A 57,671-nucleotide genomic window follows, 5' to 3' on the forward strand; every position below is an offset into this window, starting at 1 on the left:
AAAGCCAAAGAACAGATCTGGCGGAAGCCGTCGTAGGTGAACGAAAGCCCCATCGCCTTCAAGACCACCAGGGCCCGCGGCAGCAGGAGAAAAATCTCCAGCCGCAGGGACAAATGAATCAAATAGCTGAACGCCGTGATGCCGGACAACAGACGGCTGGAGAACGAAACTTTTTCCAGGTCCCCGAAACCCTCGCCGTGCAATTCCAATCGGCCGTCGTCATTGCGGCGCACGCGGAAACGGCCCTGGAGCTGTTTCCAATGGGGCGACACGTCTTCCCGGCCATAGTCCTCCCGGTAATACCTCTCGTACAGTTGATCGAGGATCTCTGCGCCGCTCATTTCAGAAATGGTTCCAGATGCCTGCTGATTTCAAAAAAATCCTTGAACACCGGGATGGAAGCCCCGTTGAAAAACTTATTGCTCTGCCGGCCGATGAACGTCACGCCCGTTTCCCGCGCCGCTTCGTAGTCCTCCGGGCTGTCGCCGATGAAAACGGCTTCTTCGGATTTCGCGTTCTCCGCTTTCAGGATCTTGCGGAGCGCGTCTTTTTTCAGCCACGGATACGCGTAAACCTTCTTAAAATACTTCTCCTCCCCGCGGTTGCGCATGATGTGCTTCAACTCATCCTCGGGGTTGATCGAGGCCAGATACAGAGGGACCCGGCCGAAATAACTTTCCAGGAACTCCTTCGCCCCCTTGACCCCGGGCGACGCGATGATCTCCTTCACCACGATCTCCGAAAACCGCCGGCTCAAATCCGCCCGGACAGACGGGGGAAACGGCTTTTTCAAAATGCCTTCGTAGATGTGCCGGAACTTCTCATACCGGATCACGGCGTTATGCGTATGGTGATATTCCAAAATCTCCGGCAAGTGCTTCGGTTCGTCCCTGAACAGGATCTCAAACGCCCGGTCCTTGATGCCGACCGATTCCACCACAACACCGTCGTAATCCAGAACGATCGCTTTTAAATCTTTATTCATACCAAATCCAACCCCGGGGGTTGGAACCCGCTCAACCCCGGGGGTTGAGGCACAGCCCAGTCCCTTCATGCCCACTTCTTCACCATCCGCCCGACTTTCTCCGTCCAATTCCACAGCAAAAAGACGTCGGAAGACAAAATCACAAAGGTGTAGCCGGCGCTGAACGCGGCCTGGATGTTCTTGGGATCGGGGTCCACCACCTGCGTGCCGCAGGCCTTGCCCGCCTTCTTGCACGCGGCGATCACCTTCTGGGCCGCGTCCACCACCCTTTTGTGGTCGAGCTGGCCCGGGATGCCCAGCGAGCCGGAGATGTCATACGGGCCGATCATGACCCCGTCCACGTCCTCGGCGGCCAGGATGCCTTCGATATTCTCCACCGCCTCGATGGACTCGATCTGCGGGATGAACACGGAGGAATCGTTCCAGGTCTTCACGTAATCGTCGAAATCATAGCCGTAACCCTGCGCCCGGCTGATGCCGAAACTGCGGGCGCCGGAGGTCGGATATTTGCACCATTTGAGAAGTTTCTGGGTTTCCTTGACGGAATTGACCATGGGGACGATGAGCCCGTCCGCGCCGGAATCCAGGAGCCGCTTGGTCATCTCGGCGTTGTGCGAGGCGATCCGGGGCAGGCAGGCCACGCCCGCGGCCTGCGAGGCCGCGATGATGCGCTGGGACTGCTCCTGGCTGATGGTGCTGTGCTCGATGTCGATGCCCAGGAAATCAATGGGCATGCGGCAGAAAATTTCCGTGATGGACGGATGCGCGAGCGAGGTCCACGCGCCGAAGGCCTTCTGGCGGTTTCGCAGTTTCTTCTTGAGAACGGAACGAAATTTTAAAGAAAGAGGCATGGGGTTCCTTTCACCTTCAAACAAGCTTTTAGAATTATACTAATACTTAGACGAAACTCCGATGGTATGGAGTAACTTCCCGCTTGGATCAAATGCTCTGATTTTGCCGTCCCCTTTTGATTCCGTCCAACCGCCATTCAAATCATATACTTTTGTTGACGAAGCAACGAAACCCCTCCCCTCATAAAATCTTTCCACCCACACGTTACCATTGGCATAATAAGTCCGCTGCACCTGAAATTTGCCTTTTTCATCTAAACAGGCCTCCTCTTTAACTTTTCCATCAGGGTAATATTCCGCGGGGATACATTTTTTAGTGAATCTTAGGAATAAAGTCGGTTGAACAGTTGAAAGCACATAGATCCCAAGCACCACCAAAAAAATTAAAAGCAAAACTGCTTTTCTCAAGATCTCCCCCCCGCCTTCGCCGCGTCGTCCAGGAACATCTTCACGGTCTCTTTGGAATAGGGATGGACGATCATGCCGTCCAGGAACGCCGGAACCACGGTGACGATGTGCGCGCCGGCCCCGAGCCATTCGATGACATTGATGATCTCTCGGGTGGAGGCCGCGATGATCTTGGCCTTGAGCTGGTGATGGTCCAAAAGGGCGCGAAGTTTCTTGATCTCCTCGGACGCGCTGTAACCCATGTTGTTCACGCGGCCGGCCAGAAGCGAAACGTAGCTGGCGCCGGACATGGCGGCGAGGAAACACTGCTGGGCGCTCATCATGGCTGTGACGTTGATGCGGATGTTGTGTTTGGTTTCCAGGTCGTGGACCAGGGCCAGGTTGTCCAGCTCGCCGTTGGGGCCGTGGATGGTGATCTTGACCACGATGTTCTTGGCCCAGCGGGCGATGTCCTTGGCCTGCTCGGCCATGGCGTGGGGATCGTTGGTGGTGACCTCGACCGAGACCGGATACGGGTCGATCTGCTTGGCGATCTCGACCGTGCGTTTTTTCACGCCTTCGAGCCCGCCGTTGACCCCTTCTTTCAAAAGGATCGTGGGATTGGTCGTGACCCCCCGGATGATGCCCATCTTCTGATACTTTTTAATGTCGTCAATGTTGCTCGTGTCGAGAAATATGGCCATGCATGTCCTCCCTTAAATAAATTCCCAAATTCTAATTCCTGCTTGTAAACTCTACGCACGCAACCGTTTGCCAACCCCGGGGGTTGGATTGGGTATTCTATTTCGCTCCCGCCGTCGATTCCCATTTATTTTTCATCACCATCACCCGCGGGTCGGAGACGATCATGTGCCAGACAACGGCCTGGAACGATTCGGTATGCGGGGTGACCGTGTCCGGGTTGACCGGCGGGATCACCACGCAGACGTCCGCGACCTTGGCGGTGTATCCGCCGTCGCGGCCCACGATGCCGAAGATCCTGGCCTTCTTTTCTTTGGCGTAATCCAGCGCGTAAACGAGATTGGCGCTGATGTTCTTTTCCTTGCTGCCGCCGCCCACGGAAAATACCATGACAGCGTCCTTCTCGGACAACTGCGAGCCCTTGAGCCATTCGGCGAACACGGTGTGCCAGCCCTCGTCGTTGGTGCGGGCGGTCAGTTCGGAGACGTTGTCCAGCGGCGTGTAGGCCTCGAACCCGCCGATCTTGCGAAAATCGTTGACCGCGTGGGAACAGTTGGCCGCGCTTCCCCCCACGCCCAGGAAAAACAGCCGCCCGCCCTGCTGGCGGACCTGCAGCAAGAGCCCGATCATATGTTCGATGGCGGAACGGTTGAGCTTGTTCAGGATGGTGATCGCTTCTTCGCAGTATTCGTTGACGTAGGACATGGAATCTCCGGGTTGATTAGCGTTTTCTGACTAAGATGCGGCCGTACGAGCTCAGCAAACTCGACTGCAAAAATTCCTGGAACGCGCCTTTGATGTTGTCTTCCCGGCTGTCGAGCAGGTAACGGACGAACCGGGGAATTTCCGCGCCGGATTTGGCCGCCTTGGCCACGATCTCGAGGTCCAGAATGCCGGGCGTGCTGAATTCCAGGACTTCAAAATTATTTTTTTTGAACAGCGCCTGGAAGCCCTCGGTGGAAAACACGTTGAGCCGGTCCGGCGGATACAGGTTCTCGGCCTTCTCCCACAGCGTCTGAATGTCGAACCCCGACCCCAGGATCGCGGTGATGAAGCACAGGCCGCCGGGCTTGAGCATGGCGGTCACTTTGGCGAAGAGGCCGGAGACGTCCGAGGTGTGGTCCGCGACCTCGAACAGGGTCACGACATCCATCTCCGCCTTGACCGAAGTCTTCCACCAGGGCGACGCGACAACCTCGACGCATGTCTTGCCCTTCAGTGAATCAGGATGGATATACGGATTGACCAGAATCCTTTTGGTGAACTGCTTGGCCTGGCACATGCCGTCAATGTAAGCGTCCTGCGTGGTGTTCAGATCAAGCCAGGCCTGGGCCGCGGGAAGGTGTTCCGCGATGGATTCGAGGATCCAATGGAAGCGCGGCTTGACGATCTTTTCTTTGCGTTTGCGGTCCGTGGTCTTGGACAGCTGGTCGCGCCAGAAGGTGCGGGCCTTGCCTTTGGTGTAGTAATCGTTGAGGACGCTGTCCTCGGGCCGCGGGGACACGTAAAGCGTCCGGCACCCCGGGCATTCGAGGTATTTGAGCCCGTAACGGTCAAAGGCCGTCCGCCCCCCGCCGGCGCCGCATCCCGGGCACGCGCATTCCTTCAATGTCTTGGATGAAGCCAGGATCTGCCGCACGTCCTGCTCGGTCAGCTTCAGGTACTCCCGGAACAGGTCCGTGGGCTTCAGGTCGGTCTGATTGAATTCGTCGTGGACAACGATGTTTTTCATTTCCTCAACTCGCGTTTCTAACGCCTCACGGCATTTCAACGGCCAGATTAACGGTGTGAATCAAATCGAACGCTATCCCAGAGAAATCCCGCGCGAAGGCGCGGGACCTTTAGAAAATTTTATTCTTTATTTGTTCTTTCGTCGCCGCCCAGGCCGCGTCTTTGTAGGCCTTGTCAATGATCTCCATGACCTTGAACGCGTCGCGGGAGGAACTGATCGTCACGGGCTTGTCTTCGGTGATACAGCGGAAGAACTCTTCCACTTCCAGGTCCCACGAAAGGTCGCGGTCGAAATAGGTGACTTCCTCGGACGGGTTGCCGACCGCGGCTGTCTCGTCTTCGAACTGGCGAGTCGCCACGATGATCTTCTCTCTCCCGTAACTGCCGGACTTGGACAACAGCCCCTCCACCGTGAGATAGCCCTGCTCCAGCGTGATGTCCAGCCGGAAGGTGTGCTTCCAGAACGTGGCCGAGGAATGGCAGACGGCGTGCTGGCCGTGGCTGTTGGCCAGGATGACGTAGGCGTTGTCCTCAACGTCGAATTTCCAGTGCTCGTTGCTGGTGAAACACTTGACCTCGTCGAAGTCCCCGCAGATATGGCGGAACAGATCCAGCATGTGGATGCCCTGGTCGAGCAGGATGCCGCCGCCGGAGATCTCTTTGTTATTGCGCCAGGATTTGTGGAACTGCTTGCCGCCGGACTTGCCGTACAGCCCGCGCATGTTGATGACCTTGCCGAAGCGGCCGGTGTCCACGATGACCTTGGCCTTGAGGATGCCGGGGTGAAAACGGTGGTTGAAGCCGAACATGAGCTTGAGGCCGGGTTTTTCTTCGGCCATGATGTTGCGGATGTCTTCCAGATTGCGGCCCGGCGGCTTCTCGCAGAACACGTGGATGCCGGCACGCATACTTTTGATGGAAATTTCCGGGGAAAAACAGTTGGGGGTGCAGACGAACATCACGTCCGGCTTTTCCTTGAGCAGGTCCTCGAACTTTTCAAAGACGGCCACGCCATGGATCTTGCCGCGCGTGGCGGAATTGGGCTCGCAGACCCCGATCAGGCGCATCTGCTCGGGATGGCGCTCGATCACCTGGCGGCGGATTTCCCCCATGTAGCCGTAGCCGATGATCCCGCAGTTGAGGACTTTGGATGACATGTTGTCTTGGATGTAACTTTAGAAAGGACTACAAGTTATGCGCGGCCGGGAACCGCTCAAGGCCCCTGGGACCGCTTCAGATAAACGCATCACAATTCTACCGAAAGATGCGGGAATAGTCAATTTCAATATACAGTCTTTGCTGGGCGGGAAAAAGGCGGGAATTGAGAGTTTTTTAAATTAGTATAATTATATAAGGCGGCTTTCAGCGCTAACGAAGCAGGAACTTTCGAAGGGAATCCGGGGTGACGGGATGGAAATAGGACTGCAGGTATTGCTTGGCGCTGTCCCGCTGGGCCGCAAAGGACGGCTCATCCAGGGCGTGGATGGCGGACAGGGCGGCCGGGAGGGAATCGTTGCGGGTCACGACCCATTTGAAGGCGCCGCACTCAAACAGAGGATCGTAGCTCAGCACCGACTGCAGGTTGAAATGCACCACCGGCTTGCCGGCCCAGGCCGCTTCCAGGGCCACGGTGCTGCCCCAGTACATGACCGCGTCCGATCTCTCCATGTCCTCCTTGAGCGAGGTCCCCTGCGACAGCCGGAAGTTCGGCAAATCCTCCGGCCGGCACGCGAGCTTGTGCCGGATCGCATCCAGCGGCAGGACCGGGTGCGTGCGGACCGTCACCTGCCAATCCGAGCCCTTCAGCTGGCCCATCGCGTAATTGACCATGTGGTAAACGTCGAAAATCCCTTCCAGGGCCAGCAGGAGTTTCTTCTCCCGCACCCGCGGAAGCGGCGGCAAAGAGAACAGATACTGATACCGCAGAGCGCCGGCCGCGTGGACCGGGACGGTCCGGCTGGGGCTGTAACGCCCGATGATCTCCTTCGGCGCTTCCCCGACGGTGAGGACCACGTCCGGCCTGGGGATGAGCTTCTCCTCTTCCTTGCTGATGAACATGTTGGCCGAGGCCTGGGGCACGACCGTATGCTGATAACCGGCGATCTTTGTCTGCGGCGAATCCTCGCGCAGGGCGGTCATGCACATTTTTTCCCAGGGGTTGTTTTCGTAGGTGAGCGCGAACGTTTCGATCTTCGCGGCCTTGAGCAGACTTTTCGTGTAGCCGTAATGCAGGATCTGATAAGGGCTGATCCGGCAATAGCTCGCTTTCAATTCATTGTTGACGATGTCGCGGACACCCTGGCCGAAAAACCGCAGGTCCTTGCGGGAGCGGACGTGATAAAAAAGCGCCCGGAGGGAATCGGCGACAATGGCGAACGGTGAAGCCAGCGCCTCCATCGGAACAATCACCGGCCGGCCGCAGGCCGCGATCTTCTTCACACAGCCGGCGTAGTTACCGAGGATGTTGGCGAAAATCAGGACCTTCTTTCCTTCGCCCTCCAGAAAAGGCACGAGCGGGCCGAAGAAAGCGTCCTTGTAATTCCCGTCCGCGTCGAAGGAACTGTCGTAGATGAACGTCTTGAGACAATAGAACGGGCCGTCTTTGAGCGAACGGCGAATCCTGCTCCCCAGCCCCTGGGCCGCGGCCCACCTCCCCAGATTGTCGAGTATCTGCCGGGTCACGGACAGGATCCGCTTGAGCCATCCCGCCAACAGTCTGAGTTCGATCCAGGGACGGTTCATCACAACACGGCAGGATATTTTCGAATGGCCCAAGAATTTTTTGAGGGACGGCACAATTTCCCATGGCGCGCCCGCAATGACCAAAGTGTCGCCATCTTCCCGCTGAACGGCGCGGACAGCGGTCAGGAATTTTTGCAGGAGAAACGGCAGGTTGGAATTGAAGCGGTTTTTGGACGACAGCTCCGTGGCCCACCAGAGCCGCGAGTTGAATTCCGAACTCAGTTCGCCGATCAGATTGACATAGTCCCGGAGAAACAGCTCCCTGTCTTCCGGCGAGAACACCGGCTCGGCGGCCGGAGCGAACCCGGCGTCTTTCAGGATCTTTTCTTCACCCACCGTGAGCGCCCGCAGGCCGAGATAGCGCTTTTTCCCGTCGGCAGGAAAATGCTTCGGGAGCCCGCAGACATTCTCAATAATCCAGACCGCTTTCATTGCCCCTTCCTTATTCCCGGGACAAGATTCTTCACCGCGTCCCAATAGTCTTTCGTGAGGATGCCCAGCCGGACCCCGCCGGCGGCGTAGGCGGCAAGCGCCGCGGCCTTACAGCCGGCCAGGAATGGATAAGGGGCCCCCGCGTGCTTCATCACGATGATCCCGACGGCCGAGACGAACAGGACGCCGAAAATGAACGCCAGCCGGCCGTATTCCCAGCGGACCGGATAATGCCTCTGGGCCACGGCGAAGATAACGGCGCCGGAGATCATCCGGGCGATCAGCGTCGCCCAGGCCGCGCCGATCGCGCCCCACGTCAGGATGAACGGGATGTTCAGCCCGACGTTCAACGCCATCGCGGCCACGAAGAGCGCGGTGGTCAGGTGCGTCTTCCTGGCAAAGACCAGCTGCTCGCCGTTGATCTTCGCGAAAAACAAAACCGCGTAATACAGGACCAGCACCCGCATCACGTCCGCCGCGCCGTGAAAATTCGGGGGCGTCAGAAGCCACACCAGCTCGTCCGCGCACAGCGACATCAAGAGGGCGGCCGAGATCACCGCGTAAGCGAACGGGGTCAGGTAACGCCCGACGGACTTCGCCCCCTCCTCCCCTTTCAGGTCGAACATCCTCTTGTAAATCTGCGGAGAAAACACGTTCTGCAAAGATGTCATCAGGGTAAAGACCAGGGCCGCGATCTTCTGCCCAATGCTGTAAACGCCCACGCCCCCCATCGTTCCCAGAAGGCCGATCATGTATTTGTCGAAATTGTTGCCCAGGGTGCCCAGAAAGACCGTGGGCAGGAGCGGCGACCCGATGCCGAGCGCGTCCCTGAGAATCTTCCCGTCGAAGGAAACCGGCAGCTGGCGGTAACACTGTCCCAGCGCCAGGGCCAGGACAACGGCATACACGGCGGCCTGCGAGATCACCAGCCCGATGACGCCGGATTTCAGGACAACCACCATCCCGACGGACGCGGCGAGATACAGCGCGGCCGCGAGCACGCTGTAGAACACAAAATCGCGCGCCCGTTCCTCGTTGCGCAGGAACAACAGCGGATAAGTTTTGAGATTGATGAGGAGATTCGCCGCAAAGGCCCAGAACAGCAGGTCGCCGTGATGCGGGGAACGGATGAACAGCCCGGACAGCGCGTCCCGCAGGACAAACGTGACCAGGCCCAGGACAGTGCCGGCGGCCGCGACGAACGCGAGGACCGAGGTCAACAGCCGGGAGGTGTTCAGCTTGTCCTGCCGGTATTGAAAATAATTGCGGTTGTAGGCGACGGTCAACCCGCAGTTGACGACCCCGCCGGCGAGCAGGCCGTAGACCTGGGCCAGGGCCAGCGCGCCGTAGTCCTGCTCGGTCAAAATGCGGGTAAAAACTGGCAGGGTCAAAAACGGCACAAAATTTTCAGCGACCGTGGCGCCGAGGTAAAGGATGCCGTGCCGGATCTGCCGCTCTTTAGTCATGGGCTTTCCCCGCCGCGCTCAAGGACGCCGCCAGTTCCCGGATGAACGCCTGCCGGACCGATTCTTCTTTCGGGATGCCGACCAGGTCGTCATACTCCTGTGACGTGGGCAAATCGGATTGACCATGGCGATAGACAGAATAAAATTTCTTCCGCAGAGCTTGCCGTCCGCATATCAAAAACCTCTGAAATTCAGGGAACTTCTTAAAGACAGGATCCTCTTGTGGATAATAAAAATAGGCCGGGACAGATTTTTGCAAAGCAGACAAAAAAATAGAGGTATAAGGAATGCATATCACAAAGTCGCTGTTCTGAATAGCTATGTGGGGATTGACTGAGGGCGGCAATAAAATAATCCGATCCCCCCATTGATCGAAGCCCATTTGAACCTGTGAATCAATGTCGTGTTTCTTCGTCCACCGCTTGGGTTTCATGACAACACGGATATGCTTATCCACTTCCAGTAAAGAAAAAACATCAAACAGAAAGTCCTTATGAATCTGGGGTGTTACACTAGGGCTTTGAATAAATCGGAGATCTTCCAAAATCTCTGACCGCACAGCGGGACTATCAAAAACACCAACTGTAAAAACCCTGGATGAAATTACATTGAGATAAAATCCACTACCGATTTCAGAGAATGTTTCTTTTTCAATACAATCCTCCACCTGCATCAAAGGTCCCGTACGAATGAAATCCTTCTTCTGCAACTGAGGATGTTCTTCAAGAAACTCGATCATTTTGCTATTCCAGACAAAAATGGGATTGGCTTGAAGATATGCCCACATAGGATGATTAAAGAGGCTCGCGGAATAAAAAAACAGGACCACCGGAAGGCCGCGGCTGCGAAAAGGCACGCCCTGGATGGGCTCAAGCCCAACGTCGGAATTGGTGTACATAACACCTTTCAGAGACCACCGATGGCAAAGAAGCTCCGTGAGAACCAAGTGATGAAACCACCATGGAGGGAAACGCAGAATAAAACGGGTCACGGTCCGGGGGGACCGCAGGCAGCAGATCGCCAAAAGGACAACCGCCCGCACCAGCATTGTCCCATCGGCCAAGTCGAACATCTGGTGAAAGCGGTAGCCGGCCAGCCGCCAACGCTGCGACTGAGGGGTTTCCTTACCGATGAAAATCACGTCCTTCTTGGCGATCGCGGCATCGTCAATAAAAAATCCGGCCGAAAGGTTGCGGAAAAAATCCGGTTCCAGCTCGCCGGGAATGGTGGAGATATACAAGACCTTGCCGTTAAGGTCCCGGGGCCGTCCGCCGCGCCGTTTGAACAACAGCAGAAAAAAACTGCCCCAGAACACCCCGTTGCGGATCAGGAACCGGACGCCGCCGCAAAGGCCGCCGATCAGGCCGTCCCAGCCAGGGCTGTAACGCAGTCCTCCCCGTTCGGCGAATTCAGACGCCAACGCCGTTTTTGTTTTCTCGTCGCCGGCCCAGCCGTTCAGGACAAAAATCCCTGTCTCCCGGGTCTTGGCGAGAATGGACGCCGCGTGATACAGATCCGTTGTGAATTGCAGGGCGTCCTTGGCAAAATAATTCGTGAGGTCCCAGCTCCGGGCTCCGCAGGAAATTTTGGCAATACAGGCGAGATTGAAGCAGTGCTTCTTGGCGAAACGGACGCCCGCAACGTTGTCGTTCTGGAATTCATCCGCCGACAGGTCCGAGATTTTCAGGCGATGGAAACCTTTCTCCGCAACCCCGCGGGATTGGAAACACGCGATCTGAAAAAAAGGACGGATAAATAAGGCAAGGAACGGCCAAACGATGGGATCAATATGTGAAATAAAAAAGACGGATTTTGTCGATGATGCAGCGTTTCGCATCTTAGACCACGGAATAGGCAATATAGGGATCAAACGGGAACTTTTTCAACTCCACCTTGTTCACGTTGAAGAATTCCTTGAACGCCTGCGTCTCTCCCGCCCATTTGGGGGCATTGAGCTCGTCAAAAGCCACGACGCCGCCTTTGGGAACCAGGGGAAGAAAATGGCGCAAAGCGGTTTTGGTCGGCTCATACAAGTCGAAGTCCAGATAGAGCAGGGACACGATGAGCTCCGGATGCTTTTTGACGAATTCGGGAATGGTCACCGTCGCGTCGCCCTTGATGAGCTCCGCCTTTGGCATATGGGACAGCGGGCGGTTCATGTCATGCAAAGGGATCATCTCGCGCAGGACCGCGTAATTGCTGGAGGACAGAGTTCCCTCATGGACCTTGAGCGGGTCTTCGGGAGAACTTTTCGGGAAACCGTTGAACGTGTCGAACCCGTAAATCCGGCGGTTGATGGCATACGGCTCCCAGAGGCTGGAAAGATGATAGAACAGCATCAGCCCGGCGCCCCGGTGGACACCGCACTCGATGACAGCGCCCTTGACGTCCATAACCTTCTCGAAAAGCTTGATGCGCGCCAGCATCCGGCAGATGCTTTGACGCCGGGCGGTCACAGGGAAGTCGTCGATGTAATCTGCCGCTTTTTGCGAAAGGATCTGTCCCCGCAAACGGTTAAATTCTTTCTCACTCTGGCTCCACTGGCTGATCCCTTCGACATACCCCATAAAAATCCCTCCTCTGCAGGTTCAATTCGGCCTATCTCGATCACTGTCTGATTTTGTAATATACAATGCCTCTTCGGTGAACAGGTGACCATATTTATTTTTTAAAAATTTAGATGTCCAGATGGCGGCCGTGGTCTTAAAATATGCATTTTCCAACGGCTGAAAGCGCGTCGGGAAAAACAGGGCCCTCTCCTGGCATAAAAAATACTTAAACCCACCGGATTCCAAGGACTTCCCGACCTTATGATTTGAACAATAAAAATCAATAAACAATACCCCATGTTTCTCAGCGTCTCTGATGATGGCGCTGGTCAATTGTTGAGCACACTCCGGCAAAGAAAGGAATTCCATAATCCTGAGAATTTTGTCCTCCCTCCCATGGATAATCTCTATGCGATAAACGGCCAATCCGAGAATCCTCCGGTTTTCTTTTGCTCTGGCAACAATTGCAATATAAGAAAAATACGGATGCTGGACATATCGCCAGTTCAAATAAGCGGCGTCTCGATTTGTGGATATTAATCCCGGGGCAAAATTTTCACGCCAGCTTTCATCCCAATCTCGAGTGAACGGACCGGCAAAAGGAGCAACCACGATGTCCGCCTTGTCCTTCACAGCTCCCTTGTCCTGATTAAAATAATTTTTGCAGAATATTTTGATTGCTCCCGAAGAATACTGCGGCAAAACCTCCTCAAGGAGTCCTACCGTTTTCTCGAAATCCATCACTTTAATCCACCGAGGGACATCCTCCATCATCTCGTAATGAAAGGCCTTGTAAATCCCTTTTGCCAGCTCCGACATCCCCAAGACACAAACCGCCTCATATCCCAACTGATGGACCTTCAGAAAAAGATTCAGCCCAGCTCCATTTATTTTGGCTTCCGGTAAACAAAACCAGGTAGATATCCAAACGGCAGGAAATACCTTCCCTTGAATATTGAGGGCACAGGATATCAGCCCAATCATCCCCACAATCCGGGGGCCTTCCCAGGCAAGGAGGAGCGCAGGATTTTTAAAAATACTACGGGGAGAACGTGCCGAGTCGAACTGCCACGAGAGATAACGCTCATCGCGTGCGAATAAATGATCCCGTTCTACGTTTTGGTCGATGAACACCCGTAACTTGTCAAAATTTTCGCGCTGGTACGCTTTAATTTGCATGTTGTCATTCATATGGAGACTTATAAAAATACCGTCAAAACTCGAGGATAGCCGTTGCCCAAGATAACCCGACGCCAAAACCCGAGATAAGGACTTTTTCGCCTTTTCGAATTTTCCCCTGCCGAAAGGCTTCCTTCAACGCAATAGGGATGGAAGCGGAAACCGTATTTCCGATCTCCTCAAGATTCTCATGCATCTTCTCCTTAGGGATGTTCAAGGCTTCTTTGAGATAGTCCAAAACCAAACGGCTTGCCTGATGAAAAATAAAAAGATCAATTTGGGCAACACCAAGATCGTTTCGTGCCAAAATTTCCTGAATTTGCGCCGGAACCTTGGAATTCACAAAGCTGACAATCTCAAGGCCGTCCATATGGATATTCTCCAGGGTGCGGACATTCCCGCTCTTATCGGTTATAGGGGCAGCGGTAACTTTATTTTTAGGCAGCCGGCATCCTCCCGCCGGAATGATAAATTTATCATGCTGAGCTCCTGATGTATAACACAGGATATCTCTTATATTACCCATTGATGCTTTGGAAACTGTTATCCAAGAAACGGCCGCCCCATCCCCAAAAAGCATCCTGGCCGAACGGTCCTGCGGATGGATATATTTAGAATACGTATCGGCATTGATGAGGAGGATATTTTCTGCGCTGCCTGATCGGATCAGGCCTCGCGCGAGAAAAAGTCCGTAGATATACCCCGAGCATGCCAGATTAAAATCGAAGGCGAAGACATGATCTGGAAGATTCAAACGGTTATGGAGGATGCAAGCATTGGGGGGCATAATATAATCTCCACTTTGCGTACAAAAAATGATTCCATCTATTCTCTTGTAGAGCTGGGGATGCTGGGTGAGAAGTTTATTGCAGGCTTGAGTGGCCAAATCGAGAGCGGTTTCCATCTCCTGGGCGATATACCTTTTCTTGACGCCGATTCGCTTTTCTAACCGGGACATGTCCCACGAGGGATTTTCTTGCTGCAAGGCCTGGTTGTCCACGGCCCGCTCTGGCAAATGATAAAAAATATCCTGAATTCCCGCGTTCATTTTAAATCCCCTCAAGGAAGGCCGCTCAAATCCCACCCAGATAAACCGTTTGCCCGGTGATCTGCGTACTTTTCTCCGATATCACAAGGTCGATGATATCCGCCACATCCTGAGGCGACAATTTCTTCTTAAGGATAGTCTGGCCAAGGACACCGGCTATGACTTTTTCGCTTAAATTATTCTTCATCCCCGTCTCTTCGACGATCGACAACCCCAGGGTGTTCACGGTAATACCATAAGGGCCGACCTCACGGGCCAGAACCCGCGACAACTGTTCCAAGGCGGATTTAGAGGCACTATAAACAGAGCTGCCTTCGCCCCCCATCGGCACGGCTATCGATGAGAAATTAATGATTCTTCCAAAAGCGTTTCGTTTCATCAATTTCACCGCTTCACAACAGCATACGAATGCACCGCCGACGTTAATATTTAAAGTTTCCTGTACGGTTTTCAAGGGCGTGAGCAAAGCGTAATTCACCACGTGTACTGCCGCGTTATTGATCAGGACATCCAAACGATTGAATTGTTTGTCCATGTCCATGAACATCGCTTTAACTTTTCCCTCATCGGAAATATCCAGACAAAAATGCCGGTAATGCTTGTCTTTAAAATCAGAAGGATGGCGGCTGCACCCAATGACCTGAAAACCTTCCCGGGTATAGTATTCGGCCAGATATCGTCCAAGTCCCCGGCTGGTTCCAGTGATGGCCATAACCTTTTGCTCAGGCATCTTCCCGCGCTCCTGGTTTCAACGCGATAATATATTCGGACAACTTCTCAACGGTCTGAAAAGGGCTGTGCTCTAAGGACATCGCTTCCTGGGTAGCCAGGGTAACGGCTACCCCCCATTTCTCCCTTATTTTCTTCTCGGAGGCTACAATAAAATTGATGAACCCTAACGAATCCAACCTGCCTTCACTTCCCAGCAAAACGGTCTGAGGCGACTTTACCAGGCGATCTCTTTCGGGTAAATCCTTGTTAATTTCATCAATCGCAGAATAGATAATTTGAATGACTTCATTTTTTGCAACCATCAAAAACTCCTCTTTAAGAAATTAATAAAATAGTGAAATCTTTACCTGACCGTCCAGCCGCCGTCCACGGTCAGGCACTGGCCGGTCATGTAGGACGACGCGTCCGATGCCAAGAAGACAGCCGCGCCGGCCAAATCCTGCGGCTTTCCGATGCGGCCCATGGGGATCACGTCCCGCAATTTTTTGACAAAGGCCGGGGCCGTGGCCGGCTTGGAAAACGCGCCGGGCGCGATGGCGTTGGCGCGGATGCCGTGCGGGGCCAGGAACGACGCCCAGTAACGGGTCAGCCCCAAAAGGCCGGTCTTCACCGCGGTGTAGGTCGGCTGGCTCAAATATTTTTTCCATGGGCCCTGGTACATTTTCGGATTGGGCGCGATCAGGGAATACATCGAACAAATATTGATGATGGAGCCGCCGCGCTTTTTTCTCATGGACGGCAAAAACGGCTTGATGGTCTGCACGGCCCACAGGACTCCGGACTCAAAGGCCGTCTGCCACTGGAGGTCGGACAAGGATTCCCAATCCCCTTCGCGGCCTGTCTCGACGTTGGACGAACCGAAACTGAAGGCGTTGTTGATCACCGCGTCCACCCGCGCTTCTTTGGCGATGCCCTGCAAGGTCCGGAGATACTCCCCCCGGTCGAACATGTCCACGGCGATGCCGGCAGCCGGGACCTTGAATTTCTTATTCAAAGAGGCGGCCGTCTTTTCCACGCCGGGATTGCTGTCCAAAAGGATCAGCCGGGCGCCGTGGGACGCCAGCCCCTCCAGCATCCCCCCCGCCAGCCACCCGTTGGCGCCGGTGCAAAGAATCGTTTTGTTACGAAGATCGAAAAGTGAACTATGCATAGTAAAAATGACGAATGAATAACTCCGTCGCATTATTCCCGGCTGCCTCGCTACAGCTCGGCAAGACGCCGGGACTAATTCCGGCATTGACTTGCGTTCACTGCCGTTCCGCAAGTCAAGCCGTCATTAGCGTTTTAACTCCACAAACGGGTTCGAGGAAGACTGCGTGCCGGTTTCAAAGAAATATTTCACCTGTCCGACGATGTCCACGCCGACCTTCTGGCTCCATTGGTCGAGCAATTTTTTGACCACGGGGCCCGGCTTTCCGGTCCCGATGGCAACACTGTTGACGCTGGTGACCGGGACGATGCAATACGGCGTGCTGGTGACAAAGGCCTCATCGGCCTGGTACATATCGTAAAGATTCAAGTTTTTCTCCTCGCAGGGGATTCCCAGCTCTTTGGCCAACTGCATCACGTAATCGCGGGTGATGCCGCGCAGGACGTTGCGGCCCTCGGGAGTCAGAAGCTTGCCGTTCTTGACCAGGAACAGGTTCGAACCCGTGCCCTCGGCCAAAAAGCCGTCCGTGTCCAGCAGAAGCGCCCAGGCGTGCGGCCCGATCTCCCGCATTTCCAGGTTCGCCATCTGGTAATGCAGGCGGCTGCGGTTCTTCACCTTGGGCTCCAGCAGGTCCGCCGGGATCGCCCTCTGGCTCGCGGCATACATGCTGATGCCGTTGATATAATTGGGGTACGTGGCGCCGATGGTCCAGCGCAGAGGGAACACCGCGATGATCAGGTTCGGACGCAGGGAATGGCCGTCCACGTCATGGTAGATCGGCAGGATGCCGCGGGACACGTTGATCAGGGGGCGGAGCTCTTCCTTCTCGTCAAAAAGGTCCTTGTTGCGCTCCATGGTCTCGTTGTAGAGCTCTTTCATCTTCTCGATAGACATTGGGAACGGGATCTTGACGTAACGCATGGAGGCGTAAAGCCGCTCCAGATGCTCATCGAGCATGAAATGCTTGTGGTTGAACGTGCGGAGCATCTCAAAGACCATATCCCCGAACATCAAGGCCGAGTCGTAGATCGAGATCTTCGCTTCCTTGTGGTCGACGAATTGGCCGTCCACGTAGGCGATATACCGTTGCAGCTTGCCGTTTTTCATAGTTCTGTCCTTTGATTGATAAAGGCGGTGGCTGGGGTGTGCCGCGCGAGTTCCCTGCCTGCCTGCAGGCAGGCGCAGCCCGAAGCTTTCCTAAATTTTTACTTTAGAAAAAGCTGAGGCGCGAGGACTGTTTGAGCCCGGCATACCCCAGCCGCCGCCTTTCTCGATTATTTTTTCAAAGAATCCCTGTGCCGCGCATACGTCGGCGGCAGCAAATGTTCATGCTCCCGGTACCAGGGGATGATGTCGAAAATGGTGATCAACCGGTCTTCCCCGGACAAATCGTTAAAAAGTTTCGCTATAAAATCATATTCCTCTTTGGTATTAATATCCAGCACAATGTCGGGAAACGCGAACTCCTCCGGGCAGGGGACCGTGCCCAGCCGGAAACGGTCCGGGTGGCCGTAAAAATTCTCATGGACGTGCTCGCGGCCGCGGGGGTCCTTGATGTTGGAGTGTATCCACTCCAGGCAGGAGAAACGGAACACCTCCGCGCCCAGCCCGTCCGGATAATTGTTGCCCATCACCGGCCCGACGTTGGACATGAAGTCGTAATCGCTCTTCAAGAACGCGCCCACGATCCGATCCACCTCCTCCGGATGGATGAGCGGGTTGTCCGCGCACATGCGGACCACGACATCCGCCTGGTGGGTCCTGGCCGCCTGGTAATACCGGTCCACGAGGTCGTTCTCACTGCCGCGGAAGACCTCCACCCCCAGAGCCCTCGCCCGCTCGGCGATCGGGTCGTTGTCCACGGTCACCGGGATCGCCATGACCACCTGCGACAGGGACCCGGCCTTCTTCGCCCGCTCCATGACGTGGTCCACCAGCGGCCTGCCCGCCAGCGGCATCATGGATTTTTGGGGCAGACGGCTGGAGCCCATCCGGGCCTGGATGACAGCCACGATATTCGGGAAACTCATACGACGCTCCAACGGTTCAGCAGGTCAGGGCCGGGATGACGACCCTTTTCGTTTTCCTTATAAAACGCAGAACCCCTTGTACCGGCATATACCACCGATTTCTCAGGGAGATCCTGCGCAATGCCTCGATCTTTATCCGGCAGCGTTCCGGGAAAGGTCCTCGGTAGAGAGCTGTCTCCGGGACATCCCTCGGACCCTTGCGGGCCAGGATCCCAAGGTGGAACGGCTTGCGCACCTCCATAACCTGGAATCCCATTGAAGCCAGCATCTGCATCAAATAAAATTCGTCAAAATACCAATTGTGCGCGTTCTCGATCTCCGCCAGAAGATCGGCCTTGACTGCAGGATCAAAATCCGGCACTTCGAGGTAAACAAAACCGCCGTCGCTCAGCAGCGCTTTGATCCTTCTCAACTCCGCGACGGGATCGTCCGTATGCTCAAGGACGTGAGAGTCGAGAATCAAATCAAATGACTTCTGCTGCGGCATCAACTCTGCCAGGGAACTCTTGAAAAGATTGCCGACTCCCTGAGATTCTCCAAACGCAAAATACCTGTCATCCAGATCAATCCCGCAGACATCGTCTCCCTTGTCCGCGAACGGCTTCAGAAATCCCCCGGCATTGCAACCGATGTCCAGGACATGAAGCCGCTTGCCCGGGGGGAAATACGGCTTCGCCAATTTTTGAATTTCACAGCCGCGCTGATACTGCTTCTGAAATGCTTGGCTGGCGGTCCAACCGTCCGGGTCGTACAGCTTTCGATAGACCTCCTCATAAAATCGTTTGGAGGAGCTCGCATCCATCTGAAAAACGCTATAGATAAGACTGCAATTCGTGCACATCACGATCCGCTGAAAAATCCCATAGCGGTCTTTCTCGGAGATCAAAACCGCCTGGTTCTCTCCCGATCCGCAGAGACACGACCTCGGGACAAAGGAATAGATCCCGTCCCTGATCTTCCGCAACACCATCTGCCGGACCGCTTCCTGCCCGGGGGTCAGCAAAAGATAGGGTTTCCTGTCATTCCGGAAAAGCACCAGATCTTGCCGCAGCACCTGCCGCTCCTTTAACGCCGGGCGATCACGATCACTTCGTCGCTCAGTTTGCGCGCGTCGATGGTTTTCTGGAATTCGCCGGCCGCGTCCAGCAATTTGTTCAGGGCCTCTTCGTCCCGGAACCCGGCGAGCGCGCTCACGGTGCCGATCAGCTCGTAAAAATCCTGTCCGTAATACCAGACATGCGATGGCGAAAAGCCGGCCTGCCTGAGCATGTGGCGCACGGACGCATCCGTGAACAAACTCAAATGGTTCGGCGGCAACATGTGGCGGGCCACCAGATTTGGAAACGCCATGTTGGTCAGGGCGCTCACCGACGGGTGATGCGGCAGTTCCAGGACCAGGGCCGCGTTCTTCGGGGCAAATTCGCCGGCCAGCCGGACCAGGGCGACAGGGTCGGCCACGTGCTCCAGGACACTGAAAAACGAGACCACCGACGCGCCTTCGAGCATCTTCGCGGCGTTGGCCCTGTCCAGGTATCCACGCCGGACGTCCAGCTTAAAAACGTCCTTGGCCACATAGATCTCGTCCGGGTCGATCTCATAGCCGGTCGTTTCCCACCCCCGCTTGCGCGCGGCATACAACAACTCGCCGGAACCGCAGCCGATGTCCACCCACCGCCCCTTTTTCCCCAGGCATTTCGTGACGTACTCGACCTTCGGGATGGAGATATCCTTGACCCTCGTCAGGTAAAGGTCTTTCTGGACCAGGTCCTCCGACGGCCGCATGGCCACGCCTTCGAGGGCCCCTTCATAGAACGCCTTGAGCCGCTCCGGCACAGGCACATTCTTGACATACACATGCGTGCAGGTATCGCAGGTCACGTAACGGAACCCGTAAACCTCGGCCAGAGGGCGGTGAGGCAAGGACTTGCAGACCGGGCACGGGACTTCCACCGTTTCCGCGCTGAAACGCCGCGCGTCCTGCGCCCGGCGGGTCGCGGCGCTCACGCGCCAGTCCGTGGAACGGTTGAGCTTGCGCATGTCCATGGGCTTGGAAAAGCGTTCAATTACTTTTCTGGACAATTTCTTTTTGGCCGTGGTTTTCTTCATGACCCGCAAACCCCCTGCAGCAACCGGTACGACGCGATCGCCTGGCCCCGGTTAACGTTGCGCCCTTCAAAAATGACCGGGACAGACGCAAAAAATCTGTCTTTCAGAACATTCATATACCATCCGTCCGCGCGCAGCGGCCGGTGCTCGTCTGTCCGGCCGTTGTTGTGCGTCACCTCCACCGCCAGGACCCGGGCCTTCACCGCTTCGATGAAATTCCGACGGTTAAATCCCCAGGCCTTGGCCGCGAGCGCCGCATGCCCCAGGTTCAGGTTGATACCGATGACCGGGGACGGGATTGCCTCAAAAAAACGGGCCAGCTCTTCCGGCCTGGCCATCAAGACATAGTCCTTTTTCTCCACCGACCCCTGGGTCTCGACGGCGATCCTGACGCCTTTGCCCCGGCTGTGGGATTCCAGCTCCCGGATCCCGGCGAGAAAATGGCCGAAACATTTTTCGTAATCCGCGGATAGGCGTTTCACGCCGGTTTTCGGGAAACGGAAATCGTAGCTCCCCTTGGTCCTCCCCTCCCCCACCGGGTCTGCGAGAAACCCGGGGTGGACCGTGTAAATTTTGACGTTGATGCCGGCCGCGAAATCCACCGCCTTCTTCATGAATAACAGCGTGGCTTTTCGGATTCTTGCGTCCGGCGATGCAAGATTCAGGACCAACCGGCTGTTCCGGGGAGGGAAAAAATTGTGAGTGATCGCCGTGAACGGGAACCGGAGGAGTTTTTCTTTCAGCCTGTCCTCGGCGCGGTGCGTGGACCCGAGTTCAATGTTCCTGATCCCCCAGGACACCATCTGCCGGACCGCTTCGGACGCCTGGATCCCGTCCGGAAAAACAGACGTGGAAACAAACGCGGGCATCTCAAAGGCCCCTCTTTTTGACCACTTTGGCCGGGACGCCGACGGCCACGACATTGTCCGGGATGTTGTTGATGACCGCGGCCCCGGCGCCGATGACGGCGTTCTTGCCGATCGTCAGCTTTTCGATGATGTTCGCGCCGATCCCGACATAACTCCCCTTCTTCAGAACAACGTTGCCGGCCACATTGGCCCCGGGATTGACCGTCACAAAATTTTCGATCTGGGTATCATGCCCGATGGTACAGCCCGCGTTAAGGAGCACGCCCTTGCCCAGCGTCACGCCGGTCTGCACGCAGGCCAAAGGATAGATCACGGTCCCGGCGCCGATGGACGTCCCGGCCGGGACAACCGCAGAGGGATCGGCATGCGAGATCATGTTCAGGCCGGCCTTCTCGGCCTTGAGGAACACTTTTTCCCGCTGAAAAAGGTCGCCCAGCGTCACCACCGCCGCGTCATAATCCTTTAAAGAAAAATTCTCCCAGAAAATCTTCTCGGCGATGACCGGGATCCCCGCGATGGCCGGCTGGATCGGGCTGACGTCCACAAAAAGGCAGATATTCAGGTCCTTGCGCTTCTGCAGCAACGGCAGGACTTCGCCCGCGTATCCGCCGGCGCCGAAGATCACCGTCCGAAGGATTTTCTTTGAAAACCGCGGCGTTATTTGGATGAGAGATTTTGCCATGTGATCAGGTCGTCCTGTTTTAAAGGTTTTTTTATTTTCTTCCCCAGCAACGCTTCAAAATGTTTGGGCTCAAGCCCTGTGCCGGGCCGCTTGACCCCGATCGTGGCCCGCGTCAAAAAGCTTCCGGCGGGCAGGTCGGACAGGGCCACAACGCTCTTGCGCAGTTTCTTCCTGTTTTCCGACTCGCAGGCCAGAGGACGCTTGCGGCCGTCGCCGAGGACCTTCTCCGCGCCGCGGATGGTCCGGACGATTTCGCCGAACTCTTCCGGGGTTGCCGACGCGCGATGGTCGGGCCCGGGCAAATTTTTGTCCAAAGTCAGGTGCTTTTCATACGCCCTGGCGCCCAGCGCCACGGCAACCGCCGCCGTGACCGTTGCCATCGTATGGTCGGAATACCCGACCGGAACGCCAAATTTTTCCAGGTCCTTCATGGCCCGCAGGTTCACGTTCTCCGGGGCCGTCGGGTAATTCGCCGTGCAATGGAAAAGCACAAGTTCCCGGCAGCCGGCCTTCGCGACCGCCCGGACGCTGGCGCCCACTTCCTCCATCGTGCACATGGCCGTGGACAGCAGGACCGGGCGCTTTTTCGAAGCCAGATATTTCAAAAAAGGAATATTATTGGCGTCGGTTGAGGCCACCTTGAACGCCGGCACGTCCAGGTCGTCCAGCAAGTCCGCGCTTTCCTCGTCATACGGCGTTGAAAGGAACAGTATGCCGGCCTTCCGGCAATGGCGGATGATCGCCTCGTGCTGGGTGCGGTCGAGCTCCTGACTCTTCAAAAGATCGAACCAGGAACCGGCCTTGCCGGTGGTTTCAACGTGATAGGTGGACTTGGGGGCCTTGCGGGTGTTGAGGTTCTCGGCCTTGAACGTCTGAAATTTCACCGCGTCGGCGCCTGCCTTCTTGGCTGCGTCGACGAGTTTCTTGGCCAGACCGAGGTCGCCGTTGTGGTTGACCCCGGCCTCGGCAATGATAAAGACCGGCTGATCGGAAGCGATCCGCCGGTCCGCGATTTTGACACTGGATTTAAACATAAATTACTTGGCAACCTTTTGCTTCTTCATTCCGGAGCATTTTTCGAGAACGGCCTGAAGATGCTCGATCACGTAATCCTGCTCTTCCCGGCTGATCTGATAAAACAGAGGAAGGCACATGACCTCCCGGGTGACCCGCTCGGCGACCGGGCAGGCTTCGCGTTTAAATTTTTTATACGGCTCCTGCTGATAGACCGCCAGCGGCCAGGAGACGTTGACCCGGATCCCCTTCTCCAGGAGCATAGCCTGGACCTTGTCACGGTTCGGGACCAGGACCGGGAACAAAAACCAGGGATGAGTCACGTCAGGGGCGACATGCGGCAGGGTGATGTTCGGGACGCCCCGCAGTCTGGAAAAATAATAGTCCGCGCCCTGCTTGCGGCTGGCCAGGACGTTCTTGATGCGCTCGGCCGTGGTCTGGGCCAGGCCGATCGCGGCATTGAGGTCCGTCATCCGGTGGTTGAACCCCAGAAGAGGATGGATATATTTATGGTCGGGGTCCTCCCCCTGCCAGCGGATGATCCTGGCCCTGCGGTCGTATTCATCGCTGTTCGTGAACACCATCCCGCCCTCGACCGTGGTGAAGATCTTGGCGATGTGAAAACTGGTGATCGCCAGGTCCCCGAAGGAACAGAGCTTCTTGCCCTTGTATTCCCCGCACAGCCCCGGAGCTCCGTCCTCGACGACAAAAAGCTTGTGCTTGCGCGCGATGGCCAGGACCCGGTCGTAATCCGGCCCCTGCCCCGCGTAATCCACAGGGATGATGCAACGGGTCTTCCTGGTGATCTTCCGCTCGATGTCGGCGGGGTCGATGGTGAACGTGCGCGGGTCGATGTCGGCAAAAACCGGAACGGCGCCCTGATAGCAGACAGCGTGCGCCGTGGCAATGTAAGTCAAAGCGGGGATGATGATCTCGTCGCCCGGCTGGATCTCGAGGCACTTGAAAGCGACATCCAGGGCCGCGGTGCCGTTGCTGGTGGCGATCGCGTGCTTGACGCCGACGTATTGGGCCATGCGGGCCTCAAACTCCTTGACCTTGGGGCCTGTGCCCACCCAGCGCGATTTGATGACCTCAACGACGTTTTTCATTTCGTCATCGTCAAAATACATTTTTGACCACGGGACTTCCATATTTTCCTTTCCTTCGGTATAGGTCCTACCCGGCGCGAAGCCGTTGTTCGGCGTCTTTCCGGAACCTTTGCAGAGACTCTTCCATCGTCGGGACCGGCCGGCCCAGGGCCCGGGCCAGCTTTGAGGTGTCCAGGGACAGGTCCTTGGCCCGTTTGGCCTTGAACGCGAAATCGCCGACCCGGGACGGCTCGATCAAACTTTTATCCAGTCCGAACAGGTCCGCGACCCGGCAGGCAAAATCATATTTATTCATCGCGGTGGAACTGGCCACGTGATAAACGCCTGTCAACTCCCGCTCCCACGCGGCGCGTAACAGGTCGGCCAGGTCCATGGTGTAGATCGAAGAAAAAACAGCGTCCGTGAAACCCTTGATCCGGCGCTTGTGGGACAACTCATCGATGACCCACTCCGCCAGGCTGCGTTTGTTCTGGACGTTCCATCCGAAAATATTTGTCCGGGCGACCAGGGCCCGGCTGTTTTTCAACGCCGCCCCTTCCGCCTCAAGCTTGGTCCGGGCGTAAACGTTCAGCGGCGCGACCGGGTCATTCTCTTTGTACCGCCCCTTGGCCCCGTCAAAGACCAGGTCCGTTGAAAGATGGACCAACCGCGCCGGCAGCGCGCCGATCGCGCCCACAAGGATTTGCGTGACGCGGACGTTGGCGTCAAAGGCCTTTTGCGGCTGCTCCTCGCACACGTCCACATTCGTCAGGGCCGCGGTATGCACCAGGACCTGCGGCTGAAATTCCGCGATGGCCTTCCGGACGGCGGATTCCTGCAATAGATCGAGTTTCCGGGTTTCAATCCCGGGGAGGTGCCAGGGATGCTCGCAATAAATCCCGAGGATTTCGCACGTGTCTTTCCAGGCCCTGGCCAGGCTGTTTCCCAGAAGCCCGCTGACGCCTGTGATCAGGACTTTCGTTTTGTTTTTTGCTTGCCCCATACCTTCTCGTGCGGGATGTCGTCCATCGACCAGCGGGATTTCTCAATGGAATAATCTTCGGAAATTTTCTCGGTCAGGACCTTGAGCTCCGCGGCTGTCAGCCAGTCGGTATTGGCGTCCGACGTGTATTTGAACCCTTCCGCGCACAGTTCCCCGCCGCCGTTGGCATGGCCTTTCAAAAGGCCGGCGAGCAGGCGGGCGTCGGACTGGACCACATAGCATTCCTTGAACCGGACCGTGCTGCGGGCCTCGTCCTCACTGATCAGGATCTCGTGGAGCTTTTCGCCGGGACGGATGCCCTTGACCTCCAGCCGGCAGTTGGGGCAGATCGCCCTGGCCAGGTCCATGATCCGCATGGACGGGATCCGCGGGACAAAAATTTCCCCGCCCTGGGCCCGTTCCAGGCAGCGGATGACGAAATGCACCGCCTGGTCAAGCGTGATCCAGAACCGCGTCATGCGCTCGTCCGTGATCGGCAAAACGCCGGTGCGGGCCATCTCCTTGAAAAACGGCACGACCGAGCCGCGGCTGCCCAGGACATTGCCGTAACGCACGACCAGAAACTGGGTCCCGCCGGGTTTGCTGTAGATGTTGTTCGCGGCCACGAAAAGTTTGTCTGAGCAAAGCTTGGTCGCGCCGTAGAGATTGATCGGGTTGCAGGCCTTGTCCGTCGAAAGGGCCACGACCTTGGGGACCTTGTTGTGCAGAGCGGCGTCGATGACGTTCATCGCGCCCAGGACGTTGGTTTTAATATATTCTTCCGGGTTGCGCTCGGCCGTGGGGACCTGCTTGAGGGCCGCGGAGTGGATCACATAATCGACGCCGTCAAAAACGCGGAGCAACCGCTCGCGGTCGCGGACGTCTCCCAGAACGTATTTGAGGCAGGGGTGTTTGGTTGGGCTCCACTTCTGGGCCATCTCGAACTGCTTGAGTTCATCGCGGCTGAAAATGATAAGCTGTTTGGGTTTGTAGTGGGACAGGACCGCCTGGATCATCTTCTTTCCGAATGATCCGGTGCCTCCGGTAATGAGGATGGATTTGCCGTTCAGCATGGGGCAGAACCTCTTAAAAGGAATGGGGGGATCAACGATCCCCCTTCGGGATAAATAGAATAAAGATAACGTTAATATTATAAGCCCGCCGATACCCTGTCAAGGACTAAAAAGACCGTTTTTACCCGGGGGAAAAGCCTCCGGGGATCAGGCCCCATTGCCCCGCCCCGCCTCGCCCCGCCCTTTTCCAAACAAACTGTTGTTTTCAACTGAAATTTCATATAATGTAGGGAAAACTACGCCCTTGTCATGAACTCCCTGCCCAAAATCAAAAATTTCAACATCCTGATCCTGGCCGGCTTTCTCCTCCCCCTGGCCTACTGGATTTATCTCCTTTTCAACTCCCGGATGGAGATCCGCTGGGATTCCCTGGAATACCAGTCTCTGGGAATCCTCATCCAGGAAAAGGGATGGAAAGAATATTTCATCACCGGCCCGAACCGGGAGCCGGTTTACCCGGCCCTGGTGGCGCTGGCCATGGCCATCAGCAACGGGACAGCCATGTCGGACGTCCGCGTCCTGGCGATGATCCAGTTGTCCATTCTGTTCGTGACGCAGGTGATGACCCTGGTGCTCCTCAAACGGCTGAAAGTCCATCTGCTGGTCGCCGCCGGGACGGTCCTGTACCTGGGGCTTTCCCCGGCCCTTGTCAATTCGGCCCTGAGCATGTACTCCGAAATCGCGGTTTATCCGTTCGTGCTCACGATTGTCCTGCTCACGGCGGCGGCCCGCGTCGCGGGCCGGTCCGGGCGGATAGGCCTCGTGTTCCTCAGCGGGGCGGGATCCGGGGCGTTCTTCTTTTTCGCAACGCTCGTCAAAGGGGTTTTTGAAGGGATCGCTCCCTGCTTTCTCGTCGCCGCCGTTTTACAGTTCCGGCCCCATCCCCGCTGGACGCGCAGCGCGATCGTCTTCGCGGCGGCGGCCCTGCTTGTTTTCTATAATGGCCTTTCTTTGTACAAGGCCGCCAATCTCCGGCATAACGGCAATTACACCCTGACCAACCGCGGGGCCTGGGCGCTTTACGGCAACACGGCCCGGCGCACACAGGTCATGGACAAACAGCTGTTGCTGGCGGCCGTTGCTTACGCGCCGGGAGAGGGATTTTGCAAATCGCTTCTGGATGACGAGGCGTGCCGGTTCTGGTCGGCGGGGAAATCCGACGAATTCGGATTCAACAAGCTGAAAGAACTGGAAAGCCGGGGGCTGTCCGGAGGGACACTGGACAAAGAATTGCTGCGGTTGAGCGTTCGAAAAGCCGGCGAAGCGCCCCTGCAGTATGGATTCTTCGGATTTCTGGAAGCGGCGAAGATGCTTTTCTGGGAAACCACGAAACTCGGGTTTGTGACATACCCGGTCTGGCTGGAAAAACTTTTCGATACAGTCTGGCTGAAAAACGGATTGCGGCTTTTGATGGGGATCCTGACGCTGGCCGCCATCGTTTTCGCGGCCGTCCGGCTCTGGACCGGGCGGCGGAAACAGGAACCGGGCGGGGAAAACGAGCTTATTTATCCGGTGCTCCTGATGGTCCTGTTCTTCGCCGCCTTCCACGCGCCGTTCTTCGTGCTCACCCGCTACATCCTTCCTCTGGCGCCGCTTTACCTCGTCCTGATCGCCGTCTTGATCGACAGCTGCTTCAACCGGCGGAGCTAATGCCGCTGCAATTAACTTTGTTAAGAAGTTAATTGCCAACAGCGGCATACGTGCCCCTTTTCTTAATACCCACAAAATAGTGGGAGGGGGCACTAAGGCGAAAAAATCCCCCGGTAAAGCGACTGCACGTGCTCAAACGTTTTCCAGGAACGGAAAGCCAATAAAACCGCCAGGCCCAGGATCGCCCCTTTCTGCAGCAACGGCCGGCCACGCAGGAGGCGCACGCATAGCGCGGAGAGTTGCGTCGTGGCCACAATCCCCAGCGGGGCCAGCGCGATAAAGTACCGGTTCGACACCTGGAAACCCTCCGTGCCTTCTTTTTCTTTGAGAAGCAGCATGACAATCACCGCGACGTATCCGGCAAAAACCATCCCGAGGAAAAACAGATACCTCATCCCCACCTTCACATCTTCCGTCTTTCCCTGCCCCCGGAAAAAACGTAACGCAACAAAGGCCCCCAGCAAAAATAAAAGCAAGACACGGTCTTTCGGCACGCACGCGCTGATAAGCTGGACCGGTGAATCCGCGAACCAGAAAGGATATTTGGGCGAGGTGGCGTAATAAAACCCGCAGATCATCAGTGGGGCCAGCGTCATCCCCAGGTGGTCCTTCCAGGCCCGTTTTCCGGAAACATGATAAACGACCGCGGCGGCCGTGATCTGGATCATGGACAACGACGAACTCAAGGCGAGCAGCCAATGGCAGACGGACAGCCAGCGGCGAGCGGACGAGGATGATGCTTTCCCCGCAAGATCGATCAACAATAGCGACTGGACCGTCGTCAACAGCATCAGCTGCGCGTACGGCCGGCCTTCGGCCCAGTACGCCCAGACCATGAACGAACTCAGAGCCACAGCCAGGGCGTATCCACCGGCCCAGGCCGAAAAACGGCGCGAGAAATAATAAAACAATATCCCCATCATCAACGCCATGCAGGCCAGCGGGATAAACCGCAGGACGATCTGCGACGGCGGGTGACGGTACGACCAGTTGTCCCCAGATGCCCACTCCCGCGGCGGAGTGTATTGCGCGATGAGCATCAGGGTCTTCTGGGCCACATAAAATAACGGCGAATTGTTCCCCTCCTGCTGCCGGTCTCCGCGCAGGATGTCGAGGAACGAGATGTTGTGCGACCGCATGGACGAATAGATCTCGTCGTTCCACACCGGCCTGTGCTTGGCCAGGACAAGTCCCGCTCCGAAGAACAGGACCGTCAGGACAGCGGCCGTATAAAGTGACAACCGCTTGTTCATGGCGAAAAAACCCCCGGATAATGGCCCGCGATGGACGGGATCACCTTCCACAACCGGTGGGCCAACAGATACCCCGTCCCGGACAGAAAAATCAGGCGCGCCCAGATCTTCCCGTCCAGAGATTGCCAGACGCTGTGGATCGCCAGTGTCGCGGCGATGACGCCGACGGGCGCGAGATAGATGAAATACCGGTTGGACACCGGGAACCCGGCGTGACTTTCCGAGGCCTTCCCCAAAAGAAGAGCCAGGACCGCCGCCGCCGACAGAAGCATCCCCGCCGTCAGCGCGGCGAACGGAACGGCTTTCAACAGCGCGTCGCCGCGAAAAAATCCCAACCGGCCCGTCATCCTCTGAAGACCGAAAACCGCCAGCGCCGCCAGGTAAAGGTAAAAAATATAAAAACGGTCCCGCGAGATGCTGTCCCGAATCAGCTGCTCCGGCGTCTGATGAAACCAGAGCGGATACCGCGGGGCCTGGGAATAATAACCGGCCGTGATCAGGACCGGAAGCGCCAAAAGCAGAGAATAATCTGTCCATCTCCGGTGTCCCCACGCCCAAAGCAGGGCGCAGGCGACAGCGGCCTGGACCGCGCCGAAAACGACCGTCAATGATAATAACAGATGAACTCCGGCCAGGAGCCGCCAAAGCCCCGAAACAGGCCGCTTCTCGCCGGAACGCAAAATGATCTCGAGGAATACCACGGCTTGGGCGGCGGTCAGAAAGACCCAGAGCGCGTAGGGCCGCGCTTCCACCCAATACCACCAGACCATCTGGTTCGTCAGCCCCAGAAACAGGGACAGGAACGCGGTGACAACCGAAAAACGCAGGGCAAAAAAATAAAAAATCACGGTCAAGGCCAGAGACATGAAGAGATCAGGGACCAAACGCAAAAGAATCTGGGACGGGAAATCCCGAACATCCCATTGCCCCTGCAGCCATGCTGCCGGGACCTGATAGCCGGCGAGGCCGGCCAGGGCTTTCTGCATGAGATAAAACAGCGGACAATTGTTGCCCTCATCCACCTGCCCCGCAAAAATTTTGCCGTAACTCAAACTATGGACACTGGAAACAACCGTGTAAAGCTCGTCGTTCCAAAGGGGGCGATGGGCGGCCAGAATGAGGCCGGCGGTGAACAGGATGAAAAAAATGACGGTGGAAAGAAATTTTGGGGAATGGGGCATGGTTACGGTACAAGATTGGAAATTAGCGGCGATTCAACCTTTCACTTCACCTGCGATGCGAGGGCCGGGGCTGTGTCCCGCACGCAGTTCGAGACCGCTTTACCATGATTTTTAATCAGAGAAAAGCGGGATCGCTGTTTGAGCACGGGATACAGCCCCGGCCTTCGTAGCGTTAGGGACTGCCGGGCACTCATCCCGCAACCCCGCCGATGGCGGGGACCGCGGGATCAATGGTTTGGCCCCTCTGGGCCAAACCACCTTAAATGGAATGAATGGGTTCGCGCAAAAAGCTTACGCTCACGTCGTTCCGTTATTAAATGAATTTAATTTTCTGCATCGCGAACAGGCACATCCGCAGCAATAGCAGGCCGTGGCGGAAACGCTGGATCTGGGTCGTGCCGTACTGGCGGTCCCGGTAACGGATGGGCAATTCGATGATCTTGAGGTTCAGTTTGACCGCCCCGAAGATCAGGTCGAAATCGCCGAAAGGATCGAAATCGCCGAAATAGGCGCGGTTGGCCACCAGTTCTTCGTAGTCCTTTTTGAACAGGACCTTGGTCCCGCAGAGCGTGTCCTTGAAACGCTGGCCCAGGAGCCAGGAAAAAAAGACCCCGAAAAATTTATTGGCGATAAGATTCAAAAACCGCATGGCCTGCTTTTCCATCGGATACACCAGCCGGCTGCCGTTGATGAACTCGCCGCGGTTGCGGCGGATGGCCTCGTAAAATTTGGGGAGGTCTTCCGGCGGGACCGTGAGGTCCGCGTCCAGGATCATCAGGATGTCTCCCGAGGCCTTGCTGAACCCCAGGCGCACCGCGTCACCCTTGCCCTTGCCCGTCTGCTTGAACAGCTTGATGTCCTTCTGCGGATATTTCTTCATCACGCGCTCGACCTCTTCATAGGTCCCGTCTTTCGACCCACCCTCGACAAAAATGAATTCCTGGCGCGAGCCGAACTCCGGGGTGCGCGTCACTGCGTGCTCGATGTTTCCCTTTTCGTTGCGGCACGGGACAAGGATGGTGGCCGAAAAATCACCCGGATGTTCCCCCAGCGGGCGGGCGATGACAAAATGGTCCAGCGTGAGGGCGTTGAGCCAGGGAAGCTTGGCAACATATTTATTGAGGAGCCAGCTCAGGCCCCAAATCTGGATGGGAAAGAGAATGCTCCGCTCAATCTTGACCGCTTCATAACCGCTCAGGGCCAAGAAATTTCTGATATCTCCGTGAGTGACCCAATTCTGGAGTTTCTGGGGAAGCTTGAACCCGAATTTTTCCGCGAACCGAAAAATGGACTGCCAGAGGGCGCTGTAATATTCGATGATGATCCGCGTGCGGGGATGGCAAAATTTCCGGAGCCCCGCCAACAACTGCTGGATATCGTCCACTTCACCGACCAGCCCGGACAAGATGATGTAATCGAATCGCTCCTGCCCCGGATAATCATCGATCGTCCCGGCGTAAAATTTCATGCCCGGGAACTGCCGGGCGGCGATGGCAGTCATCTCCGGGCTGAGATCGATCCCTATGCCCAGCGAGGGGGCGACGGCGTTCAGGAGCTCCCCGGTGCCGCAACCGACCTCCAGGACCTTCTTCCCCGGCGGGATGAAAAACCGGTACTGTTTGAAAAGCAGGGAATAATAATACCTGTTCTTCCGAAGGAAGGCCCCCCTCCGCTCCGCCAGACGGTCGTAATGGTCTCGGATCTCCCGGGTGGTCATCCTGTCCGCCCTTTCTCCTCCCAGCGGTCCTTGCTCTGGAGGTAAATGTCCCGAACCATTTTCTGCAGGTCAAACGTCTGCTCCCATTCGGGATAATGGTCCTTGAATTTTCTCAGGTCGCTCACATACCACATATGATCGCCGGGCCTGTTCTGCTCGTTATAATCGGTTTTCAGTTTCCGTCCGGTCACCTTTTCCGCGAGTTCGATCGCTTCACGGAGGGAACAGTTGTTCTTCCGGCCTCCTCCGATATTGTAGACCTCTCCGGGGCGCGGGTTGTTATAAAAGTGAAAAAACGCGCTCACCAGATCATGGCTATGGATATTATCGCGCACCTGTTTCCCCTTATATCCAAATATCGTATAGGGCCGGCCCAGGACACAGCATTTGATCAAATAGGCGAGGAAGCCGTGCAGTTCGGCGCCGGACTGATACGGCCCGGTCACGCAGCCGGCCCGGAAACACACGGTCTTCATGACGAGATACCGTCCGTACTCCTGGACCAGGATATCAGCCGCTGTTTTGGAAGCGCCGAAAAACGAATGCATCGACTGGTCGATGCCCATGGTCTCGGCAACGCCGTTGTGGCAGGGATGCCGGGGATCCACTTCCCAGCGGGTGGCCTGCTCGGTCAAGGGGAGCTCGTTCACCCGGTCTCCATACACCTTGTTCGTGCTTAAAAAGATGAACACCGCCTGCGGGCAGTGGCGCCGCGTCAACTCCAGAAGATTCAACGTGCCGACGGCGTTGACATGAAAATCGGTCTCAGGGTCGCGGCCGGCCCAATCGTGTGATGGCTGGCCTGCGGCATGAATAATCAGCATGATGTCCTGCCGGAATTCCTGAAAGATTTTTTCCAGGGCGGCGGAATCACGGATGTCGATGTCATGGTGCGCGTAAGACGGCAGGCGCTGGAGACGTTCCCGGTTTCCCATCGTGGAGGCCTCATCGCCGAAAAACGTCCGGCGCATGTCGTTGTCCACCCCCTCGACGCGGAATCCCTTTTCCAGGAAGAATTCTGCGGCCTGGGATCCAACCAGCCCCGCCGAACCGGTGATCAGGGCGATGTTCACGGGGCCTCCCGGCGCGGCTGTTCTTCTTTTAATACGAGATAATCCCCGATGGCCAGCGCGTCAAAATCCGTCCGCAGGAAACAATTGACGGCGTGCTCGGGCGTGCAGACAATGGGTTCATTTTCGTTAAACGACGTGTTCACCAGCACGGGGACGCCGGTGATCTTTTCAAACTCCGTGATCAATTCCCAATACCGCGGGTTGCTGCCCTTGCTGACGGTGTGCACCCTGGCCGTGCCGTCGGCGTGGGTCACGGCCGGAATGACGGACTTCTTGTCCTCCCGGACGTCGCCGATCAGGATCATGTACGGCGAAGACTGGCCTTTCGGCATCACAAAATATTCCCCGGCCTTCTCCTCAAGAACGGACGGGGCGAACGGGCGGAAAAATTCGCGTTTCTTGACGCGCTCGTTGAGACGGTCCTTCATGCCGGCATCCAGGGGGCTCACGGTGATGCTGCGGTTGCCCAGCGCCCGAGGCCCCGATTCCATGCGGCCCTGGAACCATCCGACGATCTTGCCGTCGGCGATCTGACGCGCCGTGTCTCGGGCGATATTGTCGCTCTTGCGGTACCGCAGGCCCTTCGCCTGCAGGGCCGGCTCGATGTCCTTATTTTCAAACCCAACCCCCCAGTAGACCGACTCGAATTCAAAGGCCCGCGGGTTCCCGAGGACATGATGATACTGGTAAAGCGCGCTGCCCAGGGACGTCCCGGCATCGTTGGCCACCGGCTGAAAAAAATAATTTTCAAAACCCGATTGCTCCACCACCCGCTTGTTCATCAGGCAATTCAGCACGACCCCGCCGGTCATGCAGAGATTCGGCAATCCCGTGATCGCCCGCAGGTGCCGGGCGAGAGAAACCCCCGTCTTTTCAATGACCGCCTGCAGGGCGAAAGCGATGTCGAAATGCCTCTGTTCATATTCGGCTTTCTCAGCGCGTTTCGGACCGAACTTGCGCAGGAAGGCATCGCTCATCCATTTTCGTTGCCCGTGCGTGTGGAACTGAAAATACCGGAGATTCAGGCGATACCCGCCGTCATCCGTGAAGCGGATCATGTCCTCAAAATCCCGGACATACGTGTCTTTGCCGTAAGCCGACATCCCCATCACCTTCCATTCGTCATGGAACGGCCGGAAGCCCAGATGATCGGTGATCGCGGCGTAAAAGTGCCCCAGGGAATGGGGGACCTTGATCTCTTTGAGTTTTTCGATCTTTGTCCCCTGCCCCACGGACATCATGGTGCTGGTGGATTCCCCTCGGCCGTCGAGCGTCAGGATCGCGGCCTCTTCGTAAGGCGAGACAAAAAACGCGCTGGCGGCGTGGCAAAGGTGGTGTTCGACGAAGCGGACTTTGGGAGGACGTTCCAGGCCGAAGTGCCGCTGGAGTTCGCGCCCGATGTTGTGCATCGCCAGGACCCGCTCTTTGAACGAGAGCTCGTCGCCGCCGGAGGTGGCGGTCAGAAGACGCAGGCTGGCCGGAAAAAAACGGGCCACATGGTCCATGTTCCCCCAAATCTCCCGCATCGGGACCCAGAAAAACGTGAAGTGGTCAATCTCGCGGATGGAGATCCCCTCCATCAAAAGGCACTGCTCGATGGCGTTCCGGGGATATTTCCAGGTGTGCTTTTCCCGGTTGAAGCGCTCCTCTTCGAGCATGACGCGGATTTGGCCGTCTTTGATCAGGGCGCAGGAAGATTCGTGGGAGTAACTGCTGATCCCGAGGATATACATGGGCTTACGCGTCATTAGGTCCCTTTGGAGTTATGGAAAGGACTTTATTGTAATATAAAATCGCCGGCCGTAAAACAGATTTTCTCGTCTTGTCCATAGCCGGGAGAAAACTCTCATGATATAATGCACCCGTTATGAACGATCCATTCAATCAAAAATACATGGCCGCGCGGGCGCCGGACCTTTTTGCCGGACAGCCCCGCACGTTTTCCATCGAGATATTTCCTCCCAAAACCGAAGAGGGCCTGCAGAAACTTCACGGGACCATCTCCGAACTCTGCAAGCTCAGACCGGATTTCATCTCCTGCACCTACGGGGCCGGGGGCGGCAGCCGGGACAAAACGTTCGATATCGCCCAGCACATCCAGGACAAACACGGATGCCTCGCGGTCGCGCACCTGACCTGTGTGTGCCACACGCGCGAAGAGCTCCTCGGGATCCTCACCGGCATCAAAGACCGGGGGCTCCGCAACGTCCTCGCCCTGCGGGGCGATCCGCCGAAAGACAACCCCGGCTGGACGCCCGGCGAGCACAATTTCCGGTACAGCTCCGAACTGGTCAAGTTCATCCGCGATCATTTCAGCGGCCATTTCGGGATCGGTGTGGCGGGCTTTCCGGAAGGGCACGTCCTCTGCCGGGACCGTGAGCAGGACGCCCGGTATTTGAAAATGAAAATCGACAGCGGGGCGGATTTTGTGATCACCCAGCTTTTTTTTAACAACCAGGACTATTTCGATTATGTGAAACGGCTGCGGAGGATCGGGGTCACGGCCCGGGTCATCCCCGGCATCCTCCCCGTCACCGATTACCACGGGCTGGTGCGTTTTTGCGGAAACTGCGGAACGGACATCACGGACGAAGTGAAGAAAATTTTTGAACCGATCCAGGACGACAAGGACAAGATCCTCGAAGAAGGCATCCGGTTCGCGGTCCGCCAGTGCCGGGAACTTCTGGACGGCGGCGCGCCGGGCCTGCATTTTTACTCCCTCAACAGAGTCCATCCCGTGGACGAGATCCTCAAGCAAGTCCGGCGCTGATTTCCCCTGCCCCGCCGCCGGAACACCCCGGCTATTGCGATAGACTCTTGACCCCGTAAACCTTCAAAAGGTCATTCACGTCGGTGGTTTTCAGATCAATCCCGCCGGCCTGCCCGAACGGCAGAAGAAGGATCCGTTTGCCCTGCAAGGCCTCGGCCATCTTGATCTTCACCATGGTCTTGCCGCCCTGGCTGTTCAACGCCTCGACCATTTTCTCGATCCCCTGGGATTCGGCCTGGCCTTCCTTCTCGATGGCCTGGGCGATCATGGCCTGCTGCTCATAATACGCATCCACGGAGATCTTGGCCTTCTGGAACTCGCCGTCCGCCTCGGCCACCAGCTTGTTGACCTCGCCCTGGGCCTGCTGGACCCGCTGGTTATATTCCTCGACCGTGGCCTTGGCCTCGGACTTGAAACGCTCGGTCATCTGGTCGGCGATCTTTTTCTCCTCGATCGCCTTCTGGTAGGCCGGATTGAAACGGTAATCGCGCGGCAGGACGCTCTCAACGATCACTCCGTAGGGATTGAGCGTTTTATTGAGCGCCTCCTTGACCAGGTCCGCTTTCTCGGTTCTCTTGTTGGCCACGTAAAAATCTTCCGTCTTCAACTCGCCGAAGATATCCCGCGTGACGCTGCGGGTCACGGTGCGGATAACTTTTTCTTCCAGTTCATAGTTACTCACGGCCGCGCGCTCGAGAATTTGGGGCGCCATCTTGGGATCAATGCGGTAGGAGATCACCACATCCAGGCTGATGTCGTTCCCGTCGATCGTCTTGAACAGCAGGTCATCCCGCTCCTTGCGGTTGCCGAAACGCCCGGCCGTCATCTCGATGTTGTGCAGGCGGGTGTCAAAGGTGTACCACTCATTGATGAACAGCGGGAAAAAATACGTGGCGCCCGGGGCGTAATATTCCTTGTCGAGCCCCCTCTTGCCGATGGGCGACCACTTGATGACCCGCACGCCGACTTCCGTGGATTTCGCCGAATGGGGAAAGAAGCCGACGACCAGAAGGACAATCAGGAATGGAGCAAGCTTGAAAATCGAAGAAGGTTTTGGTCCCATCGTCTTATTCCTCCGTGTTGGCAATGCCGAACATTCTTAAAGAGCTCTCCAGGTCCAGCGGGTTAAGGCCGTTCTCCCCGGTGGATGACAGGACGATCAGGTCCAGCCCCTTGTAAATATCCGCCATCTTGAGCCCGACATATTTTTCCGATCCCTGCCTCTGATAGGCCTGGTTGATCAATTCTGTCTTCTTGGCCTCGGACAGCTTCACAAGAAGATCACCCTCGGCCCGTTTGCTTCTCACGTAAAGGTCTTTCTCGGCATTGCGTTTGACCACATAGGCCTTGCCCTCCTCCAGCTTGACCTTGATCTTGGCCTCGCCTTCCTCCCGGACCTTGCGCACCAGGGCCTCTTCTCCCGAGGCCTTGGCCTTGGCCTGGTTGGTGAACACGAGCTGGTCCTTCAGTTTCTTCTCCTCGATATTTTTCTGGATCTCATCGCTGTATTTGAAATACCGGATCAGGATCTCTACGACCTCGATCCCCTTGGTTCGCAGCTCCTCGTTCAACAACTGCTTGGCCTTTTTGGCTTTCGCCACGCGGATGGGGCTGTTGTAAAACTCTTCGGTCGTCATCTCGCCGAGGGCCTCCTTCAGCTTGGCCTCGGTGCGCGGCACGATGCCGTTGTCTTCATACAGCTTCCCGGGCCCCAGGGTGGTGATCACCGCGTAGGGATCGACAATATGGTAGGGAATGCTCACGTCCACGTCCACAAAAAAACCGTCGGAGGTCTGGATGTGCGCCGCTTTTTCAATACGCGCGCCCCGGGCCGCCGTGCCAGGAAAATTGGTCAGCTCAAAAACTTGAATGTTCCTGGGAAAACGGTGCATGACCTCAAAACCCAGAGGCATGATGAAATGCAGTCCCGTGCCGTAAACCTCCTTCTGGATCCCTTTCTTGAACCCGACATTGACCTGTTTGATGCCGTACTGGTTCGGACGGATATAAACCAGACAGTTGTTCGCGATGAACCAGACGGCCATAAAGATCACGATCGGGATCAGCAGCCCGCCGAGGTCCGGCATCCGGGGCGACTTGACGATGTCCGCGTTCTTAAATTTGTCCCAACGCATAACCATATACACCTCCTGGAAAAAACATGTTAGATCCGATATCCAAACCGGTTCTCATCCTCAGGCCCGGCCGAAAGAATTCTGCGCCGCTTTCGCGATCAGAAACTATCCTATCACGATACTTTCCGAATTCCACTAAAATCGGGACCCCCGTTCGCGCATCACCCTGCCGCAAGGAATGAGACCAGGGATTATCCGAAAAGCGTCATCTGCCCTTCGCCCTTTTTCGGACGTTTCCGGGCCCCGGCCGCCTTCTCATATTCTTTCAGGGCTTCGGCGATGTCGGACAAAAACGGCGAAGCCGCGTTCTCGCGCATTTTCCCGTAAAGACGCCGCCGTCGGGCCCTCAGAAGGAAAAGCTGTTCCTTGGCCCGGGTCATCCCGACGTAAAAAAGCCGCCGCTCCTCGTCCGGATCTCCTGTCATGCGCTCCAGATTCAGGGGCAGGAGCGTTTCCTCGCAGCCCGCGATAAAAACCGCCGGAAATTCCAATCCTTTGGACGCGTGCAGGCTCATCAGGGACACCTTCTCCGCCTCAAAGGCCGCTTCCCTGCTCCGCGGCGGGCAGACATCATCCCTGTCTTCGTCCCGCTCCTCGCCGGACACGCGGAACGGGATCCCGCTGCGCTCAAACGCGAGCTTCAGCTCCCGCGCCTGGCTGTTCAGGCGGTAGAGGACGGCGATATCGCCGAAACTCCTCTGCGCGCGGCCCTCGTCGGCAACGCGGCCGGAATCTTTCGAGAACATACTCGTGCCCCCGACCATTTTCTCGATCTGATGCACGATGAATTCCGCCTCGGCCTTGTCCGTGGCCGAATCGTGGATGGTCAACCGGCCCTGTTCGAGGATCTTCGCGATCTGTTCCGGCACGTTTTGAAAACGGGCTTTGGCGATCACCTGGCTGGAGGCCGACAGAAGATTCTGCGCCGAGCGGTAATTTTCGCTCAGGGACAGCACGGCCGCGGCCGGGAAATCCGCCGCAAAGGTCTTAAAGAACCGCACGTCCGATCCGCGGAAACCGTAAATGGCCTGGTTGGGATCACCGATCGCCGTGAGCAGCACTTCGTTGCGGACAAGCTGTTTCAGCAGGGCGTGCTGGACGGCGTTGATGTCCTGATACTCGTCGACAAAAACATGGCGGTAAGCGCCCTGAATGTCCCGGGCCGCGTCATAGCTGGTCTGCAGGAGATACAGCGCTTCCAGAAGAAGGTCGTCGAAATCCAGGACCGACAGACTGCGCAGTTTCCGGCTGTAAGCTTTCACCTCTTCCGGAGGGTCGCCCGGGCCGATCGAAGATTTCCAGGCCGAGACGATCTCCAGGGCCTCCCGGCGCTCCCGCGGCTTTTTATCCGGCCAGATCTCCTTGGCCCATTCCTCAATCTCCTCAAGGGACGCCACGCGGAAATCCTTGGGCAGGTCTGTATAGCCGATGAACTCGCGGAGGACCTGCAGGCAAAAGCTGTGAAACGTGCCGGCCACGACTTTCCCGGCCGCGCCCGGAACGGACAAAAGCCGCTGGCGAAGTTCTTCAGCGGCTTTATTGGTGAACGTGATCGCGAGGACCTTTTGATCTTTGGCCAGGGACGGCGCCAGCCGGGCGATCCGGCAGGCCAGGGTATGGGTCTTCCCCGTGCCCGGACCGGCGACGATCAGGAGGTGTCCTCCTTCGTGTTCAACGGCTTTGCGCTGGGAAGGGTTGAGTCCCTCCAAAATTGTATTCACACTGTCACCGTCCGTTACTCCTTCGGCCTGACCACAAAAATATCTTCCCGCTCGTCCCAGTCCAGCCGGCCTTTATTTTCTTCCTGCCATGCGTCCCATCCCTTTTGGTCGAGGATGAACGCCCTTTCCACCAGGTTCACGTTCGCATCGATCGGCTGGGCCCGCACCCACTCCTTCCATTCCTGCTCGATCCGGGCTTTGTCTTTTCCGTAAACCTGGATGAGGGTTTCCAGGCCGAGAGGATCATTGTCCTGCTCGCGCAGGAGATTGATGAACGTCTGCAGATATCCTTTTTTGTAAAGGAACAGCATGAACGACCGTTCGGCCGCGATGTGCCGGTTGTTCAGCAGGTCATCCAGGGTCAGTTTCTCGACGGCCGCCTTGGCCTGGGGAAACCGCCAGTTGCTGAAATATCCGACGCTGATGAACAGCCGGCCCTCATCGTCGATGTAGCCCATGAATTTCTCGAAGAACATGGCCAGCCCCTCGGCCACCCAGACCGGGCACGGCTGGCGGGTAAAACCCTTAACGATAAAATGATGGACAAGCTCGTGAGTGGCCGTCCCCAAACCGCTCTCCAGGCTCACGACAATCAGATTGGCTTCCGGGCCGCGGTAATAACCGAACGGCGTCCTGGGCCCGCCGGCGCGGTTGTTATAAAATTCATATTTTCCCTGGGTGCCGAACAAATACATGTCCAGCGGCTTGTCCTGCTCAAACTGAAAAAATTTCAGCTTGAAATAGAGGGTAAATTCCTCAAAAAAAATGGAATAAAAATCGAGATCCCGGGAGGAGAGGTCTGAATAGATATGCAGGTGATCAGTGATCTTTTCGCGAGGAAGCAGATTGCGGGGTTTCGAAAACTGCGACACGATCCCCCCGGGCAGCATCGCCCCGGCCGCGATCATCAAAAAAAGCCCGATCAAAAGGGCGCGGTTGAGATTAAACGCTTTGGGCGGATCGGGAAACCCGGGCATGGGCCTCGCTCCTTCGGAAAGTCATGACAGGAAAATTGTGCTCACGGCTGTTTGGCAACCGCGGCGGCCTTCCCGGCCCACTCCAAAAGCCGGGGCCGGTCTTCGATGACATCCACCGGGACTTCGTAATAGGTTTTCAATGTCTGCCTGGCGTTGGGCTTGAACGCCGAGGAGCCCATCTTCACATAATCCGGCCGGGATTTTTCATCGGTCTTGAAATAAAGGGCTTCTTTGAAAATAATCCCGAAAAACCTTCCCCTCAAATACAGCCCCTCCCCGCCGAACATCCTCCGGCAATCCACGTCCAGCCCGGAAAGCTGGTCCAGCACAAAGTCGCGAAAAGAATGATCGGGCACGAATCCGGCTCTTTCCGTTTTTGATCGTCCTCCACCCGGGAAAATGACTCAGGGACGGGACTGTAAAACATCTTTACCGATGCTGTGGATCTCGCCCTTCAAACTGCTGGCGACCTCTCCCCTGCTCAGAAAAAGTACAATCGCCGCAGCCATCAGGACCCCGATCGGGATGAACACAAAATTCAGCGCCCAGGCCCTTTCATCGAAATACATGGCCAGAAATTCCTGCCCGCTCCCTTGCAAGAGATCATGAAAGACCGGGGCGTAGGCCTTGATGAAATAAATCTTAAATGCCGCGTACATGGGGACCAGATACATCGCCAGCACGCGCCCCCAGCTTTTGAACTGCACCAGGGCCGTTCCGGAAAGGATCAGCAGGACGCTCAGGAAGAAAAGGAGATAGATGACCATCAGGGGAAACGGGGGCGGGTCATAATTCGCGAGGAAGACGTATGATAGCGTCAGGTCCAAAAACCCCTTCAGCATCAGAATGACGGCTAACCCCATGACGCCCATTGACCATTTATTCATCCAACCCTCCTTCTTATTACGCAGGAATTAACCTTGTTGTCCTTACCGATAAGCTTGATGACCCCTCCTGATTTGCTAACGCAAATCAGGACTGAGGGTCAATGGTTTGGCCCTTCTGAGCCAAACCACCCTGAGCGGAGTCGAACGGGTTCGCCCAGCAAACTTACGTTCGTCCCGCTTCTTACCCCGCTATCGCGCAAGGGGCAGCGGGACTTCCGTAAGTTTGGGGCTCATTGAAATAACATCAACTGGTTTTCCGCCTGCTCACGCTCTTCGTCCGAAAAAATGTCAATCTCGCCGTATTCGCCGTCATAACCTGCGGCGATATGGACTTTGCTCTCGCGGACACGCCTGACGCCTTCGGCCACAAGCCCTCCGGCCGCGCGCTGAATGTCCCCCAAAGACGCTTCTCTCAATATATACAGTTCGTTGCCCAGCTTGGACAGGACCTCGATGTAAAGCTTGTGAACATTCAACGAGTTGGGCCCCACGCCCCTGGCCTCAGCGATGATTTCCGGCAAAGGGATCAGGTTATAAAACGGGCGCCAGCGTTTGGACTTGCGGCCTTCCGGGTAGTCGGCCAGTTCTTCGACCCTGGCCATGACGCCGACCGTCACCGGCTTGCCGCATTTGGGACAAAGCCCTTTGTTCTTGATCGTGTCCCGCGGATGAAGCCGCGTGTCACAGGCGCGGTGGCCGTCGTAATGGTATTTCCCCTCTTCCGGAAAAAATTCAATGGTGCCGGCCAGCCCCTTGTCCTGCGGGTCCGACAGCGCTTTGTAAATGGCCGGATAGGACATTTCGGTGTCGTAGATCGTGGCTTCCCGGCCGAGCTTGGGAGGAGAATGGGCGTCGGAATTGGACACCAGCACATACGGATCCAGCTGGCTCAGGCGCCAGTTCATCGGTGGATCAGACGACAAGCCTGTCTCAACGGCGAAAATGTGCTTGGTCAAATCCGCGAAACAGTCTTCCATCCGGTCGAACCCGCCTTTGGATCCCAGCGCCGAGAACCACGGGGTCCAGATGTGAGCCGGGATGAGATAGCTCAAAGGATCAGATTCCAGCGTGATCTCCAGGAGGTCCCGCGAATCCAGCCCCAGGATGGGCCGGCCGTCCGCCGAGATGTTGCCGATATCGCCCAGCCTGGCCTGAATCTTTGCCGCGGCCGCAAAACTCGGGGCAAAGATCACGTTGTGGACCTTGCGGACCTTGTCCAGACGCTTGTAGATATTGGAAATCTCGCAGGACAACAGAAAGCGCACCGTCCCGGCGCAGGACGGCGGGAGTTCCTTGCGGGTGGCTTTGTCATACTTGTCTTTGAGTTTGAAAAGGCCTTCTTCGGCGGGCTCGAGTTTTTCTTGAAGCTCTTTAAGCCATTTGGGATGGGTGAAATCGCCGGTTCCCACGACCTGGATACCCTTCATCCGGGCCCAGAGGGCAAGGTGTTCCAGGTTGAGCTGGGGACTGGTGGCGCGGGAATAATGGGAGTGAAGATGGACGTCAGCGTAAAACCGCATCAAAGGTTCCTTTCAAACCATGCCCAACTATCCCCGGGAGCGGGCTCCTTCTTGGGAATATAAGAATCTTATCAGAGGACCCCCCGCTCCTCAAGGGGAAAATGTCCCGTGTTGAACGGAACTCCGGATTCCGGGATGGTTCCGGATTCTTCCGTTGCCCTGGTGAAAAAAAAGGGGTTAGCCGTGAGGCTAACCCCTTCTGTATCCTGCAGAGAAAAACACGAAGAATTACTCGGCCTTCGGTTCTTCCATGGACTTGATATGATCTTCCATGCTTTCGATCATCGGGCCGGCATTTTCTTCCATTTCGCCCATCTCTTCCGCCATGCCCTCTTCGACGGCGTTCAGGCCATCTTCCATGTTGACCACGGCATCCTCAGCCATTTCTTCAACCACGTCGGCGGCCATCTCTTCAGCCACAACGCCCTTCACCATGACCTGCGCGCAGGCAGCCACGGCCAATAACACGAAAATCCACATTGTAAGCTTTTTCATTTAATTCTCCTTGTCCGTTGAAATACTTTGGATTAACTGCGAAATTTTAAAACTGTATCGAGAACCTAAAACCTGGTGCGATTGACCTGATCTCCCCCCTTTTAGACGAAGTTTTCATCACGGAACTGGAGCGTGACCAAAACCAGTTGCACGGGCTTACGTCAGGCAGCTTCAGCCCGCTTATGAATAATTTTTTAACAACAGAAATCCGCCCCCATGAAGCATCTGGGCAATTGAAGGGAACATTCTACAAAACCCCCCTGTCAAAGTCAAGCTGGAAGAAATAATGGTCTAGGGTGGAATTATTGCCAGGCAAGGCCAGCTTTGATAATAAAGAATTCGGCGGCGGCCAGAAGGATCAGGGCCGAAACCTGCTGAACGCGCTTAAGCCACATTCCCGATCTGGGCAGGACGCTCAAGGCCCCGCTGAAGGTCCCCACCAGGATCAGCGACGCCCCGACCCCGTAAGAGAAGACGAACAGGAGACTGACCGCGTGCAAAAGATTCTCCTTGGAAGCCACGTAAAGCAGGAGCGTCCCAAGGATGGGCGCCGTGCAGGGGCCGACGATCAGGCCGGCCGCCATTCCCAGCAGGAGGATGGTCCATAGACTGCGGGGCTTGGATTTGTTACGGAGATTGAACCCGAGAAAGGGCAGTTGGATGACATCCAGCATAACCAGGGCGAAGACCAGCAGGGTGTTTCCGATCGCCAGAAAAACCAGCGGGTGCTGCTGGAACTGACCGAAGGCCTTGCGGGTCAGCACAGCCGCCACTCCAAGAACGCAATAGGTCACGGCCAGGCCCAGGACATAAACCACGGACAGCCAAAAACCGCTCAGCTTGGTGCCCTGGGTATTGGCGCCGGCAATCAATCCGGCGGTGACAGGCAGGACCGGGTAGACGCATGGGGTAAAGCTGACCAGCACGCCTGCCCAGAAGACCGCAAAATAATCGAGAAAATTGCCTGAAAGGTGTTCCACCCGCCGCCTCCGATGTTGGCCTGAAAATATGCCTCTCATTATATAATCACTCTTTAAAAAAATAAAGGACTTATCTGGAAGAGGGGAGCGGGCGTTTAATCCTCATTTATAAAAGCCGCAAAGGCGGACCAAAAAAGACAGCGCCTGAGAAGGCGCTGTCTTTGCATGTTCCGGCAGGAATCCGGCCGTTATTCTTTCTTGGCCAGATAACGCGCAGCCGCGTCGCGGCCGCCCAGGCCGAAGGCCAGGGCCAGTGCCAACACGACTCCGCCAAACCAGATATGGAACACCGTGCCGGTAAACAGGATCCCGAAGCCCATCTCTTCCAAAGCCATCTTGGCCGTGGTGAACAACACAGCCCAGCGGCTCACGCGTTCCAGAAGTTTTGGTTTCGGCAGATCCAGGTTGCTGGCGACGGCATGGATCACAACAGAGACGATCTTGGTCATAAGCAGACCGATGACCAGAACAAAGACGCCCGAGAGAACTCTCGGCACATAGGCCATCAGCAGCACGATCAGGCCGCGCCCGGCCGTCACGCCCATCGCTTCCAAGGCGAGAATAAGGAAGCTCAGCGTGACCACAAGATACACAAACCCGGCCAGCAACTCACCCAGCCCGTGCTTAATACCCCCTTTGCGAAGGAGACCCGTTAAGCCGATCTTGTCCGACAGCTTGTCGACAGGAATCTCCTTGCAGATGCGGTGAATCACGGCATGAAGCACTTTGGCCAGGATGAGGCCGAGGACAAGGATCAACACGACGCTGACCAAAGCGGGGATAAAATCTGCAACCTTCATGACCATTTCAAGAAACGGAACAATAATGAATGTCTTGATGGTCGCCATTTGACTCCCCTCCTTTCTTCTTCCAGCGTTTTGTGCGTTGTCCCACACAAAGCGTCTAATTCAAATATAGCACGCCTTTCCCCGTCGGAGTGAACGGGGTCGAAAGCGGCCGGGAAACGCTTTCCCGACGGAAAAGCAGGCGTCGCCGGCACGCGCGGGTTGCCGCAAACATAGCCCTTTAAATAAGTTAAATTATAACCGGATTCGTCAACTTTGCGGAACTGCGGAGGACAGCGGCGGACAGGGGGGTTGACAATGTCTCTGGGGGCTCTTGATAAAACAGATAAAACAGAAACCGACGGGAACGGCTAAAAACTCATGCGCTTCCCCGGCGGGAACGCGGATCATTTTGCCGGCGCCGGCACGGCCTTTGTCTTGGGGCGGTACAGCAGTTTCCAGGGATTCATTTTGAGGTCATAACTCATCTCTTCGAAATTCCTGCTCAGGGAGTTGACCCGGACGATGGTGTCGTCCACGAGATGTTTGTTGGCCGCCAGCCGCTCGTTTAGGTTCCCGGAAATCGAAGCCGCGTTGTTCATCGTAATACGCATATTGGCGAGGATTTCATCAATGGTCTGGCTGTTCGCCTGGAGCCGCAAACGGATTTCCTTGGAAATTTCCCTCATGTTCTCGGCGATCTCCTGGCCGTCCTGCATCATCTCCTCCAAGCTGGCCGGCTCATGGCCGGAAATGGTCTCACCCTGCGACAGATAACCGCCGTCCACGTTCTCGGCGTAAAGCCCGATGTATTTTTCGCCCATGAAACCCATGTTCTTAACATAGGCCTTGACGCCTTTGGGGACCTGGACGTCGCCCTGGATCCAAAGGGTCACCTCGACTTTGGGCACGGCTTCATAAAGAATATCGATCTCCTGGACCCGTCCCACCTCAAGCCCGTTCAACCGGACCGGGGCATTGGTCTCGACGCCTTCGATGTTCTGAAACCTGACCTTGATGGCATACCCTCCCACCATGACCTTAAAGTTGCCGGCCTTCCATGTGAGGAAAGCCAAGAGCACGGCCACCACGGCCACCAGGACTCCGATTTTCATTTCATTGGTCAATTTCATGTGGATTCTCCCTTCAATCTTTTCGAAAAACCGCCGCCAGAGAAGTCGCCATCAACTCCCCGCCTGATGCGTGAGGAATCAGTCCCGGTCCGCGAACTGGATCGGGCCTTCCAGGTTGCCGTGAATAAACTGCTGAACGATCGGGTCACTGGAATTTTTGATTTCCTCCGGCGTCCCGATCTGCAAAACGCTCCCGTTATACAGCATCGCCACGCGGTCGGCGATGCGAAAAACGCTTTCCATGTTGTGCGTGACCACGATCGAGGTCAGAAGCAGTTTCTTGCTCAAATCCAGAATGAGCCGGTCCACGACCGCGCACACGACCGGGTCCAGCCCCGCGGTAGGCTCATCGTAAAACACCACGTCCGGATCCATGGAGATCGCCCGCGCCAGGGCCACGCGCTTCTTCATCCCGCCGGACAACATGCTCGGCATCAGGTTCTCGTACCCATGCAGCCCCACCAGGTTCAGCTTCATCTGGACGATCATGCTGATGATTTTGGGGTCCAGCTTGGTATGCTCCTGCAGGGGCAGGGCCACGTTTTCCTCAACCGTCAAATAATCCAGCAGGGCCGCGTTCTGGAAGCACATGCCGAACAGCCGTTTGATCTGCTCCATCTCTTCTTCAGACTGGTCCGTCATGTCCTTGTCTTCAAAAAAAATCTTTCCGGAATCGGGCTTGATGGCGCCGATCATGTGCCGCAGCAGGGTGCTCTTGCCGCAACCCGACCCGCCCATGATGACAAAGATTTCCCCCTTGTAAACATCGAGAGAGATATTTTTCAGGACCGGCCGGCCGTCAAAGGACTTGGACAAGTTCTGGACCGTAATGGCGATTTTTTGGTCAGACATAATTTAGCAGATCACATTTTGGCGAAAAAGAAGATCCCCGTGATCACGCAGTCCGCGATAATGATCAGGATGAAGCTCGTCACAACGCTGATGGTCGTGGCCCGGCCCACCCCGACCGCGCCGCCCTTGGTGCTCAACCCCTGATAACAGCCCACCATGGCGATGATCACGGCGAACACAAACGATTTCAAAAGACCCGTGTAAATGTCCTTAAGGGCGAGATATTTGAACGCGGTCTGCATATACAAGTAAGAATTGATCTTCAGGTTATACACCCCGATCAGATATCCGCCCAAGATCCCCGAAACGTCCCCGATGACCGTCAGGCAGGGCAGCATGAGAAAGAGCGCCACGACCTTGGGCACGACCAGGAAACGGATCGGGTTGATCGCCATGGCCTCGAGCGCCTCGATCTGCTCGTTGACTTTCATGGACCCGATCTCCGCCGTGATGGCCGCGCCGATGCGGCCCGCGATCACAAGCGCCGTCAGGACGGGCCCCAGCTCGCGGCAGATGGAAATGGACACCAGGCTCGCCACGTAAATGGTCCCGCCCAGCTTGGTCAGCTGATACGCGGATTGCATGGCCAGCACAATGCCGGTGAACAGGGTGACAAAAAAAACAATGATGATGGATTTGGCCCCCATGAACACCATCTGTTCGAAAACGGCGGGCCGTTTGATGGGCTTGTTCTTCGCGGGGCCGCGGATGATCCAGTAGGCCGTCTGGTAACAAAGATTGGAAAACTCGAGGAGGATCTGGACCCATTCCCTGACCCGGGATCCGATGTTCTCAAAAAACCTCAGTATGAGCATGGAGGCGTTTCCGATGCTGTGATGTTAAGAACCTTCAGGGGTTGAGGAGATCCCGGGCCTTAGAGAGCAGGTCTTCCGTCTTGAAAGGCTTGGGGATATACGCGTCCGCGCCGACTTCAACGCCGATCTTCCTGTCCTCATCCCCGGCCCTGGACGTCAGCAGGATCACGGGGATGTGCTTCTGCCCCTCCTGGGATTTCAGGAGCCGGCAGATGTTATAGCCGTTGATGATCGGCATCATGATGTCGAGGATGATCAGATCCGGCTTGCCCTTCAGGGCCATCTCCAGCCCGCAGGGGGCGTCCTTGCTGCAGACGACCTCGTATCCTCCCGAGGCGAAAACTTTCTCCAGCAGTTTCAGGACGGTGGGATCATCATCGACAACCAGGACCTTTTTCGTCTTGAGCGCTTCTGTCATAGTGTCTTATTTTAACCATGAAGAATCCTGAAAACAAGACAAAAGGTGGCGGATTGCTCCGACACAAAAAAAGCCGCTGCAAACCTCTGCAGCGGCTCAGGAAGGCGCCCACCCGCGAAGTGAACTCAGCGGCGTCGAAGCTCGTTGGCCAGGGCAACCAAATTTTTGAGCGACGCCGTGGTTTCCGGCCAATCGCGCGTCTTCAACCCGCAGTCGGGATTGATCCAGAAATTCTCCTTCGGGATCACCCTCAGGGCGCGGCCGACCACCTCACGCATCTGCTCCATACCGGGAACGGCCGGCGAATGGATGTCCCAGACCCCCAGGCCGATCTGACGGTTAAACCGGATCTTTTCAAAACTGCGGATGATGTCCCCCCGGCTGCGGCAGGTCTCGATCGAGATAACGTCGAAGTCCATCTTCCCGATCTGATCCACGATCTCGCCGAATTCCGAATAACACATGTGCGTGTGGATCTGCGTTTTCGGGTCGGTGTTCGCCGTGAGACGGAACGATTTGACCGCCCAGTCGAAATACGCCGGCCAGTCGCGGCGCTTCACCGGGGCCTTTTCGCGGATCGCCGGCTCGTCGACCTGGACGATCCGGATCCCCTGTTTCTCATAGTCCCGGATTTCCGCACGCAGTGCCAGGGCGATTTGATACGCCACGTCCCGGAGAGGGATATCCTCCCGCACAAAACTCCAGGCGATGATCGTGACCGGCCCGGTGAGCATGCCCTTCACAGGTTTACGGGTCAGGCTTTGGGCATAAGCGATTTCATCCACGGTCATGGGCGCTGGTCGGGACACATCACCAAAGATGATCGGCGGCCGGTAAGTGCGAGTGCCGTAAGAAATGATCCAGCCCTTGGCCGTCGTGTCGATCCCGTCCAATTTCTCGGCGAAAAATTCCACCATGTCCGTGCGCTCGAACTCGCCGTGCACCAAAACATCCAGCCCCCAGGATTCCTGCAGGGCAATCAATTCGCGGATCTTAGAACGCACAAAATCCCGGTAATGCTCCTGCGTGATCCGTCCGGTACGGGCCTCGGCGCGCATCTTGCGGACCTCGGCGGTCTGCGGGAAGCTGCCGATCGTTGTCGTGGGAAACGCCGGCAGGCCCAGGATCTCCCGATGGATTTTCTTGCGCCGGACCGCCGTAATTTTCTTTGTGAAGTCAGACGGCTTCAATGCCTTGACCTTGCGCCGCACAGCCCCGTTGATCCCGATGGTCAGTTTTGGCAGGGCCGGGGCGGCCCCTCTCCCGTCATAAACCCCGGCGATCAGGCGGATTTCATCCAGCTTCTCTTTCGCGAAGGACAAGGCCTGTTTCAACTGCGGCTCAAGCTTGTCCTCGCACTGAAGCGTGATCGGCAGATGGTAAAGCGGCGCCGCGTTGGAAACGACAGCCGACGGCGCGGCCTTCGTGATCTGCCGGAGAAGGGCAACGGCCTTTGTGACGTCCGTCCGCCACACATTGCGCCCGCTCACAAGCCCGGCGATCAACGTCTTATCTTTGGGAAATCCGTGCTTTATCAGATTTTTCCGGTTCTCCGGACCCTGAACAAAATCCAGCCCGACCGCAGCCACCGGCAGGCCGCAGAGCTCTTTATAAAAATCCACCGTACCGTAATAGGTGATCAGATGGATCTTGCAGCCGCTTTCCGCCATCACGCGATAGGCCTGCCGGATCAGACGGACCTCGGCCGCTGTCAGATCCAGGACAAACGCCGGCTCCTCGACGTGAGCGGCGGGACAATTTCTCAACAGTTCCCGGTAAACCGCTGCCAAATCCCTCAAGGCCGCGGCAAATCCGGATTTCGTCAGGCCTTTGCTCAATTTCAAGAACGTGAACGGCCCGATGAAAAACGGCAGCCCCGAAGCCGTCGTCCGCTGCAACAGAACCGGCGAAGCCCCTTCCGGCGAAAACTTCAGCGGCGTCGTTGAAAAATCCGTGACCAGATAATGATAATTGGTGTTGAACCACTTGGTCATCTCCAACGCGTTCTTCCCGCGGCAGTGATCATAATATTCCTGCAAACTGCCGGGACGGTGCACCCCGGCCTTGACGGCCGTATCGAGCATTTGGTCGTAAAGAGTGATTTCGCCGGATGGAAAAAAATCCACGGTTTTTTCATAGGCCGCAACCATGCCGTCCTGGAGGGACTGGATCGCCGCACGGGCATCGATTTCGGACAGCTCGCCTTTCCAAAAACCCTCGACCGTCTTTTTGAACTCTCTGTCCTCCCCCAACCGCGGGAAACCGTAAGCATAGGTCTTCATAATCACCTCTCTCGTTGTTAAACTATGATAATCCTTCGACTCCCTCCGGCCTTTCCTTCCTAAGATGAAGGCCTACGGTCGCTCAGGACTTTTTTTCCGCCGTTTCTCCGGAAAACGGCTGAAAAAAAGAAACGCCAACCTTGTAGAAAGGTTGGCGTTGTAAAGTGCTCTGATTCCGGCAAAGGGGGAATTCCCATCCAAACCGGCGGCAAGCCATCAAAACACGACCCTATTTCCCTTTCTACAGAAGGTACTCCCCAGACATACCCCGCCGGCCGCCCTGCTCATGTTACGGCCATTGGGTGAACAGACATTCGGGCTCGTCCCCGCCGCAATTTCGCGGGGCATTACCGCTGCCGGACAGCGTTCCGTGTCTCACGGAAACTTTCTCCGTTCGGTCTGGTCAAGAACGATAAAACACATCAGCGTAAACTGACGCCTTCGATTGTATCGGAAGATGATTTTTTGTCAAGGGCGGTGTTGCCGTGGTCCCCTTCGCAAAGGACTCCCGGGAGGGTCATTCAGCATCGTAGCCGAGATACGGAGAGAGCCATTTCTCGACAAACCTCACGTCCTCGTTTTTGCGCCTGGCGAAGTCTTCGATCTGATCTTTGGCGATCTGCCCCAGCCAGAAATATTTGGCCTCCGGATGTGCGAAATACCAGCCGCACACGGACGAGGCCGGGATCATGGCGTACGTCTCGGTCAGGCGGATCCCGGTGTTTTTCTCCGCGTCCAGAAGATCGAACAACAGCGGCTTTTCGGTGTGGTCCGGGCAGGCCGGATATCCCGGCGCCGGACGGATGCCGCGGTACGCGCAATGGATCATGTCTTCATTGGTCAGGGTCTCATGCGGCACGTAGCCCCAGAATTTACGACGGACAAGCTCGTGCATCCGCTCGGCAAAGGCCTCGGCCAGGCGGTCCGAAAGGGCCTTGGCCATGATGCTGCGGTAGTCGTCGTGGTCTTTCTCATACTTCGCCGTCATGTCGTCCGTGCCGATGCCGGAGGTGACTGCGAAGCCGCCCAGATAATCCGCAACACCGGTGTCCTTGGGCGCGATCAGATCGGCCAGGGCGTAATACGGGCTCTCCTCGTGCTTGAGCGTCTGCTGACGCAGGGTGTGAAAAACCATGCGGACTTTTTGACGGCTGTCGTCCGTGTAGACCTCGATATCGTCCCCCACGCTGTTGGCCGGGAAAAACCCGATCACGGCCCTGGCGCGCAGAAGTTTATTCTTGATGATCTCCTCCATCATCACCTGGGCTTCGTCAAAAAGCTTTTTGGCCTCGGCCCCGATCTTGGCGTCCTTGAAAATGTTCGGATACTTGCCGGGCAGTTCCCAGGTCATAAAAAACGGCGACCAGTCGATCCGTGTCCGGAGGTCGCTCAAATCATAATCCTCAAAAACTTTCACCCCGAGGAACGACGGCTTGGTGATGAGGGCCTTCTCCCAGTCGGTCTTGAGTCCTTTGGCGCGGGCCTCCCCGATGGTGAGGTATTTCTTCGTGGCCTGGCGGTTGGCGTGCTCGTCGCGCAGGCGGGCAAAATCCTGCCGCGTCTTCTCCACCAGCGCGGGCTTTTGCTTCGGGTCCATCAGGGCCCGGCAGATGCCCACGCTCCGGGAAGCGTCCTTGACGTGAATGACCGGCTGCTCATATCCGGGAGCGATCTTGACGGCCGTATGGTTGGGGGACGTGGTCGCGCCGCCGATGATCAGAGGCAGGTCCAGCCCTTCCCTCTGCATCTCCTTGGCCACATGGACCATCTCGTCCAGGGACGGCGTGATCAGTCCGCTCAGTCCGATGATGTCGGCCTTTTCCTCGCGCGCGGTCTTCAGGATCTTGTCGCAGGGCGTCATCACGCCGAGGTCGATGATCTTGAAATTGTTGCAGGCCAGGACAACGCCGACAATGTTCTTGCCGATGTCATGCACGTCGCCCTTGACCGTGGCCATCACGATCCGTCCGACATGATGCGCCTCGCCCGGCTTCTTTTCTTTTTCGATAAAGGGCGTCAGGTACGCGACGGCCTTTTTCATGACCCGCGCGCTTTTGACGACCTGCGGAAGGAACATCTTGCCGGCGCCGAAAAGATCGCCGACGATGTTCATCCCGGCCATGAGCGGGCCTTCAATGACCTCCAGGGGATGCCTGGCCTTCAGCCTGGCTTCTTCGACATCCAGTTCAATGTAATCCGTGATCCCTTTCACCATCGCGTGCGACAGGCGTTCCTCGGCAGGTCCTTGCCGCCACGAAAGGTCCTCTTCGGTTTTCTTGCCCTGGGACTTGACCGTTTCGGCATACCGGATGAGCCGCTCTGTCGAATCAGGGCGGCGGTTCAGAAGGACATCCTCCACCAGCTCCAAAAGGTCTTTGGGGATCTCGTCATACACCGCGATCATGCCGGCGTTGACGATGCCCATGTCCATCCCGGCCTTGATCGCGTGATACAGGAACGCCGAATGCATGGCCTCCCGCACGGCGTCGTTTCCGCGAAAAGAGAACGAGACGTTGCTCACTCCGCCGCTCACCCGGCAATGGGGCAGGGTCTGCTTGATGATCCGCGTCGCCTCAAAATAATTCTTGGCGTAATCGTTGTGCTCTTCGATCCCGGTCGCGACCGCGAAGATGTTAGGGTCAAAAATGATGTCTTCCGGAGGAAATCCGATGTCCTCCGTCAGGATATCGTACGCCCGCCGGCAAATGGACACCTTGCGCTCGACCGTATCGGCCTGGCCCTGCTCGTCGAAGGCCATGACCACCGCAGACGCGCCGTAGCGCCGGACTTCCTTGGCCTGTTGCCGGAAGGCCTCTTCGCCTTCCTTCATGCTGATGGAATTCACGATGGACTTTCCCTGAACGCACTTCAGGCCCGCTTCGATGACAGGCCATTTGGAAGAATCGATCATGATCGGAACGCGCGAGATGTCCGGCTCCGCGGCGATGAGGTTCAGGAATCTCACCATCGCGGCCTGGGAATCGAGCATGGCCTCATCCATGTTGACGTCGATGGCCTGGGCGCCGTTCTCCACCTGCTGGCGCGCGACGGCCAGGGCCGCGTCGTAATCCCCGGAGAGGATGAGCCGGGCGAACTGCTTGGACCCGGTGACATTGGTCCGCTCGCCGATATTGATGAAATTGGAGTCCGGGCGGACGATCAGCGGCTCAAGCCCGCTGAAACATGTTGTCGCAGGGATGTCCGGGACCTTCCGGGGAGGGACCCCCGCCACGGCATCGGCAATGGCCTTGATGTGTTCCGGGGTCGTCCCGCAGCAGCCGCCGAGGATGTTCAAAAACCCGCTCTGGGCGAACTCGCGGACCAGGCCAGCCATCTCTTCCGGGCTTTGGTCATACTCCCCGAACTGATTCGGCAGCCCGGCGTTCGGATAACAGCTCACATAGCACGGGACGATCCGGGACATCTCTTCAATGTAAGGCCTCATATCTTTTGCGCCGAGGGCGCAGTTCAAGCCCACGGCCAAAGGGTCCGCGTGAGAAATCGAAGTGTAGAACGCCTCGGTGGTCTGCCCGGACAGGGTGCGGCCGCTGGCGTCGGTGATCGTCCCGGAGATCATCACCGGAACGGATTTGCCGGTTTTCTCAAAGGATTTGTCGATCGCGTAAATCGCCGCCTTGGCATTCAGCGTGTCAAAGATCGTTTCCACCAGCAGAAGGTCCACCCCGCCTTCCAGAAGCGCCCGGACCTGTTCCGAATAGGCCGCCACCAGCTGGTCGAACGTCACGGCGCGGAAACCGGGATCGTTGACGTCCGGGGACAGGGACGCGGTGCGGGTCGTCGGGCCGATGGCTCCGGCGACAAATCGCGGCTTGGCGGAATTTTTTTTGCTGAATTTTTGCGCGGCCTTCCGGGCGATCCTGGCCGAGGCCAGGTTCAAGGCAGGGACCTGGTTCTGCATCTTGTAATCCGCCATGCTGACCGCGTTGGCGCTGAAGGTATTGGTTTCGATGATGTCCGCGCCGGCCTCGAGGTACTTGGAATGGATCTCTTCGATGATCTGCGGCTGGGTCAGGGACAACAGGTCATTGTTGCCCTTGAGGTCCTGCGCATAATCGGCAAACTGTTTCCCGCGGTAGGCCTTCTCATCCAGCTTGTATTTCTGGATCATGGTGCCCATGGCCCCGTCGAGGATGAGGATGCGCTTTCGCAAAAGCCCGTGGAGCGGATGTGATGGGAACGGTAATTTCATATTGATAACGATAGAAGAAATACCCTCTGTTGTCAACGGGTTATGTTAAGACCCAATCCTGTAAAGCAATTCTCTCGATGGCCGGAGGCTGTGTCCCGTGCTCAAACAGCGATCCCGCTTTTTTCTTAACAAAAAATCATGGTAAAGCGGTCTCGAACTGCGCGCGGGACACAGCCTCCGGCCCTCTTCATGAATATTATTTCGGTGGAGCGTAGGTGAACTGCCGGGTGTTTTCGTCATAGCTGTCGATGAGCGGCAACTGCGGCTCCCGGGAATGGGGACAGGGCGACTGGACGTGCGCCTCAAAATCTTTGACGAACTTTCTCACCATGCTGGAGATCAGGATGGACTCTTCCGCCGGCAAGAAACAACGGGTCTGGTTGGTCACCCGGCCGCATTCGGTCAGGATGTCTTCCATCGTATGGGACTTGGCCTGTCCGGACTCATACAACCGCAGGTGCTCGGTGATGAGGCGCGCGCCGGTGTTGCACGGCACGCACTGGCCGCAGGACTCGCGCGCGAGAAAAGAGGAAAACATCGCGGCCGCCTTGACCATGCACATGCTTTCGTCGTAAACGATGAACCCGGCGGATCCCAACCCGCCGCCGGCTTCCCTTAATGTCCCGAACGCCATGGGCGTGTCGAAGATCTCCGGGGTCATGACCTTGTTCGCCACCCCCGAGAACACAGCGCGGATCGGATGGCCCCCGGCCGGTCCGCCGCCCAGATCATAAATCAATTCGCGCAACGTTGTCCCGAGAGGCAATTCATACATCCCAGGCCTCTTGACGTCCCCGCACAGGGTGAAGATCATCGTCCCGGGCGTGTCCGCGCAGCCGATCGAGCGGAACCATTCCGCCCCCTTGGCCATGATATGCGACACGTGGCTCAGGGTCTCCACATTATTGACGACCGTCGGGTTGTATTCGCCGGGGGCGCAGCGCACGCCCTGCATGAACGGCGGCATGATGCGCGGCAGGGCGCCGCGGCCGTCGACCACTTCCAGGAGAGCCTTTTCCTCGCCGAACAAATATTCGTCCGGCCCGGGCACGACTTCAAGATATCCCGGCTTAATGAACCCGGCCTGGGTCATCTCCTCGATCGCCTTCTTGACCCGCGCCACTTCGCGAATGAACTTGGCCTTCATCCCGATAAAGGCCTGCTCCGCCCCGACCACGTGCGAAACGATCATGATCCCTTCCACGAGCTGGTAGGGATTCTTCTGGATCAGATAGCGGTCCTTGTATGTCCCCGGCTCTCCCTCCGAACCGTTGCAGACGACGAATTTGCGGGAGCTGGTATCTTCGAAGGCCGTGGTCCATTTGATCGCGGCCGGGAAACCCGCGCCGCCGCGTCCCCTCAAACCCGCTTTTTTGACCTCATCAATCACTTCGCGGGGAGCCATGGAACGGGCTCGCTGGAGGCCTTTGAGGCCGCTGGCGGCCTTATACTCTTCGAGATTCTGAATGGGTTTGTTGTCCTGCGGGAGCAGGACGCGCAATTCTTGGGCCATCGTCATTATCCTTGGGAAATCTGTTATAAATCGTTGTTATTATAAAGAATTTCCGGCGAGAGGGTAAAAAATTTTTATCTTTTCACGGCTGACTGTCAGCTCTTCAACCCCACGCCCTTTTTCAGCAGGTAAAGGTTCCCGGCCACCAGCGCCGCGGACAGGACGACCAGGATCGCCAGGCTGAGAACGATCGAGACGTCCGAAAATCCGTAAAACCCGGCGCGGAATCCGTTGACCATATAAAGGATGGGATTGGCCAGGGAAACGTTCTGCCACAGCGGCGGCAGGCTGTGGATGGAATAAAACACCCCGCCCAGATACGTCAACGGCGTCAGCACGAACGTCGGCACGATGGAAACGTCATCAAAACTCTTGGCAAAGATCGCGTTGATCAACCCGGCCAGGGAAAACACCAGCGCGGTGAGCACGATAAACGCCAGGATCAACAGCGGATTATGGATCTGCGGGTGCGTAAAGAAGACGGAGACCAGAAAGACCAGGAGACCCACACCCACCCCGCGCAGGACGCCGCCCGTGGCATATCCGGCGACGATCACCCATTCCGGAGTCGGGGACACAAGCAGCTCTTCGATGCTCCGCTGGAATTTTGAGCTGTAGAACGAGCCCACCACGTTCGCGAACGAATTGTTGATCACCGCCATCATCACAAGCCCGGGGACGATGAAGGCCATGTAACTCACGCCGTGCACGTCGCCGACCTGCGAACCGATGAACTTCCCGAAAATCACGAAATACAGCGTCTGCGTGATCACCGGGGGCACAAAGGTCTGCGACCAGATACGCAGAAAACGCGTCGTTTCCCGCCGCACAATGGTTTTGTAAGCGATCCAGTGGTCTCGCATCATCTCTTACTCCCTCAATATCTTCAGAAACAGCTTTTCCAGGCGGTGGCCCTGGGGGCGGATATCCATGACCACCATCCCCGCGTTTGTCAGCTGGGACACGAAACCGTTCAGACTCTCTTTGCGGTCCAGTTCCACCTCAAAAGAATTCTCATCGACCACTTTCGGGTGAAAACCCCTGAGCCCCTCCAGCCCCTTGGTCTCCCGGACCGTCACGGTGTACGTTTCCGTGTCCATGAGCTGGACCAGCCGCTTGACCGAGTCGTTGGTGATAATCTCGCCGTTCTTGATGATCGCGGCGTGGCGGCACATCTGCTCGACCTCTTCCAGGTAATGCGTGGTCATCAGGATCGTCAGCCCTCCGCGGTTCATCTCCCGCAGGAACTCCCACATCTCGTGGCGCAATTCCACGTCCACGCCCGCGGTCGGCTCATCCAGGATGAGCAACTGCGGGCGGTGGATCAGGGCCCGCGCGATCATCAGCCGGCGCTTCATGCCCCCGGACAGCTGCCGAGACGGCGAACTCCTCTTGTCCCACAAGCTCAGTCGTCTGAGAATGGCCTCGGTTTCCTTCAAGGCCTCTTTCCTGTCCACGCCGAAATACCCGGCCTGTGTGACCAGGATGTCCTGGACCTTTTCAAAC

53 protein-coding genes (2 of these 53 cut by a window edge) are annotated in these 57,671 nt (G+C 56.7%); 2 read left to right on the forward strand and 51 right to left on the reverse strand.

Features of this window, described 5'->3' with window-relative positions:
• From Q8Q08_01855 to pseB, 27 genes are all read right to left on the reverse strand, one after another.
• Positions 1-341: the start of a putative sugar O-methyltransferase gene (locus Q8Q08_01855; GenBank protein MDP2652753.1), read on the reverse strand. The gene continues 628 nt to the left of window position 1, outside the view; 341 of the gene's 969 nt are visible here — the first part of the coding sequence; it begins with the start codon at positions 339-341; its stop codon lies beyond the left edge, outside the window.
• Positions 338-985, reverse strand: coding sequence for an HAD hydrolase-like protein (locus Q8Q08_01860; protein ID MDP2652754.1), 648 nt, complete (start codon positions 983-985; stop codon positions 338-340). The genes Q8Q08_01855 and Q8Q08_01860 overlap by 4 nt, the downstream gene beginning before the upstream one ends.
• A gap of 65 nt (positions 986-1,050) precedes the next feature.
• Positions 1,051-1,836, reverse strand: coding sequence for an aldolase/citrate lyase family protein (locus tag Q8Q08_01865; protein ID MDP2652755.1), 786 nt, complete (start codon positions 1,834-1,836; stop codon positions 1,051-1,053).
• A gap of 39 nt (positions 1,837-1,875) precedes the next feature.
• A complete protein-coding gene (locus Q8Q08_01870; GenBank protein MDP2652756.1) occupies positions 1,876-2,244 on the reverse strand; it encodes a hypothetical protein in 369 nt (122 codons plus the stop codon).
• Positions 2,241-2,927 carry a transaldolase family protein gene (locus Q8Q08_01875; GenBank protein MDP2652757.1) on the reverse strand — a complete coding sequence of 229 codons (687 nt, stop codon included), beginning with the start codon at positions 2,925-2,927 and terminating at the stop codon, positions 2,241-2,243. Before Q8Q08_01875 ends, Q8Q08_01870 begins: the two co-directional genes overlap by 4 nt.
• A 97-nt stretch (positions 2,928-3,024) precedes the next feature.
• The gene (locus tag Q8Q08_01880) at positions 3,025-3,630 is read right to left on the reverse strand and encodes an SIS domain-containing protein (GenBank protein MDP2652758.1); all 606 of its coding nucleotides are present in this window, start codon (positions 3,628-3,630) and stop codon (positions 3,025-3,027) included.
• A 16-nt stretch (positions 3,631-3,646) separates the two neighbouring features.
• Positions 3,647-4,657, reverse strand: a complete 1,011-nt coding sequence (locus Q8Q08_01885) for a methyltransferase domain-containing protein (GenBank protein ID MDP2652759.1) — start codon at positions 4,655-4,657, stop codon at positions 3,647-3,649.
• A 109-nt stretch (positions 4,658-4,766) separates the two neighbouring features.
• Positions 4,767-5,813 carry a Gfo/Idh/MocA family oxidoreductase gene (locus Q8Q08_01890; protein MDP2652760.1) on the reverse strand — a complete coding sequence of 349 codons (1,047 nt, stop codon included), beginning with the start codon at positions 5,811-5,813 and terminating at the stop codon, positions 4,767-4,769.
• Positions 5,814-6,024: 211 nt separating this feature from the next.
• Entirely contained in the window at positions 6,025-7,830 is a 1,806-nt protein-coding gene (locus Q8Q08_01895; protein ID MDP2652761.1) for a hypothetical protein, read from the reverse strand.
• Complete coding sequence (locus tag Q8Q08_01900) at positions 7,827-9,296, reverse strand: lipopolysaccharide biosynthesis protein (protein ID MDP2652762.1); 1,470 nt, start codon at positions 9,294-9,296, stop codon at positions 7,827-7,829. The genes Q8Q08_01895 and Q8Q08_01900 overlap by 4 nt, the downstream gene beginning before the upstream one ends.
• Positions 9,289-11,133, reverse strand: coding sequence for a hypothetical protein (locus Q8Q08_01905; protein MDP2652763.1), 1,845 nt, complete (start codon positions 11,131-11,133; stop codon positions 9,289-9,291). Before Q8Q08_01905 ends, Q8Q08_01900 begins: the two co-directional genes overlap by 8 nt.
• Position 11,134: 1 nt before the next feature.
• Positions 11,135-11,863 carry a TylF/MycF/NovP-related O-methyltransferase gene (locus tag Q8Q08_01910; GenBank protein MDP2652764.1) on the reverse strand — a complete coding sequence of 243 codons (729 nt, stop codon included), beginning with the start codon at positions 11,861-11,863 and terminating at the stop codon, positions 11,135-11,137.
• Between the two features lie 21 nt (positions 11,864-11,884).
• Positions 11,885-13,036, reverse strand: a complete 1,152-nt coding sequence (locus tag Q8Q08_01915) for a hypothetical protein (GenBank protein MDP2652765.1) — start codon at positions 13,034-13,036, stop codon at positions 11,885-11,887.
• Between the two features lie 22 nt (positions 13,037-13,058).
• A complete protein-coding gene (locus tag Q8Q08_01920; protein MDP2652766.1) occupies positions 13,059-14,072 on the reverse strand; it encodes a ketoacyl-ACP synthase III in 1,014 nt (337 codons plus the stop codon).
• Between the two features lie 25 nt (positions 14,073-14,097).
• Positions 14,098-14,802, reverse strand: coding sequence for an SDR family oxidoreductase (locus Q8Q08_01925; protein ID MDP2652767.1), 705 nt, complete (start codon positions 14,800-14,802; stop codon positions 14,098-14,100).
• Positions 14,795-15,106 (reverse strand): hypothetical protein, encoded by a 312-nt coding sequence (locus Q8Q08_01930; GenBank protein MDP2652768.1) that lies wholly within the window; start codon positions 15,104-15,106, stop codon positions 14,795-14,797. The genes Q8Q08_01925 and Q8Q08_01930 overlap by 8 nt, the downstream gene beginning before the upstream one ends.
• Before the next feature lie 41 nt (positions 15,107-15,147).
• Complete coding sequence (locus Q8Q08_01935) at positions 15,148-15,954, reverse strand: SDR family oxidoreductase (GenBank protein ID MDP2652769.1); 807 nt, start codon at positions 15,952-15,954, stop codon at positions 15,148-15,150.
• A gap of 126 nt (positions 15,955-16,080) precedes the next feature.
• Positions 16,081-17,061, reverse strand: coding sequence for an aminotransferase class IV (locus tag Q8Q08_01940; protein ID MDP2652770.1), 981 nt, complete (start codon positions 17,059-17,061; stop codon positions 16,081-16,083).
• A 167-nt stretch (positions 17,062-17,228) separates the two neighbouring features.
• The gene (locus tag Q8Q08_01945; GenBank protein MDP2652771.1) at positions 17,229-17,984 is read right to left on the reverse strand and encodes a glycosyltransferase family protein; all 756 of its coding nucleotides are present in this window, start codon (positions 17,982-17,984) and stop codon (positions 17,229-17,231) included.
• Between the two features lie 16 nt (positions 17,985-18,000).
• Positions 18,001-19,038, reverse strand: coding sequence for a class I SAM-dependent methyltransferase (locus tag Q8Q08_01950; protein MDP2652772.1), 1,038 nt, complete (start codon positions 19,036-19,038; stop codon positions 18,001-18,003).
• 11 nt (positions 19,039-19,049) lie between these two features.
• Positions 19,050-20,090 (reverse strand): class I SAM-dependent methyltransferase, encoded by a 1,041-nt coding sequence (locus tag Q8Q08_01955; protein ID MDP2652773.1) that lies wholly within the window; start codon positions 20,088-20,090, stop codon positions 19,050-19,052.
• Positions 20,087-20,959, reverse strand: coding sequence for a TIM barrel protein (locus tag Q8Q08_01960; protein MDP2652774.1), 873 nt, complete (start codon positions 20,957-20,959; stop codon positions 20,087-20,089). The genes Q8Q08_01955 and Q8Q08_01960 overlap by 4 nt, the downstream gene beginning before the upstream one ends.
• 1 nt (position 20,960) lies before the next feature.
• Entirely contained in the window at positions 20,961-21,641 is a 681-nt protein-coding gene (locus Q8Q08_01965) for an acetyltransferase (protein ID MDP2652775.1), read from the reverse strand.
• Complete coding sequence (gene neuB, locus Q8Q08_01970; GenBank protein ID MDP2652776.1) at positions 21,617-22,675, reverse strand: N-acetylneuraminate synthase; 1,059 nt, start codon at positions 22,673-22,675, stop codon at positions 21,617-21,619. The genes Q8Q08_01965 and neuB overlap by 25 nt, the downstream gene beginning before the upstream one ends.
• A gap of 3 nt (positions 22,676-22,678) precedes the next feature.
• Entirely contained in the window at positions 22,679-23,806 is a 1,128-nt protein-coding gene (locus tag Q8Q08_01975; protein ID MDP2652777.1) for a DegT/DnrJ/EryC1/StrS family aminotransferase, read from the reverse strand.
• A 25-nt stretch (positions 23,807-23,831) separates the two neighbouring features.
• Entirely contained in the window at positions 23,832-24,746 is a 915-nt protein-coding gene (locus tag Q8Q08_01980) for an SDR family oxidoreductase (GenBank protein MDP2652778.1), read from the reverse strand.
• A complete protein-coding gene (gene pseB, locus Q8Q08_01985) occupies positions 24,713-25,798 on the reverse strand; it encodes a UDP-N-acetylglucosamine 4,6-dehydratase (inverting) (GenBank protein MDP2652779.1) in 1,086 nt (361 codons plus the stop codon). Before pseB ends, Q8Q08_01980 begins: the two co-directional genes overlap by 34 nt.
• 249 nt (positions 25,799-26,047) lie before the next feature.
• Between pseB and Q8Q08_01990 the strand changes: the two genes are divergently transcribed.
• Complete coding sequence (locus Q8Q08_01990) at positions 26,048-27,448, forward strand: hypothetical protein (protein ID MDP2652780.1); 1,401 nt, start codon at positions 26,048-26,050, stop codon at positions 27,446-27,448.
• Between the two features lie 92 nt (positions 27,449-27,540).
• Here the strand turns inward: Q8Q08_01990 and Q8Q08_01995 are convergent, their stop codons facing one another.
• The 5 genes from Q8Q08_01995 to Q8Q08_02015 form a co-directional block, all read right to left on the reverse strand.
• The gene (locus Q8Q08_01995; protein ID MDP2652781.1) at positions 27,541-28,701 is read right to left on the reverse strand and encodes a hypothetical protein; all 1,161 of its coding nucleotides are present in this window, start codon (positions 28,699-28,701) and stop codon (positions 27,541-27,543) included.
• On the reverse strand, positions 28,698-29,882 hold the full coding sequence (locus Q8Q08_02000) for a hypothetical protein (GenBank protein MDP2652782.1): 1,185 nt from the start codon (positions 29,880-29,882) through the stop codon (positions 28,698-28,700). The genes Q8Q08_01995 and Q8Q08_02000 overlap by 4 nt, the downstream gene beginning before the upstream one ends.
• 313 nt (positions 29,883-30,195) lie before the next feature.
• The gene (locus tag Q8Q08_02005) at positions 30,196-31,599 is read right to left on the reverse strand and encodes a glycosyltransferase (GenBank protein ID MDP2652783.1); all 1,404 of its coding nucleotides are present in this window, start codon (positions 31,597-31,599) and stop codon (positions 30,196-30,198) included.
• Positions 31,596-32,672: an NAD-dependent epimerase/dehydratase family protein gene (locus tag Q8Q08_02010; GenBank protein MDP2652784.1), complete on the reverse strand. Its 1,077-nt coding sequence runs from the start codon at positions 32,670-32,672 to the stop codon at positions 31,596-31,598. Before Q8Q08_02010 ends, Q8Q08_02005 begins: the two co-directional genes overlap by 4 nt.
• The gene (locus Q8Q08_02015) at positions 32,669-34,420 is read right to left on the reverse strand and encodes a carbamoyltransferase C-terminal domain-containing protein (protein MDP2652785.1); all 1,752 of its coding nucleotides are present in this window, start codon (positions 34,418-34,420) and stop codon (positions 32,669-32,671) included. The genes Q8Q08_02010 and Q8Q08_02015 overlap by 4 nt, the downstream gene beginning before the upstream one ends.
• Before the next feature lie 119 nt (positions 34,421-34,539).
• Between Q8Q08_02015 and metF the strand changes: the two genes are divergently transcribed.
• Positions 34,540-35,442 (forward strand): methylenetetrahydrofolate reductase [NAD(P)H], encoded by a 903-nt coding sequence (gene metF / locus Q8Q08_02020; protein ID MDP2652786.1) that lies wholly within the window; start codon positions 34,540-34,542, stop codon positions 35,440-35,442.
• 31 nt (positions 35,443-35,473) lie between these two features.
• Here metF and Q8Q08_02025 read toward each other — a convergent pair whose 3' ends face one another.
• The 19 genes from Q8Q08_02025 to Q8Q08_02115 all read right to left on the reverse strand — a co-directional run.
• Positions 35,474-36,505 (reverse strand): SPFH domain-containing protein, encoded by a 1,032-nt coding sequence (locus tag Q8Q08_02025; protein MDP2652787.1) that lies wholly within the window; start codon positions 36,503-36,505, stop codon positions 35,474-35,476.
• A 4-nt stretch (positions 36,506-36,509) separates the two neighbouring features.
• Positions 36,510-37,583, reverse strand: a complete 1,074-nt coding sequence (locus tag Q8Q08_02030) for an SPFH domain-containing protein (GenBank protein ID MDP2652788.1) — start codon at positions 37,581-37,583, stop codon at positions 36,510-36,512.
• A 185-nt stretch (positions 37,584-37,768) separates the two neighbouring features.
• Entirely contained in the window at positions 37,769-39,298 is a 1,530-nt protein-coding gene (locus Q8Q08_02035) for an ATP-dependent helicase (GenBank protein ID MDP2652789.1), read from the reverse strand.
• A 14-nt stretch (positions 39,299-39,312) separates the two neighbouring features.
• Positions 39,313-40,275, reverse strand: coding sequence for a hypothetical protein (locus Q8Q08_02040; protein ID MDP2652790.1), 963 nt, complete (start codon positions 40,273-40,275; stop codon positions 39,313-39,315).
• 41 nt (positions 40,276-40,316) lie between these two features.
• The gene (locus tag Q8Q08_02045) at positions 40,317-40,631 is read right to left on the reverse strand and encodes a TfoX/Sxy family protein (GenBank protein MDP2652791.1); all 315 of its coding nucleotides are present in this window, start codon (positions 40,629-40,631) and stop codon (positions 40,317-40,319) included.
• A gap of 48 nt (positions 40,632-40,679) precedes the next feature.
• Positions 40,680-41,162 (reverse strand): hypothetical protein, encoded by a 483-nt coding sequence (locus tag Q8Q08_02050; protein MDP2652792.1) that lies wholly within the window; start codon positions 41,160-41,162, stop codon positions 40,680-40,682.
• 230 nt (positions 41,163-41,392) lie between these two features.
• Positions 41,393-42,682 (reverse strand): endonuclease Q family protein, encoded by a 1,290-nt coding sequence (locus tag Q8Q08_02055; protein MDP2652793.1) that lies wholly within the window; start codon positions 42,680-42,682, stop codon positions 41,393-41,395.
• A 228-nt stretch (positions 42,683-42,910) separates the two neighbouring features.
• Positions 42,911-43,177, reverse strand: a complete 267-nt coding sequence (locus tag Q8Q08_02060; protein MDP2652794.1) for a hypothetical protein — start codon at positions 43,175-43,177, stop codon at positions 42,911-42,913.
• Between the two features lie 302 nt (positions 43,178-43,479).
• Positions 43,480-44,157: a cytochrome c biogenesis protein CcdA gene (locus Q8Q08_02065; GenBank protein ID MDP2652795.1), complete on the reverse strand. Its 678-nt coding sequence runs from the start codon at positions 44,155-44,157 to the stop codon at positions 43,480-43,482.
• 188 nt (positions 44,158-44,345) lie between these two features.
• Positions 44,346-45,005 (reverse strand): hypothetical protein, encoded by a 660-nt coding sequence (locus tag Q8Q08_02070; GenBank protein MDP2652796.1) that lies wholly within the window; start codon positions 45,003-45,005, stop codon positions 44,346-44,348.
• Between the two features lie 344 nt (positions 45,006-45,349).
• Positions 45,350-46,075, reverse strand: a complete 726-nt coding sequence (locus Q8Q08_02075; protein MDP2652797.1) for an MlaD family protein — start codon at positions 46,073-46,075, stop codon at positions 45,350-45,352.
• Between the two features lie 78 nt (positions 46,076-46,153).
• The gene (locus Q8Q08_02080; protein MDP2652798.1) at positions 46,154-46,927 is read right to left on the reverse strand and encodes an ABC transporter ATP-binding protein; all 774 of its coding nucleotides are present in this window, start codon (positions 46,925-46,927) and stop codon (positions 46,154-46,156) included.
• A gap of 11 nt (positions 46,928-46,938) precedes the next feature.
• Positions 46,939-47,742 (reverse strand): ABC transporter permease, encoded by an 804-nt coding sequence (locus tag Q8Q08_02085; GenBank protein ID MDP2652799.1) that lies wholly within the window; start codon positions 47,740-47,742, stop codon positions 46,939-46,941.
• A 34-nt stretch (positions 47,743-47,776) separates the two neighbouring features.
• A complete protein-coding gene (locus Q8Q08_02090) occupies positions 47,777-48,160 on the reverse strand; it encodes a response regulator (GenBank protein ID MDP2652800.1) in 384 nt (127 codons plus the stop codon).
• A 125-nt stretch (positions 48,161-48,285) separates the two neighbouring features.
• Positions 48,286-50,442 (reverse strand): 5-methyltetrahydropteroyltriglutamate--homocysteine S-methyltransferase, encoded by a 2,157-nt coding sequence (gene metE, locus Q8Q08_02095; protein MDP2652801.1) that lies wholly within the window; start codon positions 50,440-50,442, stop codon positions 48,286-48,288.
• A gap of 517 nt (positions 50,443-50,959) precedes the next feature.
• A complete protein-coding gene (gene metH / locus Q8Q08_02100) occupies positions 50,960-54,652 on the reverse strand; it encodes a methionine synthase (GenBank protein ID MDP2652802.1) in 3,693 nt (1,230 codons plus the stop codon).
• Between the two features lie 196 nt (positions 54,653-54,848).
• Entirely contained in the window at positions 54,849-56,165 is a 1,317-nt protein-coding gene (locus Q8Q08_02105; protein ID MDP2652803.1) for an NADH-ubiquinone oxidoreductase-F iron-sulfur binding region domain-containing protein, read from the reverse strand.
• Between the two features lie 95 nt (positions 56,166-56,260).
• Positions 56,261-57,031, reverse strand: coding sequence for an ABC transporter permease (locus Q8Q08_02110; GenBank protein ID MDP2652804.1), 771 nt, complete (start codon positions 57,029-57,031; stop codon positions 56,261-56,263).
• Positions 57,032-57,034: 3 nt separating this feature from the next.
• On the reverse strand, positions 57,035-57,671 hold the 3' portion of the coding sequence (locus tag Q8Q08_02115) for an ABC transporter ATP-binding protein (protein ID MDP2652805.1). It continues 269 nt past the right edge of the window; the window shows 637 of its 906 coding nt (coding positions 270-906); its start codon lies off the right edge, out of view; it ends in the stop codon at positions 57,035-57,037.

It is taken from the genome of Candidatus Omnitrophota bacterium (genome assembly GCA_030688425.1).
Taxonomy (GTDB): domain Bacteria; phylum Omnitrophota; class Gorgyraeia; order Zapsychrales; family JANLHA01; genus JAUYIB01.

Excerpts from the sequence above, each read along its gene's own strand:
- Q8Q08_01885 (MDP2652759.1), bottom strand. The coding sequence starts at position 4,657 with ATGAAAAACATCGTTGTCCACGACGAATTCAATCAGACCGACCTGAAG.
- Q8Q08_02090 (MDP2652800.1), bottom strand. The coding sequence starts at position 48,160 with ATGACAGAAGCGCTCAAGACGAAAAAGGTCCTGGTTGTCGATGATGAT.
- Q8Q08_02015 (MDP2652785.1), bottom strand. The coding sequence starts at position 34,420 with ATGACGCGTAAGCCCATGTATATCCTCGGGATCAGCAGTTACTCCCAC.
- Q8Q08_01860 (MDP2652754.1), bottom strand. The coding sequence starts at position 985 with ATGAATAAAGATTTAAAAGCGATCGTTCTGGATTACGACGGTGTTGTG.
- Q8Q08_01925 (MDP2652767.1), bottom strand. The coding sequence starts at position 14,802 with ATGCCTGAGCAAAAGGTTATGGCCATCACTGGAACCAGCCGGGGACTT.
- Q8Q08_01900 (MDP2652762.1), bottom strand. The coding sequence starts at position 9,296 with ATGACTAAAGAGCGGCAGATCCGGCACGGCATCCTTTACCTCGGCGCC.
- Q8Q08_02075 (MDP2652797.1), bottom strand. The coding sequence starts at position 46,075 with ATGAAATTGACCAATGAAATGAAAATCGGAGTCCTGGTGGCCGTGGTG.
- Q8Q08_02030 (MDP2652788.1), bottom strand. The coding sequence starts at position 37,583 with ATGGTTATGCGTTGGGACAAATTTAAGAACGCGGACATCGTCAAGTCG.
- metF (MDP2652786.1), top strand. The coding sequence starts at position 34,540 with ATGAACGATCCATTCAATCAAAAATACATGGCCGCGCGGGCGCCGGAC.
- Q8Q08_01975 (MDP2652777.1), bottom strand. The coding sequence starts at position 23,806 with ATGGAAGTCCCGTGGTCAAAAATGTATTTTGACGATGACGAAATGAAA.
- Q8Q08_01930 (MDP2652768.1), bottom strand. The coding sequence starts at position 15,106 with ATGGTTGCAAAAAATGAAGTCATTCAAATTATCTATTCTGCGATTGAT.
- Q8Q08_01875 (MDP2652757.1), bottom strand. The coding sequence starts at position 2,927 with ATGGCCATATTTCTCGACACGAGCAACATTGACGACATTAAAAAGTAT.
- Q8Q08_02110 (MDP2652804.1), bottom strand. The coding sequence starts at position 57,031 with ATGATGCGAGACCACTGGATCGCTTACAAAACCATTGTGCGGCGGGAA.
- Q8Q08_02080 (MDP2652798.1), bottom strand. The coding sequence starts at position 46,927 with ATGTCTGACCAAAAAATCGCCATTACGGTCCAGAACTTGTCCAAGTCC.
- Q8Q08_01920 (MDP2652766.1), bottom strand. The coding sequence starts at position 14,072 with ATGAACGCGGGAATTCAGGATATTTTTTATCATTTGCCAGAGCGGGCC.
- Q8Q08_01995 (MDP2652781.1), bottom strand. The coding sequence starts at position 28,701 with ATGAACAAGCGGTTGTCACTTTATACGGCCGCTGTCCTGACGGTCCTG.
- Q8Q08_02025 (MDP2652787.1), bottom strand. The coding sequence starts at position 36,505 with ATGGGACCAAAACCTTCTTCGATTTTCAAGCTTGCTCCATTCCTGATT.
- Q8Q08_01955 (MDP2652773.1), bottom strand. The coding sequence starts at position 20,090 with ATGAAGAAAACCACGGCCAAAAAGAAATTGTCCAGAAAAGTAATTGAA.
- Q8Q08_02055 (MDP2652793.1), bottom strand. The coding sequence starts at position 42,682 with ATGCGGTTTTACGCTGACGTCCATCTTCACTCCCATTATTCCCGCGCC.
- metE (MDP2652801.1), bottom strand. The coding sequence starts at position 50,442 with ATGAAGACCTATGCTTACGGTTTCCCGCGGTTGGGGGAGGACAGAGAG.
- Q8Q08_01935 (MDP2652769.1), bottom strand. The coding sequence starts at position 15,954 with ATGCATAGTTCACTTTTCGATCTTCGTAACAAAACGATTCTTTGCACC.
- Q8Q08_02050 (MDP2652792.1), bottom strand. The coding sequence starts at position 41,162 with ATGAATAAATGGTCAATGGGCGTCATGGGGTTAGCCGTCATTCTGATG.
- Q8Q08_02000 (MDP2652782.1), bottom strand. The coding sequence starts at position 29,882 with ATGCCCCATTCCCCAAAATTTCTTTCCACCGTCATTTTTTTCATCCTG.
- Q8Q08_01940 (MDP2652770.1), bottom strand. The coding sequence starts at position 17,061 with ATGAAAAACGGCAAGCTGCAACGGTATATCGCCTACGTGGACGGCCAA.
- Q8Q08_01960 (MDP2652774.1), bottom strand. The coding sequence starts at position 20,959 with ATGCCCGCGTTTGTTTCCACGTCTGTTTTTCCGGACGGGATCCAGGCG.
- Q8Q08_01915 (MDP2652765.1), bottom strand. The coding sequence starts at position 13,036 with ATGAATGACAACATGCAAATTAAAGCGTACCAGCGCGAAAATTTTGAC.
- Q8Q08_01865 (MDP2652755.1), bottom strand. The coding sequence starts at position 1,836 with ATGCCTCTTTCTTTAAAATTTCGTTCCGTTCTCAAGAAGAAACTGCGA.
- metH (MDP2652802.1), bottom strand. The coding sequence starts at position 54,652 with ATGAAATTACCGTTCCCATCACATCCGCTCCACGGGCTTTTGCGAAAG.
- Q8Q08_01965 (MDP2652775.1), bottom strand. The coding sequence starts at position 21,641 with ATGGCAAAATCTCTCATCCAAATAACGCCGCGGTTTTCAAAGAAAATC.
- Q8Q08_01945 (MDP2652771.1), bottom strand. The coding sequence starts at position 17,984 with ATGAGTTTCCCGAATATCGTGGCTGTCATCCAGGCCCGGATGGGCTCC.
- Q8Q08_01980 (MDP2652778.1), bottom strand. The coding sequence starts at position 24,746 with ATGGGGCAAGCAAAAAACAAAACGAAAGTCCTGATCACAGGCGTCAGC.
- Q8Q08_02060 (MDP2652794.1), bottom strand. The coding sequence starts at position 43,177 with ATGAAAAAGCTTACAATGTGGATTTTCGTGTTATTGGCCGTGGCTGCC.
- Q8Q08_02005 (MDP2652783.1), bottom strand. The coding sequence starts at position 31,599 with ATGACCACCCGGGAGATCCGAGACCATTACGACCGTCTGGCGGAGCGG.
- Q8Q08_02105 (MDP2652803.1), bottom strand. The coding sequence starts at position 56,165 with ATGGCCCAAGAATTGCGCGTCCTGCTCCCGCAGGACAACAAACCCATT.
- Q8Q08_02085 (MDP2652799.1), bottom strand. The coding sequence starts at position 47,742 with ATGCTCATACTGAGGTTTTTTGAGAACATCGGATCCCGGGTCAGGGAA.
- Q8Q08_02070 (MDP2652796.1), bottom strand. The coding sequence starts at position 45,005 with ATGGCGACCATCAAGACATTCATTATTGTTCCGTTTCTTGAAATGGTC.
- Q8Q08_02040 (MDP2652790.1), bottom strand. The coding sequence starts at position 40,275 with ATGCCCGGGTTTCCCGATCCGCCCAAAGCGTTTAATCTCAACCGCGCC.
- Q8Q08_01890 (MDP2652760.1), bottom strand. The coding sequence starts at position 5,813 with ATGTCATCCAAAGTCCTCAACTGCGGGATCATCGGCTACGGCTACATG.
- Q8Q08_01895 (MDP2652761.1), bottom strand. The coding sequence starts at position 7,830 with ATGAAAGCGGTCTGGATTATTGAGAATGTCTGCGGGCTCCCGAAGCAT.
- Q8Q08_01990 (MDP2652780.1), top strand. The coding sequence starts at position 26,048 with ATGAACTCCCTGCCCAAAATCAAAAATTTCAACATCCTGATCCTGGCC.
- Q8Q08_01905 (MDP2652763.1), bottom strand. The coding sequence starts at position 11,133 with ATGCGAAACGCTGCATCATCGACAAAATCCGTCTTTTTTATTTCACAT.
- Q8Q08_01910 (MDP2652764.1), bottom strand. The coding sequence starts at position 11,863 with ATGGGGTATGTCGAAGGGATCAGCCAGTGGAGCCAGAGTGAGAAAGAA.
- pseB (MDP2652779.1), bottom strand. The coding sequence starts at position 25,798 with ATGCTGAACGGCAAATCCATCCTCATTACCGGAGGCACCGGATCATTC.
- Q8Q08_01880 (MDP2652758.1), bottom strand. The coding sequence starts at position 3,630 with ATGTCCTACGTCAACGAATACTGCGAAGAAGCGATCACCATCCTGAAC.
- neuB (MDP2652776.1), bottom strand. The coding sequence starts at position 22,675 with ATGTTTAAATCCAGTGTCAAAATCGCGGACCGGCGGATCGCTTCCGAT.